The organism is Enterococcus phoeniculicola ATCC BAA-412, from assembly GCF_000407505.1.
GTDB classification, from domain to species: domain Bacteria; phylum Bacillota; class Bacilli; order Lactobacillales; family Enterococcaceae; genus Enterococcus_K; species Enterococcus_K phoeniculicola.
Genome location: NZ_ASWE01000007.1, coordinates 1 through 43,324, shown reverse-complemented (window position 1 = coordinate 43,324; position 43,324 = coordinate 1). Strand labels below are relative to the sequence as shown.

At 37.9% G+C, this 43,324-nt stretch carries 28 protein-coding genes, 25 tRNA genes, 1 riboswitch and 1 other annotated feature; of the genes, 5 read left to right on the top strand and 48 right to left on the bottom strand.

Translation table 11 applies throughout. The features are described 5' to 3' along the window. Positions 1-48: 48 nt before the first annotated feature. The 10 genes from I589_RS17430 to I589_RS17385 all read right to left on the bottom strand — a co-directional run bounded on the left by I589_RS17430 (position 49) and on the right by I589_RS17385 (position 14,623). Entirely contained in the window at positions 49-858 is an 810-nt protein-coding gene (locus tag I589_RS17430) for a class A sortase (protein ID WP_010766890.1), read from the bottom strand. After that, a complete protein-coding gene (locus I589_RS17425; protein ID WP_016250118.1) occupies positions 842-1,933 on the bottom strand; it encodes a WxLIP family cell surface protein in 1,092 nt (363 codons plus the stop codon). The genes I589_RS17430 and I589_RS17425 overlap by 17 nt, the downstream gene beginning before the upstream one ends. A gap of 248 nt (positions 1,934-2,181) precedes the next feature. After that, the gene (locus I589_RS17420) at positions 2,182-2,928 is read right to left on the bottom strand and encodes a WxL domain-containing protein (protein WP_010766888.1); all 747 of its coding nucleotides are present in this window, start codon (positions 2,926-2,928) and stop codon (positions 2,182-2,184) included. A gap of 85 nt (positions 2,929-3,013) precedes the next feature. Further along, complete coding sequence (locus I589_RS17415) at positions 3,014-3,826, bottom strand: WxL domain-containing protein (protein WP_016250117.1); 813 nt, start codon at positions 3,824-3,826, stop codon at positions 3,014-3,016. A 62-nt stretch (positions 3,827-3,888) separates the two neighbouring features. Next, positions 3,889-4,647: a WxL domain-containing protein gene (locus I589_RS17410; protein WP_010766769.1), complete on the bottom strand. Its 759-nt coding sequence runs from the start codon at positions 4,645-4,647 to the stop codon at positions 3,889-3,891. Then, the gene (locus I589_RS17405) at positions 4,604-4,993 is read right to left on the bottom strand and encodes an LPXTG cell wall anchor domain-containing protein (RefSeq protein WP_010766768.1); all 390 of its coding nucleotides are present in this window, start codon (positions 4,991-4,993) and stop codon (positions 4,604-4,606) included. The genes I589_RS17410 and I589_RS17405 overlap by 44 nt, the downstream gene beginning before the upstream one ends. A gap of 16 nt (positions 4,994-5,009) precedes the next feature. Beyond that, entirely contained in the window at positions 5,010-9,944 is a 4,935-nt protein-coding gene (locus I589_RS17400; protein WP_010766767.1) for a beta strand repeat-containing protein, read from the bottom strand. A gap of 463 nt (positions 9,945-10,407) precedes the next feature. Beyond that, the gene (locus I589_RS17395) at positions 10,408-11,859 is read right to left on the bottom strand and encodes a helix-turn-helix domain-containing protein (RefSeq protein ID WP_010766766.1); all 1,452 of its coding nucleotides are present in this window, start codon (positions 11,857-11,859) and stop codon (positions 10,408-10,410) included. A 339-nt stretch (positions 11,860-12,198) separates the two neighbouring features. Beyond that, complete coding sequence (locus tag I589_RS17390) at positions 12,199-12,921, bottom strand: pseudouridine synthase (RefSeq protein WP_010766765.1); 723 nt, start codon at positions 12,919-12,921, stop codon at positions 12,199-12,201. A 55-nt stretch (positions 12,922-12,976) separates the two neighbouring features. Continuing rightward, positions 12,977-14,623 carry a putative polysaccharide biosynthesis protein gene (locus I589_RS17385; protein WP_010766764.1) on the bottom strand — a complete coding sequence of 549 codons (1,647 nt, stop codon included), beginning with the start codon at positions 14,621-14,623 and terminating at the stop codon, positions 12,977-12,979. A gap of 268 nt (positions 14,624-14,891) precedes the next feature. Here I589_RS17385 and I589_RS17380 point away from each other — a divergent pair, with 268 nt between their 5' ends. Beyond that, the gene (locus I589_RS17380; protein WP_010766763.1) at positions 14,892-16,409 is read left to right on the top strand and encodes a UDP-N-acetylmuramoyl-L-alanyl-D-glutamate--L-lysine ligase; all 1,518 of its coding nucleotides are present in this window, start codon (positions 14,892-14,894) and stop codon (positions 16,407-16,409) included. 415 nt (positions 16,410-16,824) lie between these two features. On the opposite strand, the gene leuS is transcribed toward I589_RS17380, so the two are convergent. Together leuS and I589_RS17370 are read right to left on the bottom strand one after the other, a co-directional pair. Then, complete coding sequence (gene leuS, locus I589_RS17375; protein WP_010766762.1) at positions 16,825-19,338, bottom strand: leucine--tRNA ligase; 2,514 nt, start codon at positions 19,336-19,338, stop codon at positions 16,825-16,827. A 51-nt stretch (positions 19,339-19,389) separates the two neighbouring features. Next, positions 19,390-19,598 (bottom strand) — a binding site (T-box leader). A gap of 44 nt (positions 19,599-19,642) precedes the next feature. Continuing rightward, positions 19,643-21,865, bottom strand: coding sequence for a LysM peptidoglycan-binding domain-containing protein (locus tag I589_RS17370; protein WP_010766761.1), 2,223 nt, complete (start codon positions 21,863-21,865; stop codon positions 19,643-19,645). Between the two features lie 432 nt (positions 21,866-22,297). On the opposite strand from I589_RS17370, the gene I589_RS17365 reads away from it, so the two are divergent. Genes I589_RS17365 through mnmM form a run of 3 tightly spaced genes read left to right on the top strand, consistent with a single transcriptional unit; the run spans position 22,298 to position 24,513 of the window. Continuing rightward, a complete protein-coding gene (locus I589_RS17365; protein ID WP_010766760.1) occupies positions 22,298-22,948 on the top strand; it encodes a phosphatase PAP2 family protein in 651 nt (216 codons plus the stop codon). A gap of 27 nt (positions 22,949-22,975) precedes the next feature. After that, positions 22,976-23,938, top strand: coding sequence for a tRNA modification radical SAM protein MnmL/YtqA (mnmL, locus tag I589_RS17360; protein WP_010766759.1), 963 nt, complete (start codon positions 22,976-22,978; stop codon positions 23,936-23,938). Continuing rightward, entirely contained in the window at positions 23,938-24,513 is a 576-nt protein-coding gene (gene mnmM, locus I589_RS17355; protein WP_010766758.1) for a tRNA 5-(aminomethyl)-2-thiouridylate-methyltransferase MnmM, read from the top strand. The genes mnmL and mnmM overlap by 1 nt, the downstream gene beginning before the upstream one ends. A gap of 922 nt (positions 24,514-25,435) precedes the next feature. Here the strand turns inward: mnmM and I589_RS17350 are convergent. Together I589_RS17350 and I589_RS17345 are read right to left on the bottom strand one after the other, a co-directional pair. Then, positions 25,436-27,205: an ABC transporter ATP-binding protein gene (locus tag I589_RS17350; protein WP_010766757.1), complete on the bottom strand. Its 1,770-nt coding sequence runs from the start codon at positions 27,203-27,205 to the stop codon at positions 25,436-25,438. After that, the gene (locus tag I589_RS17345; RefSeq protein WP_010766756.1) at positions 27,206-28,921 is read right to left on the bottom strand and encodes an ABC transporter ATP-binding protein; all 1,716 of its coding nucleotides are present in this window, start codon (positions 28,919-28,921) and stop codon (positions 27,206-27,208) included. Positions 28,922-29,056: 135 nt separating this feature from the next. On the opposite strand from I589_RS17345, the gene I589_RS17340 reads away from it, so the two are divergent. Next, positions 29,057-29,719: a TetR/AcrR family transcriptional regulator gene (locus I589_RS17340; RefSeq protein WP_010766755.1), complete on the top strand. Its 663-nt coding sequence runs from the start codon at positions 29,057-29,059 to the stop codon at positions 29,717-29,719. Positions 29,720-29,866: 147 nt separating this feature from the next. Here the strand turns inward: I589_RS17340 and I589_RS17335 are convergent, their stop codons facing one another. The 34 genes from I589_RS17335 to I589_RS17170 form a co-directional block, all read right to left on the bottom strand. Continuing rightward, entirely contained in the window at positions 29,867-30,655 is a 789-nt protein-coding gene (locus tag I589_RS17335) for an alpha/beta hydrolase (protein ID WP_010766754.1), read from the bottom strand. A 1-nt stretch (position 30,656) separates the two neighbouring features. Beyond that, the gene (locus tag I589_RS17330; RefSeq protein ID WP_010766753.1) at positions 30,657-32,132 is read right to left on the bottom strand and encodes an MDR family MFS transporter; all 1,476 of its coding nucleotides are present in this window, start codon (positions 32,130-32,132) and stop codon (positions 30,657-30,659) included. A gap of 159 nt (positions 32,133-32,291) precedes the next feature. Beyond that, positions 32,292-33,482, bottom strand: coding sequence for a methionine adenosyltransferase (gene metK, locus I589_RS17325; RefSeq protein ID WP_010766752.1), 1,191 nt, complete (start codon positions 33,480-33,482; stop codon positions 32,292-32,294). Beyond that, positions 33,480-33,561, bottom strand: a riboswitch (SMK box riboswitch). (Overlaps the previous gene by 3 nt.) Positions 33,562-33,889: 328 nt before the next feature. Beyond that, the gene (argR, locus tag I589_RS17320) at positions 33,890-34,354 is read right to left on the bottom strand and encodes an arginine repressor (RefSeq protein WP_010766751.1); all 465 of its coding nucleotides are present in this window, start codon (positions 34,352-34,354) and stop codon (positions 33,890-33,892) included. Between the two features lie 67 nt (positions 34,355-34,421). Then, on the bottom strand, positions 34,422-35,873 hold the full coding sequence (locus I589_RS17315) for a YfcC family protein (RefSeq protein ID WP_034685584.1): 1,452 nt from the start codon (positions 35,871-35,873) through the stop codon (positions 34,422-34,424). A gap of 93 nt (positions 35,874-35,966) precedes the next feature. After that, complete coding sequence (locus tag I589_RS17310) at positions 35,967-36,653, bottom strand: Crp/Fnr family transcriptional regulator (protein ID WP_010766749.1); 687 nt, start codon at positions 36,651-36,653, stop codon at positions 35,967-35,969. 50 nt (positions 36,654-36,703) lie between these two features. Next, a complete protein-coding gene (gene arcC, locus I589_RS17305; RefSeq protein WP_010766748.1) occupies positions 36,704-37,642 on the bottom strand; it encodes a carbamate kinase in 939 nt (312 codons plus the stop codon). A 307-nt stretch (positions 37,643-37,949) separates the two neighbouring features. Continuing rightward, the gene (argF, locus tag I589_RS17300; RefSeq protein ID WP_010766747.1) at positions 37,950-38,972 is read right to left on the bottom strand and encodes an ornithine carbamoyltransferase; all 1,023 of its coding nucleotides are present in this window, start codon (positions 38,970-38,972) and stop codon (positions 37,950-37,952) included. Between the two features lie 26 nt (positions 38,973-38,998). Further along, entirely contained in the window at positions 38,999-40,222 is a 1,224-nt protein-coding gene (arcA, locus tag I589_RS17295) for an arginine deiminase (RefSeq protein WP_010766746.1), read from the bottom strand. Positions 40,223-41,024: 802 nt separating this feature from the next. Then, positions 41,025-41,096, bottom strand: a tRNA-Glu gene (locus I589_RS17290). An 18-nt stretch (positions 41,097-41,114) separates the two neighbouring features. Continuing rightward, positions 41,115-41,188, bottom strand: a tRNA-Ile gene (locus I589_RS17285). Between the two features lie 11 nt (positions 41,189-41,199). Then, positions 41,200-41,270: transfer RNA gene (locus I589_RS17280), tRNA-Gly, on the bottom strand. Positions 41,271-41,283: 13 nt separating this feature from the next. Beyond that, positions 41,284-41,356, bottom strand: a tRNA-Phe gene (locus I589_RS17275). An 18-nt stretch (positions 41,357-41,374) separates the two neighbouring features. After that, positions 41,375-41,448: transfer RNA gene (locus I589_RS17270), tRNA-Asp, on the bottom strand. 39 nt (positions 41,449-41,487) lie between these two features. Next, positions 41,488-41,561: transfer RNA gene (locus tag I589_RS17265), tRNA-Met, on the bottom strand. Positions 41,562-41,573: 12 nt separating this feature from the next. Next, positions 41,574-41,663: transfer RNA gene (locus I589_RS17260), tRNA-Ser, on the bottom strand. 16 nt (positions 41,664-41,679) lie between these two features. Then, positions 41,680-41,751, bottom strand: a tRNA-Glu gene (locus I589_RS17255). A 14-nt stretch (positions 41,752-41,765) separates the two neighbouring features. After that, a tRNA-Ser gene (locus I589_RS17250) sits at positions 41,766-41,853 on the bottom strand. 13 nt (positions 41,854-41,866) lie between these two features. Next, a tRNA-Ile gene (locus I589_RS17245) sits at positions 41,867-41,940 on the bottom strand. Positions 41,941-41,954: 14 nt separating this feature from the next. Next, positions 41,955-42,025: transfer RNA gene (locus tag I589_RS17240), tRNA-Gly, on the bottom strand. Between the two features lie 4 nt (positions 42,026-42,029). Continuing rightward, positions 42,030-42,103: transfer RNA gene (locus I589_RS17235), tRNA-Asp, on the bottom strand. A gap of 40 nt (positions 42,104-42,143) precedes the next feature. Next, positions 42,144-42,217, bottom strand: a tRNA-Met gene (locus I589_RS17230). Positions 42,218-42,229: 12 nt separating this feature from the next. Next, positions 42,230-42,319 (bottom strand) — tRNA-Ser (locus I589_RS17225). A 30-nt stretch (positions 42,320-42,349) separates the two neighbouring features. After that, positions 42,350-42,423 (bottom strand) — tRNA-Ile (locus tag I589_RS17220). A gap of 12 nt (positions 42,424-42,435) precedes the next feature. Then, a tRNA-Met gene (locus I589_RS17215) sits at positions 42,436-42,509 on the bottom strand. Between the two features lie 28 nt (positions 42,510-42,537). Then, positions 42,538-42,610 (bottom strand) — tRNA-Ala (locus tag I589_RS17210). 16 nt (positions 42,611-42,626) lie between these two features. Further along, positions 42,627-42,700, bottom strand: a tRNA-Pro gene (locus tag I589_RS17205). Between the two features lie 7 nt (positions 42,701-42,707). Next, positions 42,708-42,781, bottom strand: a tRNA-Arg gene (locus I589_RS17200). A gap of 19 nt (positions 42,782-42,800) precedes the next feature. Further along, a tRNA-Leu gene (locus I589_RS17195) sits at positions 42,801-42,886 on the bottom strand. An 18-nt stretch (positions 42,887-42,904) separates the two neighbouring features. After that, a tRNA-Gly gene (locus tag I589_RS17190) sits at positions 42,905-42,976 on the bottom strand. Positions 42,977-42,987: 11 nt separating this feature from the next. Further along, positions 42,988-43,060 (bottom strand) — tRNA-Thr (locus I589_RS17185). A 13-nt stretch (positions 43,061-43,073) separates the two neighbouring features. Beyond that, a tRNA-Leu gene (locus I589_RS17180) sits at positions 43,074-43,155 on the bottom strand. Positions 43,156-43,162: 7 nt separating this feature from the next. Beyond that, a tRNA-Lys gene (locus I589_RS17175) sits at positions 43,163-43,235 on the bottom strand. A gap of 3 nt (positions 43,236-43,238) precedes the next feature. Then, positions 43,239-43,311: transfer RNA gene (locus I589_RS17170), tRNA-Val, on the bottom strand. Positions 43,312-43,324: the final 13 nt, after the last annotated feature.

The following is a 43,324-nucleotide window of genomic DNA, read 5'->3' as shown; positions in this document are numbered from 1 at the left end:
AAACACTGACATCTTCAAAGTAATCTTCAACCATTCGTTCGCTCCTTTTTAGTGTTGTTCTTTCTTTTTATAAAACAACCATCGAACAAGAGAGACTGCCAGTACACACAAAACAAAGAACAGGAGTGGCATTTTCCACAGCTTTTTAGTTATTTGTTGCTGTTGCTGTTTGATGACTAGATGGTTGTCTTCTGTTTCTTTTAGTTTTGCTTGACTCGTTTTTTGCTGGTCTTCTTCGAGTGGTCGGGCAGTGATAACCAGTCGTTGCTTGGTGCTTTGTGGCACCGGGCACGTAATCAGCGTCAATAACGCTTCATCGTGTGTCTCCAGTACAGAAATCGTGGTTTCATCCACAATGGTCATGTCCTCTACCTCATACACTCGTTCTTCATCCAAATAACTCACCAAAATTTGATCCTGCTTCTTTACTTCAAGCAGCTTGCCAAACAATAACTCATCAATACCTAAATGGTGCCCAAACAAGACAAAATTATCCTTTGCCAATGTTCGGTCTGGATACATGACAACCCCGCCCAAAAGGAGATTCTCGTTAGTAATACCCACGAGAATCGGCTGTTCTAGCCCCACAGAGGGGATCAAAATCTGCCCATAGCTTTCTTGTGTTGCCTTTGCACGATTGTTGAAAATAGAAGAAAGCTGTGGCGTTTGGATTGCTTCTTCCACTGGATATTCGGTTGGCAAAATTTTCTGTTGAACGAACGCTGTTCGTTGAATTTGCCAACCAATCATACTATCTTTTAACCAAGGGGAAACGATGAACAACAAACCTAAAATAACGAGTCCATCGATGAGGCATTCAACAAACCATTCTTTTTGTTTGTTACTTAGCCTCTTCATCTTTGTCTTTCTTTCTCTTTAAAAATAAAATCAATAGTAGAATCGCGATCAATAAAATCAGCGCGCCAATAATAACATACAGCCATGGGAAATCTTCTTTTTCAATCGAAACATCCTTGGCATTTAATTTATCCGCCACTTCTTTTTTGATTTCAAACTCTTTTTCAAATGTCCATTTATAAAGATAACGAACGGTGTTTCCTTCTTCGTCTTTTACTTCATACTTGCCGCTATCAGACAATCCACCATAAGCAACTGTCTTCAACAGGTATTTCCCTGCTTGTAACTTTTCGCCATTTAATGCGATTGGATACTCAAAATTTGAATTAGGTGCCATCTGCATTCTCGGCGCAGATGATTTGTATAAAACGTCACTTTCTCCTTGCTTTGTCACCTCGTGGTTCATACGTAATTGATTCAAATAAACAGGCGCTGGATTTTGAAACCCAACATTAATTACGTTTCGAACATTCACTTGAGACGCATTAATCTCGAGTATGTTTAAATCTGGCTTTACTTCTACATCTGTTTCTTTTAACACAAGTCCTACGGCGAAGGCATATTCGTTTTTGATTGCCATGCCTGTTTCTTCATTTTTTTCAGTTTTCGCTTTTTCAGAGACGATTTCTTTGAATGTAATACCACCTGCTAGAATCCCGTCAAATGAGTCCTTGGGCATCGTAATTTTCAGTGGAACATTCATTACACTCTTTGGTTTTAGGGTCACTTCTTCTTCGACTTCAACGAGATCTTTCAAATTATACTTTAATGACTCATCTGCTTTAATCTCGTTGGGACTGTATTCCACTACCCCATTTAAATTCGTTGTAGCACTTGCCACATGAATCCCCACTTTGACCTCTTTATCAGTGCTGTTTCTAAGCTCCACTTCAACGGTCTGGGCTTGATCTGGTTTCATCAATAATTCAAAATATGTTTTATTTTTATCAATTTGATTTTCAGGTATGACTGGGCTTACCGCAAAATTCAGTTTGGAAGCAACCCCTGGACTTGTAGTGAACAAGATGCCTCCGATGAATAGAAGCGTCCACATAATTTTTTTAAGTTGTTTCATATAGTTCATTTCCCCTTTGTTTACTATGCAAAAATAGAGCCTGCTTTTTTTATATCAGAGTAACTTTGGATTGGAGCGAACGTCGTTTCCTCGAAAAACGAACAGGTCTGTCCTACTCATTTCTGAGGGTTCCCACTCACGCCTATCACCGTTTATTTAGATTCAAAGAGTCCGAAACATAGCTCAAGGAGCTATGTCTCAGACTCAGACCTTTCAATGGAACTTCCGCGATTCTTCCGTTGCTTTCATTAAACCCCTGGAACGTCACTAAGTACCCATGTAAAGTTGGTTTCATAACGATCGCTATATTTTGTTGAAGAGCCTGGTACTTCAAGAGAAACACTGGTTGCTGCTGATGCTTGATCAGTTCCCCAATCAAACAAGTAAGTTCCAGCACCTTCGGTTGCTTTTGCACTCATCACTAAGGTTTCAGCACCTGGTGCTAAAACGATTTGTGTAGGACCTGTTGGCGCTGTTGAATGGGAAGCAGTCACTACGTTTCCGTTGTCTAACGTAATTTCAGCCCCTTCTAATTCAGTGCCAGCCTTGATGTTTGTTGTTTTAAATTGTGCATCCTGTGTCACTTTAAGTGTCCAGCCTGCTTCTGTTCCTCGGTTATCTGTTACTTGGACAAAGTTTGGACCCGTTGTATCAGTGCCTGCTTTATCTTTGTATGCTTGTGGTAAAGCATTGTATGTTTTTATAACAGAGGTAATAGTTTGTTCGCCAAAGTAGAAACTTGATGCAAAATCAATAGATAGTGGTCCAGCTGTTCCTGGTTCTGATGGATCTTCTCCATCTGGATTTGTCGGTGTAATTGGATCTACTGGTTTTAATGGATCCACTGGGTCAGTTGGATCTGTACTTGGTGTATAAGTAATCACACCTTTAGATGGATACGTATCTCCTGTAGTTCCTGCTTGTGCTGATAATGGAGCTAAAACTGCTGCGCCAAACAACGCGATAGTTGCTACTAACATTTTTGTATTTTTCATTTATATTTCCTCCCAATAGTCAGTCGTCTGATTGTTTTTTATAAAAATCATTTGAAGTGTTTTTTCTTTACTCTAATGCAATTCCTTAAATTGATGGTGTATCTGACAATGTCCAAGTTAATGTTGTGCTGTATTTTACTGCGTCTTTTGGTGTGCTACCTGGTACAGATAAAGAAACGGTTTTTGTAATTTGTGCTTCAACATCATCGCCTGCTGCATTTTTTTCTGTGACCGTCTCAACATCAGAGGCTTGCCCCCAAGCTGTAGCCCAAGTTCCTGCACCCGCGCCAACTTTCGCTCCTGCTACTACTGAAGAAGCGCCTTCTGAATCCAATACTAAACCTGCATCTTGTGAAATAGGAGAAGTTGGTGCTACAGCAGTTGAAGTTGCTTGTGTTTTGATGGTTGGTGCAGCTAATTGAATCACTGAACCTGTCAAAACTTTGTTTAATGTTTCTGTGTTTGTAAATTGACCATTTTGTTTCACTGACAACGTCCAACCAGCATTTGATCCGCGATTATCAGATATTTGTACATAGTTAGGTGTTGATTTTGATGGATCGACTGTTCCGTCTGCTTCTTTGTATGTTTGCGCACGAGCAAAATATGTTTCTGTTTTGTTGCTGATTTTATTTAAGCCAAAATCAAAGCTTGACGCATAGTCAATCGATAAAGGACCGTCTGTTCCTGGTTTTGGTCCTGTTGGATCCGTTGGATCAATTGGTTTAACTGGTTTGTCTGGATCTGGATCTGTTGGGTCTACAGGATCTGTTGGATCTGTTCCAGGCATAAATTGAACAACTCCGTTACTATCATAACTTTCTTCTGCGGCAAATACTGAAGCAGGTGCTACAGCTAAAATAGCTACTGCTACGAATGGTAAACTTAATTTTTTCATTTTTTTCACTCAACCTTTTCCTTTTATATGTTCGTTGGTTTTTACTTTTTATGTGTTTTTTTCTATGGTGCTGTAGGAGTATCAGATAACGTCCATGTTAATGTTGTGCTATAAGCGTCTTTTAATTTCACGCTCTTACCTGGAACTTTTAGGGAAACAGCAGTAGCAGCTTCCGTAGCATCTTTTCCTAAATCATATAACCATGTTGCAACTCCTTGTTTATCGCCAGCTGTCATAATCACTGATTTTGCTCCAGGAACAAGTGTCACTGCTGCAGTAGCAACGGGTGTGATCGCTTGAGATTCTGTTTCGTTTAACCCTTCTTGTAGATTTGATACGGCTTTTCCATTCGCAAATGATAGCTTTGCGCCTTCTAAAACATCAGATGTCGCTGTTTCAAATTGTGCGCCTTGAATCACAGATAATTCCCAGCCTTTTTGTGTTCCGCGAGTATCTGTTACTTGGACATAGTTTGGTCCATCTGCTGTACCATCAGAGAATGTTTGTAATGCAGCATAGTAAGTTTTATCTACTGTTGAAATAGATTGTTCACCAAATTGGAAACTAGACGCATAATCAAGAGATAAGGGGCCGTTTGTTCCTGGTTTTGGTCCTGTTGGGTCAACTGGATCAACAGGTGTAACAGGTTTATCTGGATCTGGATTCGATGGATCTAATGGATCCGTTTTATCTGTTCCTGCTTTAAACGTAATTTCGCCTTTTGAATCATAGGACCCTCCATCTGCGGCAAAAGTTGTTGTAGCACCTAACAAGCTACTAAATAAGATGATTCCCGCTGTTAAAATGGTTGTTTTTTTCATGTTTTTCTCTCCTCAAAATAAATAGTGTACTAACTCCTAATATAGCTACGCCCAAAAGTTGACTCTTGTTAAAATGATCATCCCCGGTTGCTGGTAAAATGGTCACACCGCTTGTATTTTTTTGAACGGTTCCCGGTGCAACAGGTGTACTAGGTGTAACAGGTTTTACGGGTTTATCTGGCTCTGGAGGAATCTCCTCAGAGCTTTCTTCCGTTGGATACTCATACGTTCCGTAAAACGAAGTTACACCGTTACTATCATATTCCCCAACTTCTTCAGCACTAACTGTACTTGGAACACTCGCTATGAAAAAGAGTAGTGCAAAGCTGCATAGCAGTTTTTTCATTGTCTTCTTCCTCCTCTTAATTCCCAGGACCAGACACTAATGTCCAAGTGAGCGTACCTTCATAATTTCCTAATCGCTGTTTGTCAGCAGGAACCTTCAACTTCAATCCTTTATCTTTCGTCTCTCCCCATTGATCTGAAATGACAAATTGCCCATCTTGTTGAAGGGTTGTATCTTCTACAATTACTGCATTCGGTCCTAACTGTCTATCTGCCACCCCGTCAGAAAAATACATGGTTTCTTCCAATGTCGTTGTCCCCGAAGTTAATGGGGCTGTTTCTACAACAGTCATTTGCCAGTCATCTCTTTCAGATCCCCGTGTGTCTTGAACCGTTAAGTTTCCAACAATACTTGGCCAATAAGTTTTTAATCGGTTAGAAACCATTTGATTGCCAAAATTGACATCACTTGGAATTTCTACCACTTTCAGCTCGCCTGCAATCATGACATTAACAACCTTCTCAATAGAAATCGTGCCATTGGAGTAGCTGTATTTCGTTGAGACGTTCTTCACTAACTCAGATTGCTGGGTATTTTTTATTGAATCAAACGCATTTGTATCAATTGTTGGTTTTTCCGATGCACGTCCATCCGCAAATAATACCTGTGCCAATGTATGTGTATTTAAATCTGTATCATCTACTAATGCATTGGCCTCTTCCAGTAAAAATCGTGCGGATTTTGCATAGATTGCTGTACTTCGATCACTCGATATACTTGAATCATCTCGAACAACAATAAGGTTGTACGTTTCTTTTACTTTATTTGCATCCGTGATACCAGATGAATAGGAAATCTTATGTGCTCTTGATACCTCATCTATTGCCAGTGGTTGGCGAATCGCTTCCAACAGTGCCTCTGTAATATTGTCATCATTTAAGAACGGACGGCCAGTTACGGAAACATACTTGTTCACATCTGTTTTAGACGTAATTTGGCTTGCCTCTTGTTCTGTGATAAACACATTATTTGCAGATAGCTCTGCTTTATTGGAATATTTCACTTTCACTGTGTAACTATATTCTCCATCTGGTGATGTCCAATCAACCGCATCTGAGTTTGGCTGTTCATCAATCACTTCATCGGTTGAACCAATCTTTGTTGAAACAATGCTTCCTGAATATACCCATGAACCAGTTGTTTGTGTCTCAGGTGTAAACGTAAGTGTAGGGAAGATTCCACGTTCTGTAGGAATCACTAATCGACCTTTTTTCACTGATTTCCCAGCGACTTCTGTTCCCCAAGCGTCTAAAGTCAAAGGTAAATTATTCTCTTTTACTTGTGTGACATCATGAGAAATGGTCCCGTCTCCATCAGCAATACCTGGTGTTTCTACTTCGTAGTCAATAAATGAGCCGGGTAAAGCGATCCCATAGCCGCTTCCAGCTTTGGTTACATCATTGTCTCCGATATACGTTTTCCCGGTTGTTTTATCGTAGCCTGTAAAGTTCATTGGCTTGATACTCTCCGCATTTTTAATTGTCGGATTGACAGTGAGTACTTGAAACGCTTTTGTCGAGCCAAACCACGTACCATTACTTGCCACCATTGCCGACGCTGCCGGAGAGGTAGCAATCCACGTTAAGCGATCTTTTGACTCATCTGGTGTTTCAAAATCAGAGATATTGATTTTCCCAGTGCCAGGCATAGACTCTACTGTCCCTTCATCTCTAACTGTCAGCTTCCCAGCTGAGATAAATCCAGAAGTATTCGTTGAAGCTATTCCAAACCCACCGCCTTTTGAAAGAGTAATATCTCCAAAAGTGTTATAGTTTCCTGTATGCAATGCCGCAGTAGCAGAGAGACCATTTTTAATACTTCCAGTTACTGCCATCAACTTTGTACCATTTGTAATATCCATCTCAGTGAAATTAATGATCCCTAATCCGTTTACATTAATTGGTTCTTTTTGATAGACATCTGTTCCATCAATATTATGGCCAATATTGATGGATACTTTATTGCTACTCGCCCCAACAATCGCATTCGTGAAGTTATCAGATTGATTTCCTCCAGAAATTCCGTTAACACTTGTTGACCCTTGAATATTCATTTCTACATTTCTAAGAATTTTTGCAGAAGAAATATTTGAGTAGTTTGTCGCATAAAAGTTTCCAACATTGGATCCTGTTGCCTGTATGTTCATGACAATTGATCCACTACTTGTATTCCCAGCCGTACGACCACCATCTCCGTATATAGAAGCGCCATTTAAAACATCTGATCCTGGTTTCGTAAAAATATTCAAAGTTATTTTATTTGTAGCATCTGTACCTAACTTGGTTGTTCCATCATAAGGAATTCCACCACTGATATTGGTTCCTGTTGGAAGACCGAACTTTCCGGCATAGTTTCGCAAATCGATGGTCAATTCACTATCTCCTAAAATAGATCCAGCATAGGTTGGACCACCAGCTAGTGCTTCCTTTGTAGGTACCGAAGATGAATGGTTTTTCCCTGAAAAGTCTCCGCCATAGATGTAATTTTTTGAATTTCCTGTAATAATGTGATCATTCGTATAGCCAAATGTCCCTCCTACAGAGGCATTAATAGTACCATCATGGACGGTTACTCCAACATCACCAACAATCTTTTGATCCCACCAGCCACCACCAGATAAGAACCAATCGACTTGACCATTATTTACAGTTGCATGGCTATTCCCATAAATCCGTTTTCCCGTATAACCTGCTCCTTCAAGTGTATCCACCACACCACCATTTAGTGTCATTGACGTATTTCCTTCGATAACACCAGAAAAACCTCCACCATACGTCCATCTTGCTAAAACATTATTCAGTACGGCACTTGTATCTCCATAAATGTAGATATTGGTTGCTCGAGCAGCATTACTACCTCCACCACCAACAATATCAAAGGCTCCTGTACCAGTAGAACGACTGTTGTTTGTATTCAAATAAGGAAGCCCAGCTATATATGCTCCTCCATTGCTACCATATACAAATCCTTCTCCTCCAGCGCTTCCATCTGTGTGGGCTGTTCCAACTTCAACCGAGGTATTCCCTTCTATATAACCTGCATAACCAGCTCCACGGGTGAAACCTGTATTATCCGCCGATCTACTGATTGCTCCTTCAAGAATTTTCGTTGATACATTGCCATAAACCTTAAATTTAGCTGTTTTTTCTGCATATTCTTTTCGTGCTTCTTTTGTCATAGCATCATATGCTGCATCCGTTCCTGTGGTTAAGCTGACTGCAGTAACACCCATTCCTCCCGCACCATCAATACGGTTAAATGACCCTTTCCCCCAAGTTCCTGCTTTGATAGTATTGGTAATGTTCCCCGTGATAGTTCCAGAAGTTTCATTTGCACCAGCAAATTCTGCTGATCCTCCTGAAAATTTACTTGTATCAAGGTTTGATGTAATAGCTGACACATTTTTTATTGTCCCTATGTCTCCAGATTTAGATCCACCAAAATAATCTAGTGTCGTACTGTTCCACGCACCGTAACCACTAATAGTATTCATTACAGACCCTTGAATATTCCCATACTCCACGCCCCCGTGATATGTACCGATTTTATTGCCGGCTGACGCCACATCACTCGTGATTTCGGTCTCTACATTTCCTGTGACATGTGCTGGATTTGCTGAAGTTCCTTCACCTCCACCATAAACATTAGTGATTGTCCCGCCACTGTTATTTATGTGTACAAAAATATTCCCGTTTACAGTACCTGATTTTGCGCCACCTGCTACAGTGTTAATTGTTCTTGTAAAATTATTAACATTGATAGATGGATTTCCATTCAGTGTCCCACTTGTTTTATTTCCTCCATACACCTTCCAGGTTAATGTACCTGTTGTTTCTATTGTAATAACAGGATTACCAGTAACATCTCCACTATCTGTTCCACCATAAATTGTTAAACCGTTCCCTGAAGAACCACCATTTAAAGTTAGGCTATTCCCATTCATAAACATATCGGTGCCTGAGTAATTAATATTTCTAAATTGGACAGACGTTCCAAAATGAATAGTTGTTCCTAAAGATAAAGTTTTGCTTCCAGTAGGTACGGCTATGTCTTTAGAAATCGGATCCTCCGGATTTCCTGTAATTGTTAATGTACCTACTTTACCTTCTAATGAATAAAAAGTAGCATTTTCTGCCGTAACTATCGTTGGAATATTTTTGGCCACAGTCGCTGCTGATAGTGTTACATTCGTCCCTATGTATAAGACGTAGTCCCCACCTGAACCATTTTGATAAAGATCATTTAATGCTGATCGAACGCCTGCTTCATTTGCCGTATACTCCTTGTAAGAATTACTTGACTCAGTAGGATCAGGCACAACAATTACTTTCGTTTTATCTGCTGTACTAATTATATCTTTTATCGAGCTATCTACTTTTGTTGTAGCTAACCTAGTCGTCTTTTCTTTATAAATTGCCTGAATAGTTGTACTTTTAGCAATTTTAATCTCACTTAATTCTTTTTCAGAATAAATCCTACCGTTTATTTCCCAACCAATAAAATCTGTTAGATTATCAATAATTGGAATTTCACTTATCGCTAGCTGACTCCCCTCCTCCTTTTCAATAATTATTTTTTCTCTTTTTGACGAGAAGCTGTGTTTGGCATCTGTTTGGAAAGTTACTTCAAAGTTCACAACTTTCTTTTCACTTTCTTTTTTGCTCTCTTTTGCCGTTTCTTGCGAAGACTTCACTTTATTCTCAACGATAGATTCATTTGATTCTGAAGAACTGAATGAATTTGTAGACGATTGATTAGATATGGTTGTTTCTTCAGTTCTTATTGTCGATGACTCGTCTGGTAAAGTATCCGTTGAAACAGTCTCTGCAACTGCAACGGTGGACATCCAGACTGGGCTTAATGCGAAAGTCAAGCAAAAAAATATTGTTATGGTTTTTTTCACTTTTTCCCCTCCTTCTTCTGTTTTTACTGTATAAACAAATATCGTCATCAACGAACTCATCTACGAGAAAAGTATAATATAATTTTTTTCAAAATTTTTGTTTTGTTTTTTTAATATTGACAAATTTCCGGCAATTTTTAGAAAGACGAATTCATGCTTGCTTTAAAGAAATTAATTTATAAATGTTCTCTTCAGAAACTTCTGATTATTTGCTTATCTTAATATCTATCTTATATAAATTAGACATTAATTCTTTCCATATTTTTTTGTAAAAAAAATAAATATTGATGTGCAGGAATAAAATTTGAAAAATCTCTAAGTAGCAATTCTTTAATTTCTATACTTGAAAAAGAAAACACTGCTTCAATTTCAAGTAGATACGCTTGAAATTGAAGCAGTGCTATTTTCTTTACTCATTAAATATCTTAGTTCACAGCATTAATAAATAGAACTATGTGCAAGAATAAATTCACTAAGTGTTTAATATGAATATTTCTAAATAAATTTTTAATCACATTTGTAATTTTTCAAATAATTCTTTCAATGAATTAAAATCTACTTCTCTCATCTGTGAGCTCACAACAAGAAATTCTTGATCCACTCGAATCTGATTCTTATCAAATGGATTTGTTGCAACGATAATCTCGGCATCTGATACCTCCGAAACAAACTGAATCATATATTGATCTCTAAATCTTAAATAAATTGCTTGCTTCAAAAATTCACTAAATGACAAAGAGGTATCAGTTGACAAAAATAGAGATATTTCAGATGGCGGAAAACCAAACTTCTCTATTGGATAAAATCTAATAATCATTAATAAACAAGGAACTTTCATTGCATCATAATGGTGAGGATCGTCAACTTGCTGAATAAACTCTAACCAGAAATTTTCAAATCTTTTCCAATAATTAGGATAGGCTGATTGGAAGGTTTCCATATTTAAAATATGAGTGGTATTTTTGCTTGGTTCTGAATCATAGTTTGTAAAATAATACGCGAGATAGTATTTAGCCCAATTCTCAGATAATTTTTCTTTATCATAATTATTTAATACACTAAAATAGCTTTCAAGAATCATTAAAAAGAGTTTTTGTGATTTCATCATTTTTTTTAAGGTATTAGACTCAATATTTATAGATAATGGCAAATAAATATCATATAAATCAGAGTTATACATGGTAACAAGTAACATATTCCAATCCAGATTACTCCACTGAGAAAAAAATTCTGGTTTTTTCGGAAGAGTAAAAGCTTGGATGATGTCGAATTGTTCTTCAGTTAAACTTAGTTCCTTTTTTCTCGAAATGGCATTTGAATAAATAAATATCCATATAGACAGTAATTCAATTTGTAACGAGCTATAAGGAATATTTAGATATTTTAATACTTCTTCAGCAAAAAAATTCATATTTGGCTTTGTATTGCTTCCAAAAATATTGGGAAACTGACGACTAGTGCTCCAGATAAACACGTAGGAGAATATTCTAATATTCAATTCCTCTGCCTTAAATTTAATTTCATTGCCATAACTAATTTGAATATTATAAGCTGCTACTTCCTGATTGATTTGTTGGATTTTTCTATAAAGGGTGGCTGCACTAATATTATGTGTTAGACAAAAGTTTACTTTATAAACTACTCGCTTCTCAATCAACTCCAACAAAATGTCATAAGCGATATCTTGAGAAAATACTAACTCAAATAAACTTTGTAAATTCGTTGAAAATCGTTTTAACTTGAAATACCCACGTTTAGGATTCATTAATTCTACTGAAAATTTATCTTGTCCGTCAATTTGATTTATAAATTCTATAAGTTCTTTTAGAGATTTTAAAATTGTAACAGAATTGCTGTAACCTAAACGTTTACGAATTTCTTCTACAGAAAGAGCTTCTTCTGAAATATCTAATATTTCAATAATATCTTTTAATAATAACGTTCTATATTCTAATCCAAACATATTATTTTTCTCCTTCTACTATCATTTAACCTATGATTACCTCTTCATAATAGCTCATTCACAAAGAAAAACATAAACATACACTTAACTCTATTAAAGCATCTTTTTTACTCACTAATAAGATAGTAGAAATTACCTATAGATAAAACGTAATCTAAAGTGAGGATAACCAAACAAAGAATTAGATATAGAGAGGTATCTACTTGGTGCTGTAAAATCTCGAGGCTTTACTTCCTATGATGTACAGTACGTACTTAATTCTCGGAGCTAACGCCTTCGATACGATCCTAACACTCTTACATTTTATTATTAGTTGTGATTTATGAGATAATTTTTTTCTCAGCCATTTCCCTTCAACTTTTCCAGCTCCTCTTCTGAAAGCTGTCTATAGTGTCCTAGTTCAATATCTTTTGGAAGGGGTAAATTCCCCATTCTTACCCGTTTCAAATAGGTAACTTCTTTCCCAACAGCTGCCACCATTCGCTTCACTTGATGAAATTTCCCTTCATGAAGTATCAGTTGGATTTCTGAGGTTTGTTTTTCTTTATCAACAGATACAATGGTTAATTGCGCGGGTAATGTTTGCTCTTCCCCGCTAATAATAAGTCCTTTTTCAAATAATTCTACGTCCTCTTGGGTCATAATTCCTGAAACGCACGCATAGTATTCTTTCTCCACATGCTTTTTTGGTGAGAGTAATTGGTGAGATAATACCCCGTCATTTGTAATTAAGAGAAATCCTTCTGTGTCCTTATCTAAACGACCAACAGGAAATAAATCCTCTCGATAGGCTTCATCAGAAAACAAATCCAAAACAGTTTCATCATAATTATCTTGCGTTGCAGAAATAACCCCCTGTGGTTTATTTAGTAGGTAATAAAAATATTTTTGGTAGGTAAGTTTTTCCCCTTCAAATGTAATAATATCCACTTTTTCTTTCACTTGGAATTTATCACTTTTTACGACCTCTCCGTTTACCTGAACATTCCCTTTTTTTATAAAAACTTTTACCTCTTTTCGACTTCCTAATCCTACATCTGCTAAATATTTATCTAAACGCATCTTTTTCCTCCTAAAAAAGAGTGGAGCCGACATTGTCAGAATCTCCACTCACTGATTATTTTATTTTTAATTTACGACGTAAGTCGCCTACTCGATTTCCCAGAAGTTTATCAGCTAAACGTGACTTCAATGCTAGGTAGCCATACGTAGCACCACCCACTGCTGCAACTAATATAATTAGAATGAATGACTGGAACTTACTATCCGTATTCAGTACTAGTCCAAAAATGAACCGAGCAATTCCTGCTGCAATCACCATCAACATAGTCATAATAAAAATAAGCAAAGTTCTACGTGCAGTTAAGCTGATATTAAAACGTGTCACCTGATGAATCTTTCTCACGATGAGGAAGCAGGAAACACCAAAACCAATCATTGTCGCTGTCAATGGTCCATAAACTTCTAATAAACGAATCATTGGATATTGTAAAATTAATTTGACGACAAATCCAATCGCGAGATAGGTAATTGCTGCTGTATTCTGATACATTCCTTGCAGCATGTTCGATGCTAACATGTACAAACCTAATAATAAACCCGCAATACACGCTTGAATTAACAGCTTTGTTCCTAATGAATCTGGTGAGTAAAACAGGGTATTTAGAGGGTAAGCCAATAACATCATTCCAAATGTAGCAGGGAACATAACAAATGCAAAAAGTTGGATGTTGTTATTTGTCAGCTTTGCTAGACCAATATGATCTTTAATCGTTGCAGCTTCTGTAATTAACGGTAGCCCCGCCATAGCAATTGATGTTGCTAACGCAATAACAACCATTGTCAGTTTATCTGGATTGGCACTGAAGATAGAGAACAATTCGATTAAGTGTTCATGAGAATATGAGGTAGCATTCTCCATAGCCTTTACGAAGGTCATCTGATCCACTAATTTAAAGATTGTCACACCTGATCCCACAATGATAAATGGAATTGCTTCTTTTACCGTTTCAATTAATAAATCCTTAGTTGCAACATTTAATTCTTTTGAGCTTCGTTCAACAAATACATCCATTTTTACTTTTTGTTTTTGTAAAAAATACAACAGTACTGCAAAACCTGCAAGCATTCCTACAAAGGCTGCTAATGTCGATTGCGTGACTGCCGCAACGTAATCTCCTTTGCCAAGTTTCATAATAATGAAAACGGTAAGAAGCATGTAAAATACTCGAGCAACCTGCTCAACAATTTGTGATAGAGCAAATGGCATCATCTCTTGATTTCCTTGGAAATACCCGCGAATGACACTCATACAAGGGAACACGAGTACAGCTATACTCAGCGCCTGCATCGTCGGAATCAAGTCCTTTCCTCCACCAGAAGCATTCGCTAGCCATGGAGAACCTATGTACATGAGTCCTGCAAAAACAACACCTAATATAGCCATCATTTGTAATGCACGAATAAATAATTGACGACTGGTTTGATATTCATTTAATGAATTATAATGCGCAACTTGTTTGGCAATTGCGGCTGGAATTCCTGCGGTAGATACTAGAAGAAACAGAGCATACACATTGTAGCCCATGTTCATCAAGCCATTGGCAGTTTTCCCATATTCGCCCATCCATGCATACCACGGAATGATATATACAGCACCTAACAGTCTAGAGATGATATTACTAGCTGTCATCCATGCTGAACCACGAGCCATTTTCTCTTGATTGGTCAATTCTTTTGACACTGGTTGTGTTTGATTATCCATCTGAATGATTCCCAACTTTCTTCAAAACATACTCTTCCATTTTAATTGTAATTCATCAAACTAGCAATCTCTTTTGCAAAATATTATAGTAGAAATAAAATTCTTTAGATAATTTTCGCAAAATTTTTTTTATTCCCTTCAACTCCTAAAAAATAAAAAAGCACCTATGGTATAATAAATAAGGTTTGACTGGACATTTTATTAAAAAATGTAGGCTTATACTTTCAAAAAAATAATTAAAAATTTCAATCAAAGTGAGGTATGTCTTATGACGTTTTCCCTAAATCACATCCGGGCCCTTTTGCTCGAACATCATTTATTAAAAGAATTTATTACCCCTGACGGCTGGCATCTTCAATTAGATGCACTTTCTACGTACTCATTTTCAGCACTTTCTTATGATTCCCGTCAAGTAGATGCGCACACACTATTCTTTTGCAAAGGACTAAACTTTAAAGAAGAATACCTAGTCTCTGCAATTCAATCTGGACTGGCTTGCTATGTATCAGAGCAGCCCTATGAGGTTGATGCAACGTGTGGCATTATTGTAACGGATATTCGAAAAGCAATGGCGATTCTCAGCATGGCATTCTATGATTACCCACAAAACGAGTTAACTCTAATTGGTTTTACAGGGACAAAAGGAAAAACAACTGCTGCCTATTTTACAAAGGCAATTTTAGATGAAACAACAAATAATAAAACAGCCTTACTCTCTACAATGAATACAACCTTGGATGGCGTAACATACTTTAAATCACATCTCACTACCCCTGAATCTTTGGATTTGTATAGAATGATGCGTCAAGCAGTGGATAATCAGATGAGTCATCTTGTGATGGAGGTGTCTTCACAGGCTTATAAAACACAACGAGTTTACGGACTCACCTTTGATATTGGCTTGTTTTTAAATATTTCACCAGATCATATCAGTCCGATTGAGCATCCGACATTTGATGACTATTTCTACTGTAAACGTCAGCTTTTACTTCATTCAAAAAAAGTAATCATCCATCGTGAAACTGACTACTATGATCTCTTAGCAGAATCCATTGCAGAAGCTCAGGTTCCAGTTTTCACTTACGGTCGCAGTGAACAAGCAGATTTTCAAGTAGTGACTGATTCAAAGGACTCACTTTCCTTTCACCTTAACGTAAGTCAAAAAAATAGTCAGCTTTCAATTGAGGGAGATTACCGGATTTTATTAGCTGGCGACTTCAATCAAGAAAATGCAGCGAGTGCCTTATTGGCAGCCTTTCTTGCTGGCGCTTCTGTTTCAGATGGTCAAACGGGTCTTTCAAAGGCTCGCGTTCCTGGCCGAATGGATCAATTAATTCACAAAAATGGCGCTTCTGTTTTTGTTGACTATGCTCATAACTACTTGAGTTTAAAAAACTTACTGCAATTTGCAAGAAAAGAAAATCCACTTGGAAAATTAATCGTTATTATCGGCAGTCCAGGGAATAAAGCCATTTCACGGCGCAAAGATTTTGGGAAGGTTCTTTCAGAACTTGCCGATATTGCTATCTTAACTGCCGATGATCCAGCAAATGAGTCCCCACAAAAGATTGCAGACGAAATCGCAGCAGCCATCACAAATAAAACCGTCGATGTCCGCTTTGAAATGAATCGAACGCAGGCAATTGAGTTAGCTCTGTCACTCTGTACAGCAAAAGATACTGTTGTCATTGCAGGAAAAGGCGTCGATTTGTATCAAAAAGTTCTTGGAGTTGATGAACCCTATGAAGGGGATTATTACATTGTAAAACGACTGATTGAGGAATAACCTAGCGCCCTCTTCAATTCAGTTTCTAATAAACGCTTGAAACAGTTAGTTGCTTTCTTTTCTACAATAAAGAAATTAAAACAAAAGTGTCCAGCTATGAGAACCAAACAGGTCCATTTCTATAGCTGTTTCCAAAGGCATTGCTTCTGTCTCGACCTTGGAGAAAACTCACCTCTACGTCGGTTTGCTTGCATCAAATGCTACGGATTGCTTTAAAATTGAAGATATCCATGTCAATTCGAGCTCATCACCTTCTAGGTATGGAACATGTTTAAGTTGAGAAGCTTTGAAAATAAGCTAAAAGTGCATCGAAATACTCTCTATGTAAAACGAGTGTTTCGATGCACTTTCTCGGTTGTCTGAGCTAAATACTCCCGTCTCAACCTCTTTCTATTCATTTTTCTAAATTGTCTATCTAATTCGCCACAATATTTACCAATTTGTTAGGCACAACAATCACTTTTCGAATGGTCTTTCCTTCGATATTCGCTTGAATTATTTCATCTGATAGAGCAATTTTTTCGAGTTCTTTTTTTGCCAAGTCGCGTGCGACATTGACTTTAGCACGAACTTTCCCATTAATTTGGAAGACAACTTCGATTTCATCTTCAACTAACTCTGCTTCATCATACGTTGGCCAAGGAACATATGAAATGCCCCCCTCGTTTCCTAAGATTGCCCATAGTTCTTCTCCAATATGAGGAGCGATAGGTGCAAGTAACTGAACAAAACCTTCCATATACTCATAAGGAAGTACATCCACTTTATAAGCTTCATTTACGAAGACCATCAATTGTGAAATCCCTGTATTAAAGTGTAAATTGTTAAAGTCTTCCGTTACTTTTTTCACGGTTTGATTATAAACTTTTGTTAGTTTTCCATCATTAACCGTCGTAATCCGATCGCGCATCTTATTGTTTTCATCTACCAGTAAACGCCATACTCGATCTAAGAATTTACGACTTCCTTCAAGCCCATTTTCACTCCAAGCAATAGAGGCATCTAATGGTCCCATAAACATTTCATACATACGAAGGGTATCTGCGCCATATTTATCAATCACATCGTCAGGATTTACCACATTCTTCAAAGATTTACTCATTTTTGCTGGTGCTTCTTCAAGCTCTTCTCCTGTTTCAATGTTTACCCATGCTGCGCCACGCTTTTCAACCATATTCGTTGGAACTAACGCACCACGGCTATCACGGAAACTTTGACCTAAGATCATGCCTTGATTATAGAGTTTTTGGAAAGGTTCTTTTGTTGGAACCACACCGATGTCATACAAGAATTTATGCCAGAATCGAGCATAAAGTAAGTGGAGTACTGCATGTTCAGCACCACCGATATAGATATCTACAGGCATCCAACGTTCAAGCTTTTCATAATTCGCTAATTCTTTTTTATTATGCGGATCAATAAATCGCAAGTAGTACCAAGAGCTACCTGCCCACTGAGGCATTGTATTTGTTTCGCGACGCCCCTTCATTCCTGTTTCAGGATCAACAACATTTACCCACTCAGTAATATTAGCTAAAGGAGATTCTCCTGTACCGCTAGGTTGAATATTGTCAGTTTTTGGCAGTGTCAATGGTAACTCTGATTCTGAAAGTGTTGTAGTTGTTCCATCTTCCCAATGAATAACCGGGATAGGCTCTCCCCAGTATCTTTGGCGAGAGAATAACCAGTCACGTAAACGATAGCTAACCTCTTTCTTACCGACACCTTGTTCTTCAAGCCATGTATTCATTTTTTCAATAGCATCTTCTTTATTCAAGCCATCTAAAAATTCTGAGTGAATATGTGGACCATCACCCGTATAGGCTTCTGTTGCTACTTCTCCACCAGCAACAACTGGTAAAATTTCGATGTCAAAGGTTTTAGCAAATTCAAAGTCTCGTTCATCATGAGCTGGAACGGCCATAATTGCACCTGTCCCGTATGAAGCAAGCACGTAATCTGCAATCCAAATAGGCACTTCTTTACCATTTGCCGGGTTAACCGCATAGGCACCTGTGAAGACACCTGTTTTTTCTTTCGCTAAGTCTGTTCTACTTAAATCTGATTTTTTGGCTGCCGCTTCAATATAAGCTTCAACCGCTTCTTTTTGTTCTGGAGTCGTAATTTTTTGCACTAATTCCAGCTCAGGTGCTAGCACGGTATATGTTGCACCAAATAAGGTATCTGGACGTGTAGTAAATACATTGAAGGATTCGTCTGTTCCTGCAACTTTGAACGTAACACTTGCTCCAACTGAACGACCAATCCAGTTTCGTTGCATCTCTTTAATACTTTCAGGCCAATCTACCGTATCTAAATCATCTAGTAGACGATCTGCGTAAGCAGTAATTTTTAGCATCCATTGGCGCATTGGCTTTCTAACAACATCATAACCGCCGCGTTCACTCTTGCCATCAATCACTTCTTCATTTGAAATAACTGTTCCCAGCTCAGGAACCCAGTTTACAGCTACTTCTGCTTCGTAAGCTAACCCTTTTTCATACAATTTAGTGAAAATCCATTGTGTCCATTTATAGTACTCTGGATCTGTCGTATTTATTTCACGATTCCAATCATAGCTAAATCCCAGTGCATTAATCTGACGACGGAATGTTTCAATATTTTTTTTCGTAAACTCTGCTGGATCATTTCCTGTATCCAGTGCATATTGCTCAGCAGGTAGCCCAAATGCATCCCACCCCATCGGATGAAGTACATTAAAGCCTTGGCTTCGTTTAATTCGTGACAAAATATCTGTTGCCGTATAGCCTTCTGGATGTCCAACATGAAGGCCTTGACCTGAAGGGTAGGGAAACATATCTAGTGCGTAAAATTTTGGTTTTTTTGGGTCATCATGGGTGTTAAATGCATTGGTTTTAGCCCAATATTTTTGCCATTTTTTTTCTATGTCTTTGTGATTATAACTCATGGTTCTCCTCCTTTATACTAAAAAAAGTCCTATAAAAAGAGCATGCTCTTCTTATAGGACGTAATCTACGTGGTACCACCTACATTTACCTTTTTTTCAAAAGGCCTCAAACGTGTTAACGGTCGTCACCGTACTTGCTTACTATGACTTCAGCAACTAAACGAGAAAGGCGAGTTCAAAAGCATCCATACACATTTCCACCAGCCATGTGCTCTCTAAAATTTCAAACTTTTTACTAATTCCTTTTTATGTGTTTTCTATTTAATAGCTTCATACTACCAAATTTACCCATTGAATTCAATTCTTATTTTAATTTTAGTTTTTGACCGACATAAATCATGTCAGAACTTAACTTGTTCAAACTTTTCAATTTATCTACCGTTAATCCATGCTTGTTGGCAACTGTCCACAAAGTATCTCCACTCTTCACTTGATACGTAGACGTATTTTCTGCCGTTGTGGTATTAGATGAAGTATTTGCCGTACCTGCACCATTCTTAGAGACAATTACTTTTTGCCCTGGGTAGATAAAGTCATTCTTAATATTGTTCCAGTTTCTAAAGTCACTCATACTAATTCCATGTTTGTTGGAAATTCCCCACACAGAATCACCAGATTTCACTGTATATGTTTGGCTTGTCCCTGTTGCGGTATTTCCTGTATTGCTTGAATTGGCAGCCGAATTGGATGAACTATTTGAATTATTAGTATTTGATGCGCTTGACCCACCTTTTACCACAAGTTTTTGTCCAGGGTAAATGAAATCATTTTTGATGCCATTCCAACTTCTCAACTGATCCATACTGATTCCATATTTGTTGGAAATTGCCCACACAGAATCGCCGGATTTCACTGTATATGTTTGGCTTGCATTTGATGAGCTGTTCCCAGTATTTCCACTTGACGTAGATGAACTGTTTGAACTATTGGTATTTGATGCGCTTGATCCACCTTTTACCACAAGTTTTTGCCCAGGATAGATGAAGTCATTTTTGATGCCGTTCCAGCTTCTTAGCTGACTCATACTAATTCCATACTTATTGGAAATTGCCCAAATGGAGTCGCCCGATTTCACTGTATATGTCTGACTAGAGGCATTATTACTGCTTGAAGACCCTGTATTAGCATTCCCCGATGAGCTGTTATTAGTCCCTGTTGAGGTGCCTTTTTTAACGACTAATTTTTGCCCAGGATAAATGAAATCATTTTTGATGCCATTCCAGCTTCTCAACTGATCCATACTGATTCCATATTTGTTGGAAATTGCCCAAATGGAGTCCCCAGATTTCACTGTATATGTTTGACTAGAGGCATTATTACTACTTGAAGACCCTGTATTAGTATTTCCTGATGAATTGTTAGTCCCTGTTGAGGTGCCTTTTTTAACGACTAATTTTTGCCCAGGATAGATGAAATCATTTTTGATGCCATTCCAGCTTCTCAGCTGGTCCATGGTGATTCCATATTTGTTGGAAATTGCCCATACCGAGTCCCCAGATTTTACTGTATAATATTGACTCGCATTTGATGCATTGTTCCCAGTATTACTAGAGGAGCTGTTTGAGTTTCCTGATGAGCTTCCACCAGAGCCTGTATTGGAACCTGCTGAACTACCATTGCTGACCACTAATTTTTGTCCAGGATAGATCAAATCATTTTTGATATTATTCCAGCTTCTTAATTGAGCCATCGTGATTCCATATTTGTTAGAGATCGCCCAAATGGAGTCCCCAGATTTTACTGTATAATATTGTGCCCCAGAAGTTGATCCAGTGTTCCCGCTATTCGAATTCCCTGTGTTTGTATTTCCTGTATTACCAGCATTTGATCCGCCACCTGTAGTAGCTCCACCACCTGCATTACCAGATGCTGGCGTATCATATTTTGTTAAGCCGTAAGTGGCAATAATTTGATTCAGTTTACCTGCATATGAAGGATCTGTGGCATAACGTCCCGTTAACCATGCTGTTGCATCTCGATAGGAAGAAGTATTGCTCTTCCAAGCACCAGAATAGTAATAGACCCCTGCTTGCAAAGAAACATTTCTTAATACATAGGCATTATCCGCAAATGATTCTGCATAAGAAGGATATTTACGAAATGGTTCTTTTTTTGTCACCCATTTTCCATTTAAGTACTCTAACGTATCCATATAAACTGTTTGGCCTTGGTAACTACCCTTTATACCAAATAAATTATAGTTTGGTGCCATAGATAGCGTACTTGCTCCCCAACCGCTTTCTACAATTGCTTGAGCAATCATCACAGAGGCATATAAATCATTTGCGTTGGCAACTGGCTGAGCGTACGTGGCAATTTGTGCAATAAAAGCAGATGTATTTGCACGAGCAGCTACTTGATTGGCTTCAAGTGCATGCGCTTGTATAGGTGTGAGCAAAGGAGCGCCAATGGTACAAGTCATCATGGCTGTTCCCATAACGGTTGCGCCTTTTTTCATTTGCTTGAAAGCTAGACGCTGTGCTTCTGCTTTACGTCTTTCTTTTCTAGGAATGTATGACTCTTTCATTTTTTACCCTCCAAATTTCTTTCAGATCAGATTTAATAGATAACCTAAGTATAACTTTTCTTAACCTTTATTAAAAGAAGTTTAAGGTATAATCAAGCATTTGTAATCTACTTGTAAACTATAAAATAACAATTATTATAATTAACGAATGATTCTTGTTATTTAGGTAATAACCCTTGTTGTTTTATTCACATGTTTTTTTTAATTTCTTCGATTATATTACGATGAGATTACCTTTAGATGTCTAAAAAATAATTACAATATTTATGTTTAAGTTATTTTATGCACATAGTCCTGTTTTTCTATTTTCCAACTATCATTTATTCTATTTTCATTCACTATTTCTTTATTTCATTTTTTCCTTTACCACAGTCCTTTTTTCAAATGAAAAGTGGTGCTATAATAAGTGCACTGTACAAAAAGGAGCGTTCAATGAAAAATAAACTTTATTATCAATTTGCTGGCAGTAGTTTTCTACTCATTTTTGTCTTTCTAGGTTACGTGGTACGGTTTTATCCGACATGGCTATCTGGCTTTGATCAAGTAGTAACTTCTTTTATTCGTTTACCTTATCCTAACTGGCATTCATTTTATCTCTGGGTAACAAAATTTGGAAATCCAAGTACAATGGCAATTTTAACCATTACATTCTTACTTGTTTTACTCGTTGGCAAACGCTATGCAGAAGCCATTTGGATGACACTAAACGTTGTGGTCATCGGCGGACTATTCAATCCATTGATTAAGTTAGTCTTTATGCGTCAGCGTCCAACATTAACTCATCTGGTTAGTGAATCCAGCTATAGCTTCCCTAGCGGGCATTCTACAGGAAGTATGCTGCTCTTTGGTACGGTAATTTTTCTATTACCTCTCTTCATTCAAAAAACAAGTATGAGAATTGTGATTCAGCTTCTTTTAGGTCTGCTTATTCTCTCTATAGGCGCTAGCAGAATCTATGTCGGTGTTCATTTTCCAAGTGATGTAGTGGGTGGCTTTTGTCTGGGACTTTCCTGGCTTCTTCTTACTTATCCAATTTATGAGGAAAAACGATTTATCTGGCGATTTAAAAGCAAACAAAAGTAATTTTTTAGCAAGAAAGAAGGATGACCGATGACAACTTTTCCTTATTCAGAAGATGGAAACAAGCGCTACCACTCATGGAATTATGCCTTACGTGAAACGTTTGGCGGAAAGCTATTTAAGGTGCCTGTAGATGGTGGATTTGACTGCCCCAATAGAGATGGTACCGTTGCACATGGTGGCTGTACATTTTGCAGTGTTTCAGGATCTGGTGATATGATTGTTGCACCAGAAGAACCTTTACCTATTCAATTTCAAAAAGAAATTGATGAGATGCATAAAAAATGGCCAAATGTAAAACAATATATTGTCTATTTTCAAAATTTTACAAATACCCATGCCCCTGTCGATGTGATTCGTGCTCGTTTTGAACAAGTAGTTAATTTACCCGGAGTAGTAGGTATTTCTATAGGTACTCGCCCAGACTGTTTACCCGATGAAGTAGTGGATTACCTAGCTGAGCTGAATCAACGCTATTATTTATGGGTAGAACTCGGACTGCAATCTACCTATGAAGAAACAAGTCACTTAATCAATCGTGCCCATGATTATCAAACCTATATAGAAGGTGTCAATAAATTACGCAAACATAATATTCGTGTCTGTACCCACTTAATCAATGGGTTACCTGGGGAAAGCATTGAAATGATGCGAGAAAATGTGAAGCGCACCATTCTTGATTCAGACATTCAAGGAATCAAACTACACTTACTCCATTTAATGACAAATACTCGAATGCTTCGGGATTATCAGGAAGGTCGCCTTCAGCTCATGTCTCGTGAAGACTATGTCTCTGTTATTTGTGATCAGCTTGAAATGATTCCTAAAGAAATCATTATTCATCGTCTTACAGGGGACGCTCCTTGGGATTCTCTGGTAGGCCCTATGTGGAGTTTGAAGAAATGGGAAGTACTAAATGCAATAGATGCAGAGTTGATTAGACGAGACTCTTACCAAGGAAAATTTGATGTTCGTCAAAAGGAGCGAGTCTAATGCTACAAACAGCTCTTCACTTTAGTCATACTTTATTAAAAGAAATTATACAGCCTGGTGATTTGGTGATTGATGCGACAATGGGCAATGGTTTTGATACATTATTTTTAGCAGAACTCGTTGGAAAAACTGGAAAAGTCTATAGCTTCGATATTCAAGAGCAAGCACTTCTGACCACACGAAAAAAGCTTGTAGAATCAGGATTAGATACACGGGTAAAACTTTTCTTACAGGGACATGAAACCATTGGAGAAATTCTTAATTTAGACGTCCCTGTGAAAGCCGCAATTTTTAATTTAGGCTATCTACCCAAAAGTGATAAATCCATTATCACTTTACCCAATACAACCAAACGTGCACTTGATGAGATTTTACTCCGACTGACACCCAGAGGGCGACTACTTATCGTGGCTTATTACGGACATGACGGAGGAATGGATGAACTTTCTATGGTTAGAAACTATTGTGAGTCACTCCCACAAGAACAATTCAATGTATTGAATTATCAGTTTATCAATCAAAAAAATCAACCACCTATCTTGTTTTGTATTGAACGAAAAAAGAAGAGTGAATAAAAGAGGAAAAATCAGGAATGTTCAGCCCTGAGAAGTAGATACTGTACTCCTTTCTATATAAGAATAACGGAAATTATAGCAAACCTTACCTCTTTCTCTGTTAATCGAAGTTTTTTATTTTGTCTTGATTTAATCATACTAGAGCACGATATGCTTTTTAATACTTAAAATAAAGGGGTCTGAAGAATCATTTCTGATTCATCAGACCCCTTATTACAGATATCACGTTCGTAGAAAAGTTCGCGGTCAGGATAGAAGTGTTCAGCTCTACTAGACATTCTCAAAGTGAAACTACGTAATTTTCAGCGCTACGTAGGTGCACCTCTACATCAAATTTTTTCATAAAAAAGTGATTGGATGCGCCAAGCAGGTGCTTTTTCTAGCATGTTCCATACGTAGAAGTTGATGAAGTCCTCCATCTTCTATCTGAGACAACTAATAATTTGTACTTTATGCTTACATAAGTACGAAATAGTTACCTTTTCTAGCATTTTTATGATTTCTCCACACTTACTTCCTTGAATCCTCATCGCTCTTTCTTATACATACCCTATTCCTCCTAAAGTCCTATATCTTTTTAAATAGTTGTAATTTAAAATAAAAGAAAAAGGATGTGAGAATATGTCAAAAGTATTAATATTATGTGTAATCATAGCTATTTTCTCTGGAGTGTACATAAATAAAAAACGTCAAAATAAGTAGGTATCGTTTCTACTTATTTTGGTTCTATTAAGTAAACTAGATGATATTTTACTTTAGAGTTACCCTTTACGTTAATAAATAGGTTTAAAGTAAAAGAGTGTGGAACATAACTTAGATAGTTATGTTCCACACTCTTAAAATTTTAATAAAGGTTGGGAAGAGAAGGAACTCATCTGCACTTCGCAAATAAGCTGAACACGTCTGTCCCGACCTCTACTAATTATTCAAACACAAACTGATTGTGGTAGAGCTCTGCATAGAAGCCATCTTCTTTCAATAGTTCATGATGACTTCCTTCTTCGATAACTTCCCCATCTCTCAAGACAACAATTCGATCTGCGTTTAAGATTGTTTTTAATCGATGGGCAATCACAAAGCTTGTTCGACCTTTAATTGCTTCGTCCATTGCTTTTTGAATTTTCGCTTCTGTCACAGTATCTACATTACTGGTTGCTTCATCTAAAATTAGTAACGCAGGATTCGTAATAATTGTACGTGCAATACTAATTAGCTGCTTTTGACCCGTACTAAAGACATTGTTCTCTTCCGTAATTTCTGTTGCATAGCCCTCATCCAGCGCCATAATGAATTCATGAATGTTCGCCTGTTTTGCCGCATAGATTACTTCTTCATCTGTTGCTTCTGGTCGACCAAACACAATGTTGTCTCGAATCGTTCCAGAGAACAAAACAGAATCCTGTAAAACAATACCTACATGCTCTCTAAGACTTGCTAAATCTAATTGACGAATATCTGTTCCATCAAAGGTGACTGAACCACTATTTACGTCATAGAATCGATTTAGAAGATTCATGATGGTTGTTTTCCCGGAGCCTGTTGGCCCAACAAGCGCGACCATTTCACCTTTACCTACCTGAATAGAGACATCTTTTAAAATTAATTTTTCTTCATCATAGCCAAAATTCACATGGTTTAAGGCAACAGATGTATCAATTCCAGAAATTTGTTTACCATTTTCTGGTTTTACTTCCTCAGGCTCATCAAACATTTCATTCAAACGTCTTGCACCGGTAATTGCCAGCTGAATCATGCTATATCCTGAAGAGATTTGCATTAATGGTTGATAGTATTGTTGCGAATACTGAACGAACGTAACGACTAAACCTAACGCTACAGAACGATCCAACTCCCCATTCAGCGCTAACCAGCCACCAAAGAAAATGACAATAGCAGTATTTACTAATGACATGCCTTGCATCATAGGGAATAATAAGCCTGAATAGACCTGTCCCTTATAAGTAGCATCACGAACTTTTTGATTATGTTCTAAAAATCCGTCAATCGTTTCATCTTGAAGTCCATTTGTAATAATAATTCGTTGTCCAGATATTTTTTCATCCATGTATCCGTTCAATTTCCCAACTTCATCTTGCTGAAGATCTACATATTTTCGAGCTTTTTGAATCACGATGACTGCAATTAGAATTGCAATTGGTGTAGAAGCAATGGTTGCCCACGCAAGCGTTACATTTTGACGGAACATCATTATGATAATCCCTACAAGCAGCACTGCATTCGACATAAACTGCAGCAATGCCTGATTTAAACTATTTTGAATATTATCTAAATCACTGGTAAATCGGCTCAATATTTCTCCGTCTTGATGAGAATCAAAAAAGCGAATCGTTAATTTTTCCAGCTTATTAAATAAACCAATTCTCATTCTATTCGTTGATTTTCCAACAACCTGTGTGAAGAGAATGCTGTAAATAAAGTTTGCCGCACTTGCTAGCACGTAGAATAAAACAAGCTTCCAAATAACAGAAACAAATTTGCTCTTATCATCTTGTCCCTTCATCAAGTTTCCAACGTAATTGGCAAGCTCCTGAAACGCCTCACCAATAAATTGAGGGGCTTTTACTTGAAGATAGGTAGCAATCACAATAGTCACGAAGATAATGAAGAAGGAGAATTTATATCGTTTTAAATAGTGGTAGAAAAATTTACTTGCTTTAACTAAATCCGTCATCTATTCTTCCTCCGTTCCTTTTTGTGTTTCATAAATTTCTTGATAGACCGCATTTGAACGAACGAGCTCTTCATGCGTTCCTTCACCTACCAGCTGACCTTTATCCAACACTAAAATTCGATTCGCACGTACCACTGATGAAATCTTTTGCGCAATCACAAGGGTCGTTGTTTCTTTTAAATCTTGGTCTAAAGCTTCTCGAACAAGTTTTTCAGAACGGGCATCTAGTGCACTTGTACTATCATCTAAAATCAGAATTTTGGGTTCACCAATAACGCCACGAGAGATAGATAGACGTTGTTTTTGTCCGCCAGAAAAATTATTGCTTCTTTCTTCTACAGGAGCTTCATAACGGTCTGCCAATTTTTCAATAAACTCTTTTGCCTGCGCAATTTGAGTCGCTTGACTCATATCTTTTTCTGTTGCATCTTTTTTTCCTTGTCGAAGATTTTGAGAAATCGTTCCTGAAAAGAGAATCGCTTTTTGCAGGACAAACGAGACTGTTTGTCTCAAGCTATGTTCATTTACTGTTTTGATATCTTTTCCACCAATTCTGATTGTTCCTTCTGTTGGATCAAATAATCGTGGAATTAACTGTGCCAGCGTCGATTTACCAGCCCCTGTTGCACCAACAATCCCAACCATTTCTCCAGGTTGAATCTGGAAACTGACATCTTTTAAGGTATCCTTTTCATCTCCTGGATAACGGAAAGACACATGGTCGAACTGTAGGCTTCCTTCTAATTCTTCTTCAGGTACGTTTGGATAAATAATATCTGGCTGTGTATTCAATATTTCTTTAATCCGTTGTAAAGAGACAGCTGCACGAGACGTCATCATCATCATCATTCCACCGATAATAATCGCCATCATAATCTGCATCAAATAGTTCATGAATGACGCAATCCCGCCAATCACCGTTGGATCATCCTTCACTAATGTACTCACAAAGAAAATTGACCCTATGACAGCTAAATTGGCTGCCAGCATAAAGGATGGAATCATCACAGAAAATAAAGTGCCCACAATAATATTGTGTTTGGTCAGTTTATCGCTCACCGTTTTAAATCGTGATAATTCTGCGTCCTCTTGAACAAACGATTTTACTACTCGAATCCCTAGTAAATTTTCTTTTGCTAAGCCATTGACTTTATCAATCAGCTTTTGAATAATCATAAAATGTTTCCCCATCTGCGTGAAGGAAAGAGCAGTGATAATAACAACTGCAATAATTAGCAGAACAATGACCCACCATAATTTAGGTAAAGTAATCATCGCTAAAATAAAGCTTCCTATAAATAAAATCGGAATACGAAAAAGAGACTGCAGCGAAATCATAATCAACGTTTGAATTTGAGTGATATCATTTGTTAAGCGCACGACCAAATTTCCTGCTGAAAACTTTTCGATATTTCCAAAAGAAAAGGTCTGAATTTTTCGGAAAGTCTCTTCCCGAATATCTGCACTAACTCCTTGTGCTACGCGAGCAGAAGCAACCGTATTGACAATTCCTGCTAATAGCCCTAAGATAGCTAATCCGATTAGATAGATACCTAAGCCCTGCATCTTATCATTATCTTCTTGAAGTATTGCTTCCAACACTTCCTGTAGCAACTTGGGCTGCCATAAAGATGCAGTTACCATGACAATCACAGAAAGTAGTGAAATAATTACAGGTCCAAGATAATTCCTAACATGTTTTAAAATTAAGTCCATTTTTTTCCTCACTTTCTAAAAATTGACAGCATCTATTTAACACTGTAAAATAAAGCCGCATAATAATTTACCATGTTTCAAATTTAATAGCAACAATTAAGACAAATTTTAATGAAAAAGGATTCTGAGCTCTCTATGGAAGCAAAACTATCGAAAGAAAAAATTATTCAAACAGCTTTTCAATTATTAGAAGATAAACAGCAATTAAATGCGCTCTCTATGCGTCATATTGCCTCTGCATTAAATGTCAAAGCCCCTGCGCTTTACTGGTATTTTAAAAATAAACAGATGCTTCTTCAATCTATGGCTGAAGCAATGGAAATGCAGTTGATTGTCCCTGAAAAACAACCCACCTGGAAACATGATATTCTTGCCTATATGGAGAGTTATTTTGATTTATATAGCCAGTTTCCTTGTAGTGTAGAACTAGAAATTCATACCGTTCCAGCTTATCCAAGTCGCCTAGAACACCTTGATGCAATGATTCAAATTCTTCGTTCTGGCGGTATTCCGCTTGCACAAAGTCATCTAGCCGTAAATTCATTTCATAACCTGCTCATTGGCTTTATAATGGATTATAAAGAAGAAGTCCATTTGCGCCAAGAAATTATTGACGGAAATCAAGCGCTATTAGAGCATATTCATTTTATGCGTGATTACGCTGAAGCAAATCAGCTGAGAAATATTCAGCAAGGAATGCAATCAAGAAGAAATCGGCACTTAAAAAATGAATATTTAGAGAGTGTTTCTATTTACTTGGATGGATTACACGCTCGTTTTTGTGAAAAAAAAGCTTAGTTTTTTCATCATGTAAGCACAAAAAAAGAGCTCGTTACTCTTCTTCAAAGCTAGTTAAAGAACTATCTTTGAAAAATGAGCTGTCCCCCAAAAATCTAACTTTTTGGAGGGCTTTACAAAGGGTAACGAACTCTTTTTCTGTTTTTTTTAGTTAGATTCATGCAGCCATTGAAGGACTCGTTGAATCCACTGGTCCCAAAATTCCCACGTATGGTTACCGGGGCCATGTTCAAATGTAACTGGCATCTTCATCTCTTCCATTTTTGAAACAATTTGCAGGTTTGCAGAATAAAGAAAATCCTCTTCTCCACAAGCAAGATAAAAACGGGGAGTTTCTTTTTTACTCGCTGCTAATGTCTCTACTAAATACAGTGGATCATTTTCCGAGCCTTCCACTTGGTCTAATGGACCAAAAATTCCTTCCCAGAATTTTGCATTTCGTATTGTTAATAATGCTTCCATATTTCCGCCAATCGCTACAGCTCCTGATAAAGAAGCAACAGCTGCAAAAGTATCTGGTTTTTTCAGGCCTAACTTCAAAGCTCCATATCCGCCCATAGATAAGCCGGCAGCAAATGTTTTTTCTCGCTTCGTCGTCAGCTGCGGAAAGAGTTCATGACAGATTTCTGGAAGTTCCTCTGCAATAAAATCCCAGTAGCGCATATCATACGTTGTATTTGTGTACCATCCAAGGTCTGTAGAAGGCATAATGACCGCCATTTGATACTGGGCAACATATCTTTCAATAGATGTCCGGCGTGCCCATACGCTATGATTGCCTCCCATTCCATGTAACAAATATAAAACAGGGACATCCGTACTTGCCTGTTGTGTACTTTCTCCAATTACTTTTTCTGTTTTTTGAGGAAGAATTACGTTTATGTTTACTTCCATTTCCAATACATTTGAATAGATATTTGCCTGTATAAATGCCATTTTAGTTTCTCACCTTACCTTTTCCTTGTTTTCCCATAAATATGGTTAATACTAGCGTAATGATTATCAATAAAATACCAACAAAATAGACTCTGTGCAAGCCATTATATAATATTTCTCGTAAAGGTTTTAATAAATCAATGGGTAATTCCTTGGCCGTTTGTGGATTTACCAGTTTATTCATGATGTCAGAATCCTTAGTAAGCTGTTTTTCTACTAATTCTTGTTTAGTCACACTATTAATTAAAATACCAAAAACAGACACCATAATTGTCTGCCCTATTGTTCTTGCCAAAGTATTAAATGAGGTTGCCACACCTAACTGATCTTCTGGCACACTGCTTTGAGCGCCAACGGTTGTTGTTGTAAATGTAATCCCTAATCCGACTCCTGTGATAGAAGATATGACTAAGAACCAAGTGAAATGGGCATGAATAGGCATGAACACTAAGCCTAATCCTCCTGCAAAAATAATCGTTAGACCAATAAATAAAAGTTTGTGAATAGACATTTTCCCCATCCAGCGACCCGCAATGAAAGAGCCTGCCATCCATAAAATAGAGAGAGGTGCTAACACTAATCCACCAATAGCCGCACTCATTCCAAGTACCCCTTGCATCCACATAGGAATATACACATCAATCCCCATTAAAAATCCACCAACGAGTGCTGCAACCAAATTCACCACGACAAACACACGATTGGTAAATAATGTCAATGAAATAACCGGATCTTCTGCGTTCTTTTCCGCCCAGATAAAGAGAACCAAGCTAAGAATACTGCCAATAAACAAGCCAATTACCGTCCCACTTACTCCTTGATCTCCTAAAAATTGAAAAGCGAGCAATAGCATTAACAAAACTAGCATCAAGCTGATTGATCCTAAGATATCTGTTTTTTTTGTTTCTCTTACTTGTTTTTTCTCAATCAAGAAGTACCAAATTAATCCCATTAATACAATCCCTATCGGAATATTGATAAAAAATATCCAATGCCAGCCGACTGTATCTACGATAAAGCCTCCTGCTAAAGGTCCCACCACACTGGCAATTCCCCAAGCAGCACTTGTTAACCCAAGAAGCTTTGCTCTTTTTTCAATACTATACAAATCACCAATAATAGTGAGTGCAACAGGCATGATTGCTCCAGCACCCACACCTTGAATCCCTCGTGCAATAATCAGCGTCATCATGTCTTGCGAAAATCCACAAAGAGAAGAGCCAATCATAAAGACAAGTACACCAAATAAAAAGACAGGCTTTCTTCCTATTTTATCTGCTAATTTTCCATAAATCGGTGTTAACATTGCATTAGTCAGCAGATAAATAGAAAACACCCAGTTCATAATCTCAATTCCATGCAGTGAGCCCACAATCGTCGGCATTGCCGTCGTAACAATCGTGCCTTCTATAGCTGTCATAAATGTTGCAACAAATATACTAATCGTCACTAAGGTGACATTTGTTTTTCTTTCCAAGTTGATAACTCCTTTGTTTGTTAAATTTTTTCGTCCTTCTTCATGAGAAGAACTCTTTCTGATTTGAGCGACTCTTATTCAGGTTTCTTCCTTTATCAGTCACTCTTTTAGACAAAAAAACGACTTCTATTAACTGGCCCGTTAATAGAAGTCGCCTCTCTACTCTTTCAAACTCGCCTTTAACGCATCTACTTTATCCGTTTTTTCCCAAGGCAAATCGATATCTGTACGACCAAAATGACCATATGCTGCTGTCTGTCTGTAAATCGGACGACGTAGGTCAAGCATTTCAATGATTCCAGCCGGACGTAAATCAAAGTTTTCACGTACTGCTTCGATTAATTTTGATTCTGGAACAGTTGCTGTATCAAAGGTATTGATTGAAATGGATACAGGCTGTGCCACACCAATGGCATAAGCAAGCTGAACTTCCACTTTTTTAGCCAAACCAGCAGCAACAATATTTTTTGCAATATACCGGGCTGCATAACTTGCAGAGCGATCCACTTTTGTTGCATCTTTCCCAGAAAATGCACCTCCCCCATGACGAGCGTAGCCTCCATAGGTATCGACAATAATTTTTCGACCCGTTAAGCCCGCATCTCCTTGAGGACCACCGATAACAAAGCGACCGGTTGGATTAATATAATACTTTGTTTGTTCATCTAATAACTCAGCAGGGATAACTTCCTTAATTACTGTTTCAATGACATCTCTGCGAATCGTTTCATTGTCGATAGCATCATCATGCTGTGTACTAATAACTACGGTATCCACACGCTGTGGTAAGCCCTGTTCATCATATTCTACGGTTACTTGTGATTTTGCATCAGGACGTAAATACTCTAACGTTTCATTCTTGCGAAGCTCCGCAAGACGTCTCACTAAACGGTGACTCAACGCAATAGGTAGCGGCATTAACTCTGGTGTTTCATCCACAGCAAATCCAAACATTAATCCTTGGTCTCCTGCCCCAATCTCATCAAGTGACTCTTTCTTTTCATCGCGAATTTCTAGTGCTTCGTCTACCCCTTGTGCAATATCTGGTGACTGTTCATCAATAGCAACCAAAACTGCTGCTGTATCGCCGTCAAAACCAAATTTTGCTCGTGTATAACCAATTTCTTTAATTGTATTTCGCACAATTTTTTGGATATCCACATAAGCTGTGGTAGAGATTTCACCAAAAACTAATACTAAGCCTGTGGTTACAGATGTTTCGCATGCAACCCGTGCCATCGGATCCTTTGCTAAAATTGCATCCAGGATTGCATCGCTGATTTGGTCAGCTACCTTATCCGGATGTCCTTCAGAAACGGACTCTGATGTAAATAAATGTCTTTCTGTCATTTTGATTCCCCCTTAATAATTTCGGTTACAAGGCATCTCCACAATTTCTTGCGAATCCTCTCGGGAACTTGCAACGTTCCTAGTATAGCAGAAAATGACAAGGTTTGCTCTCTTTTAGATAAATAAATCGGGAAAAAACAACCATTGACCCATTTCTTTATTATTTTTCTTTTTTCTGACTGGCTAAAGAGACGAAAAGAAAGAGCGAGACATAACTATTTAAGTTATATCTCACCCTCGTAGAATCTTAATAAAGGTTGCAAAAAGAGGTGTCGTGATGTATCTGCTTAGTGCCACAAATCACGTAGCTTCACTTTCACTAATGCACAGTCCCTGTTCTCAGATTTACACACTTTTATCCCGACCTTACTCTCTTCGCACATTTTTTCATAAGGAGTTTTTTTCACCTAGCTCGTTGCATTCATCATTCGTTTAAATCGCTCCAATAAATGGTCAGCGACTTCTTTTGAATAAGCAATGATAATAATTGTATCAATTCCAGCAATGGTTCCAGCAATTTCTTCATAATTAACTTCATCCAAATAATTGGTAATTACATCTGCACTATCCATATCTGTATGAATGATAATCATAAATTCAACTTGTTCAATACCTACAGCAGATTCTTTCAATGTTTCTCGTAATTTTTCTTCACTGTCAAATGGCTTTACTTGTGTAAATAATGCATATTTTACACGATTACTTCCAACATGCATCTTCACAATATTCATTTCACGTATATCTCTAGAAATCGTTGTTTGGGTAACTTGAATCCCCTCATTTTTCAGCAAATCGATTAGTTCGCTCTGTGTTTCAATATCATTTTGTGTGATTAATTGTTTGATTAATCTTCTTCGACTCTCTTTTTTCATGCAGACCCTTCCTTTCTCTTTGCTTCTTTTTACTAGAAAGTGGGAACGTCTTTTTTCTTCTATCCTCTCAGACAAGTAGCATTGAGACGATTAGTACAACTAAATTCATCACGCCTATAATAACTATCGGTTTTGCCATAAATTTAATCCATGTAGAATAATTCACATGTGATATCTCTAATCCACCCATGACCACACCAGATGTTGGCGTAATCAAATTAATCAATCCACACCCAGAACTAAAGATAATAATCATCACATCTGGACTCAGTCCAATACTGTGTGCTAGGCCTCCCATGACAGGGATAGAAATATACGCTAATCCTGATGTTGACGGGATTAAGAAAGAGAGAAACAGATACAATAGATACGAACCAATCACAAAGAACACTGGTGAAAATCCTTGTAAGCTATTCGCTGCTTTGTCTAAAATGAATAGATCTAAGTGAGTGGTCGCCATTAAAACAGATGCACCACGAGCAACGACAATAATCAAAACAACAGACAAAATATCTTTTGAACCATCAATAAAGTTCGTAATAATTTCTTTTTCTGAAAATCCATACACAATTCCAATAACCAGACTCATGATAAAGAACCACATCGCCAGATCACCAAAATACCAATCACCAAAGCTTTGACCGGTTAAAAAGCTTGTCCAGCCGTTAAAAATAGTGATATTAAATGAGCCCCACGGAATAAGCGACACAATCATCACAAGAAAACAAAGTGCAAATAAGTATAAAATCACCTTATGTTTTTTTGTAAATACAAGCTCTTCTCCCTCATCTTTTGAAAATTGTTCATTCATCACTTTTTGTTCTTGCAGAGAAAGTATGGTTGAACCTTTATCCGCTTTTACCTTTTTGGCATAGCGCATCACACAAATAATACAAAAAGCAGTAGTAGTAATCCAGATAACCGCACCAACTAATAAGACGATTCCTGTATTCGGTTTGATGTCGATTCCTCGTAACGCATCCATTGCGACTCCTGTAGAAAAGGGATTTACAGTGGAACCAATTACTCCTGAGCCTGCCCCTAACATAACTGTTCCAACGGCCACTATCGTATCAAAACCTGAGGCAACCATTGCAGCTGTCAATAAGGCATAAAATGGAATAGTTTCTTCAGCCATACCGTATGTTGATCCACCTATTGAAAACAAAATCATTAATATGGGAATAATAATTAACTCATTGCCTTTCAATTTTTTTACAATATGCTGAATCCCAGCCTCTAGAGTTCCTGTCTTTGTGACAATGTTTAAAAAACCACCTAATACTAAAATAAATACACAGATATCAATCGCATCTCCAAAACCGTTGAATGGAGACATCACAAAATCTGATAGCTTCGCACCAACTACTTTACTTACCTCTTCTGTTCCACCTGCTGGAATCGTTGGGGTAAATGTCTGACCAGACAATAACCAAGAAACGGCTGTTAATGCAAAAAGAATCAGAAATAAAATACTAAAGGACGATAACGATTTTTTTTCTTTCTTTTCTTTTTTCATAATTTGTCGTTGTGCAGTCGTGAACCGCACAGCTCCCTTCTAGTTTTTCAACAGAGTGACTTGCGTTTCAAACGAATCCACTTTTCACAACGCTTACTTCAAAAAATCTAGGAAGTAATCAACATCATAAAAAATTAATTCTTTGCGAATATATTGTATTTTCTTTTCTTTCACCATTTTTTTAATCGCAAGACTCGCTGTTTCTCTTGTTGTTCCACTACTTCTCGCAATATCATTCATTTGAATTGGGTAAGGGATAAACAAATTTCCTCGATAATTTTTTTCACCCAGATCATCCATTAATATCCCTAACGTGTGTTTTACCCGTTGAAAAGCATGAAAAGAGATGCATCCTTGAATTTTCAATTCATGATGTTTCACCAACTTCGAAAGAATTTTCACATAAAAAATTAGCTGCTCACTATTTTGACTAATCGCTTCCTCAAATACATTTGCAGAAATACAACTTACCTCAATATCTGTCATAGCGATTGCAGAAAAATAATAAGTATCATCATCAAATAATCCAGAATATGGAAATAGATTATTTTCTCTTACAAAATCAAGATAGAAGTATGCATCCGATTGGTCACTTTTCTCAAATTTAACTAACCCTTTATTCAAGAAAAAAATACGGTTTCGCTCGTCACCTGGATCAAATAACACCTGGCCCTTTTTATACGTACGCTTATACATATGATCTTGAATTTTTTGATATTCTTCATCTGTTAATGCAGAAAAACAAGGATGCTCTCTTAATAGCTCCATTTCTCTTATCATAAATCACACTTCCCAACTCTAACGTATAGTCATTCACTCATGCTAACCTGTTAACGATTGCGAATTTTTGTTCCTACATTCTCAATTTCTATATTTTCTAATTGCTCCAGTGAAGTAATTATTGCTTCACTTTCAGGCTTTACTTTCACATATCTCATTGCGGCTTCGATTTTGGGCAGCATACTACCTGGTGCAAAATGTCCTTGTGCTTTATACTCTTCTAATTCAGATAAAGTTACCTGAAAAAGTGAGGTTTCATTTTCCTTTCCATAATTAATAGCCACTGCATCCACGCCGGTTAAAATAATCAATAAATCTGCATCTACCAGTTCCGCTAATACTTCTGAGGCAAAGTCTTTATCAATGACTGCTTCAACACCAGATAAAGTCTCGCCAATTACGGGAATCCCTCCGCCTCCAGCAGAGATAGTTACAACGCCATTGTCTACCAAGGTTTGAATCACCTTGTATTCCTTAATTCCTAGAGGCTGTGGGCTTGGGACAACTTTACGCCACCCTCTTCCTGCATCCTCTTTAAACTGGACCTGACTCTTTTTCATCTCATCTTTTGCCTGCTCCTCTGTCAAAAAAGGACCAATTGGTTTTGAGGGGTTCACAAATGCCGAATCTTCTTCATCAACGATTACTTGTGTTACAATCGTTGCTACTTCTTTTTCTATTCCAGCTTGTTTCAGCTCTTTATCCAATGCATTTTGCAACCAATACCCAATACTCCCTTGTGTCATTGCAACACAGGTATCAAGCGGCATCGCGGGATTTTTTACGGAATCACTTGCTTGCTGCTGCAGTAGTAAATTCCCAACCTGTGGCCCATTTCCATGAGAGATAATCAGCTGATAGCCTTTTTTTATAAGATGAACTAGCTGCTTCGCTGTTTTTGAGAGTGCTTCTTGCTGCGCCTTTGCACTTGCCTCATCTGATAAGATGGCATTGCCTCCAAGGGCAACCACAACACGTTTTGTTTGCATAGTCGTTTCTCCTCTATTTTTATCAAAAGTTCATTAAAAATAATCTGTAAAAAATGACAACTGCCGATACTTGTAAGTAGCTTAATCCTACAAATTTTTTATTGCGGAATTTTTCATCAGACACATTCCATTAAATAACTAATCGTATATATTTAATGTCAATCTCCTTTGTTAAGCGCTCTCATTTTCCGTTCACTATTACTGACAAGTAAGTATTAGTTCCCTGTGAAATCATTGTGAGCATTTTTTAATTTTTTATTTCAGATAATTTTTAATTTATGATTTATTTTTCCTTAATAGTCAGCTTTTATGCATGAGGAATAAACAAATTTCCTAAAGTTGCAGCCATGATTGCTTTAATGGAGTGCATTCTATTTTCAGCTTCCTCAAATTGACGACCATACTTACTACGGAAAACTTCGTCTGTAATTTCCATCTCACCAATATGGAATTTTTCTTCCACCATTTTTCCATAAGTAGTTTCAGTATCATGAAAAGCAGGCAAGCAATGGAGAACAATCAACTCTCCATCCATATTCCCTGTCTTCTTTATCATATCCATATTAATTTGATAAGGTTTAAGAAGATTCACTCGTTCTTCAAATTTATCTTCTTCCCCCATAGATACCCAGACATCGGTGTACAATACATCTGCTCCATTGACCCCTTCATCCACATCATCTGTAATCAAAAGTTTACTGCCGGACTTTTCTGCAAATCCTTGTGCATAAGCGACTACCTCATCAGTTGGAAATAGACTCTTTGGTGAACAAATCCGTACATTCACACCTAAAATGGCTCCTGTTACCAACAAACTATTCGCCATGTTATTGCGACCGTCACCAACATAAACGAGTGTGATCCCTTCTAGCCGTCCAAAGTTTTCTTTCACTGTCATATAGTCAGCAATCATCTGTGTTGGATGCCACTCATCTGTCAGTCCATTCCATACAGGAACTCCTGAAAATTTAGCGAGCCCTTCGACTGTTTTTTGACTGAAACCACGAAACTCAATCCCATCAAACATACTGCCAAGAACAATTGCCGTATCTTCTACAGATTCTTTTTTTCCTAATTGAATGTCATCTTTTCCTAAGAATTCAGGATGAGCACCTAAATCTATCGCTGCCGTTGTAAATGCAGAACGTGTCCGCGTAGAATTCTTTTCAAAAAGCAACGCGATATTTTTTCCTTCTAAATAATGATGAGGAATTCCCTTTTTCTTTAAATCTTTTAAATGAATGGAAAAATCTATCAGATAAATTAATTCTTCTTTTGTAAAATCCTTTTCAGCAAGTAAACTGCGTCCTTGAAAAATTGAAATCGTCATACTAAACTCTCCTTTTATCTAGGTTTTTATATTTCTTCACGATCAAACGGCATACTCATACAACGTGGACCCCCACGTCCTCGAACAAGTTCACTTCCTGGTACATAATTTAATTTGATTCCGGCTTCTTCCAGTTTTTTATTTGTAATCACATTTCTGTCATAGACAATTACTTCTCCTGGCGCAATCGTTAAGGTGTTTGAGCCATCATTCCATTGCTCGCGAGCAGCTGCAGTTAGATTGCCCCCTCCGCATCGAATAAGTGTAACCTTTTCTAGTTTTAGATATTTCTTTAAAATATTTTCTAAAGAATCTGTTTCTTCGATAACGTTTGTTCCATCCTCTTCCTTAGAAATAGAGTAAACAGTTAAATCTCCTTCAATTTCTGGATGAATCGTAAACTTGTCATAATCAACCATTGTAAATACGGTATCTAAATGCATGAACTTTCGCTCATTACCAATGTTGAATGCTAGTACCCGTTTAAATCCTAAGTCTTTAGCAAAAATATTTTCAGCAAGCTTTTCAATTGAGGCAACATCCGTTCGTTGAGAAATTCCAACAGCTAACAACTCTTTTGATAGAATCAATTCATCTCCGCCTTCAATACGAGTCGTTTCTTCTCTGTTGTAAATCATCGGAATATCTGCGTCTTTAAATCGAGGATGATACGTAAAAATATATTTCCCATACAAGGTTTCACGCCTTCTGGTCACCGAGTACATATGGTTTAGTGACACTCCATGACCAATCGTGGCAAATGGATCTCTAGTAAAATAAAGATTAGGCATTGGATCAATGATAAATGGATAATCGGAATCTACCATATCAGATAAACTCTTATACTTAAGAGGGGGTAGCTCTACCTTTTGAACTCCAGCCATAGTTTTGTCTACTAGTTCACGCATATCCGTAATCCCCAAGAGAAGTTCCCGAATCATTTCTTTCGTTCCTGTTCCTTTGATATTCGCTTCTCCCAAATACTCATCAATAAATTGTGTTCGAATCGTATCGTCAGTTAGTGATTCGGCCACTAAATCTTCCAAATACAATACTTCAACACCCTTATCTCTTAATACTTGAGCAAAATAATCATGCTCTTTTTGTGCCTGCTGGAGAAATGGAATATCATCAAATAAAAGAGACTCCAAATAATCCGGCATTAAGTTTTCCAATTCTTTTCCTGGCCGATGCAACAGAACAGTTTTCAACTTACCAATCTCTGAAAAAACATTAATAGGTTTTGACATATTATCCTTCCTTTCTTTTACAAGGTCAGAATAGCAAAAAGAAAACGTTTTCTCTTAGAGGTTTTGACATTCAAAAAGCGAGTAATCTCTCTTTATTCAATAAAAATGTATATTTTTTCAAATGAGCTATTCTATGCATATTTTGTCTATTTTTTGATTAATATATATTCTGTTTTTTTTCGGAATATACATTATTTTTTTGAAATTATTTTTATCTTATGTCTATTAATCTTCTATTTGATACGATTAACAGAGTTAAACTGGTTATTTTTCACTTTACTATTGTTTCATTGATAGTCATTTTTTATAGTTTTTATGTATAAACCTATAAAAAAAGCCTAGAAATCTATTCTCTAAATGAGAAAATACGATTTCTAGACTATCTATTAATTTTATGAATTTATGAACGAGTTTTATGAAAGACACTATAGTCTATGTATTTTCCACACCGATAAATAATTTAAGTGAATCCGTCGCTAAAAAAGCTCTATGCTAGATTCCCTGAACTATTTTGTAAAATGTGAAAACAACTCGATTAGTTATCTTATATTCAATCAACTATGTGTTATTCTTCTTAACTCTATTAAAGAGAAGATACGATTAGAACACAAATAATTATATAAAGATTTCTCTCATCTTAAGACTTCCTTAAGATACATCCTTTTGAGATAGAGAATAATTTATAGACAGCAACTATTAGAAGAATATCTATATATTTCTATCCGAAGAGTTTCGAAAAAACTTTTTTAGGAAAGTTATTATTTTAAAACAAAAAAAATACCCTACTAGAGAGTATTAAGTATGACCCGTACGGGAATCGAACCCGTGATACCGCCGTGAAAGGGCGGTGTCTTAACCGCTTGACCAACGGGCCAGATAAGAATATTAATTATGGGCCTAAATGGACTCGAACCATCGACCTCACGCTTATCAGGCGTGCGCTCTAACCAGCTGAGCTATAGGCCCAAAAAAAATAAAGCGGGTGACGAGAATCGAACTCGCGACAACAGCTTGGAAGGCTGTGGTTTTACCACTAAACTACACCCGCAGTAAACTATAAATGGCGCGAGACAGAATCGAACTGCCGACACATGGAGCTTCAATCCATTGCTCTACCAACTGAGCTACCGAGCCAAAAAATAAAAAGTAAAACGGTCTGGACGGGACTCGAACCCGCGACCTCCTGCGTGACAGGCAGGCATTCTAACCAACTGAACTACCAAACCAATAAATAAGTATTACGTATGCTTAGAATATCTAAACAATTGCGGGAGCAGGATTTGAACCTACGACCTTCGGGTTATGAGCCCGACGAGCTACCAGACTGCTCCATCCCGCGATAATAGTAAAAAGGAGGATAAGGGATTCGAACCCTTGCACGGTTTTACCCGCCTGACGGTTTTCAAGACCGTTCCCTTCAGCCGGACTTGGGTAATCCTCCATGATAATAAACCCAATGACCCGTACGGGAATCGAACCCGTGATACCGCCGTGAAAGGGCGGTGTCTTAACCGCTTGACCAACGGGCCTAAATAAAAACTTACGGAGAAGGAGGGATTTGAACCCTCGCGCCAGTTTCCCGACCTACACCCTTAGCAGGGGCGCCTCTTCAGCCACTTGAGTACTTCCCCAAGAAATATATAATGGGCCTAAATGGACTCGAACCATCGACCTCACGCTTATCAGGCGTGCGCTCTAACCAGCTGAGCTATAGGCCCATAATAAAATCTAAAGCGGGTGACGAGAATCGAACTCGCGACAACAGCTTGGAAGGCTGTGGTTTTACCACTAAACTACACCCGCAAAACGGTCTGGACGGGACTCGAACCCGCGACCTCCTGCGTGACAGGCAGGCATTCTAACCAACTGAACTACCAAACCAAATTAAATTTTATTACGTGTGCTTAGAATATCTAAGCAATTGCGGGAGCAGGATTTGAACCTACGACCTTCGGGTTATGAGCCCGACGAGCTACCAGACTGCTCCATCCCGCGATAATAGTAAAAAGGAGGATAAGGGATTCGAACCCTTGCACGGTTTTACCCGCCTGACGGTTTTCAAGACCGTTCCCTTCAGCCGGACTTGGGTAATCCTCCATGTTAAAAAAGTGTGATACAACGCCACTATGGACCTTGTAGGACTCGAACCTACGACCGGACGGTTATGAGCCGTCTGCTCTAACCAACTGAGCTAAAGGTCCAGGCTCTAATAATCGCGGCGAAGGGGATCGAACCCCCGACCTCCCGGGTATGAACCGGACGCTCTAGCCAGCTGAGCTACACCGCGAAAAAAGAAAATCATTATTTAAATGATATGGAGCCTAGCGGGATCGAACCGCTGACCTCCTGCGTGCAAAGCAGGCGCTCTCCCAGCTGAGCTAAGGCCCCATGTTGCTTTAAATTATCGGGAAGACAGGATTCGAACCTGCGACCCCTTGGTCCCAAACCAAGTGCTCTACCAAGCTGAGCTACTTCCCGAAAATAACGCGCCCAAGAGGAGTCGAACCCCTAACCTTTTGATCCGTAGTCAAACACTCTATCCAATTGAGCTATGGGCGCATATAAAATTGTATTGCTATGCCGAGGACCGGAATCGAACCGGTACGGTGATCACTCACCGCAGGATTTTAAGTCCTGTGCGTCTGCCAGTTCCGCCACCCCGGCGATATTGCTCTTTGGCAAAGCGGAAAACGGGGTTCGAACCCGCGACCCCCACCTTGGCAAGGTGGTGCTCTACCACTGAGCTATTTCCGCGTCATTTCTGATGCCGGCTAAAGGATTTGAACCCTCGACCCTCTGATTACAAATCAGATGCTCTACCAACTGAGCTAAGCCGGCGTATGTATCTTAATGCGGGTGAAGGGACTTGAACCCCCACGCCGTAAGGCGCTAGATCCTAAATCTAGTGCGTCTGCCAATTCCGCCACACCCGCAAAAATATGAGCCGTACAGGGCTCGAACCTGTGACCCTCTGATTAAAAGTCAGATGCTCTACCAACTGAGCTAACGGCTCGTATGGAGGTTAACGGGTTCGAACCGCTGACCCTCTGCTTGTAAGGCAGATGCTCTCCCAGCTGAGCTAAACCTCCATGACAACTTTAA

Bases quoted from the DNA above. Each gene is read 5' to 3' on its own strand.
- I589_RS17385 (WP_010766764.1), bottom strand. From the start codon at position 14,623: ATGGATAATCAAACACAACCAGTGTCAAAAGAATTGACCAATCAAGAG.
- I589_RS17410 (WP_010766769.1), bottom strand. From the start codon at position 4,647: ATGAAAAAAACAACCATTTTAACAGCGGGAATCATCTTATTTAGTAGC.
- leuS (WP_010766762.1), bottom strand. From the start codon at position 19,338: ATGAGTTATAATCACAAAGACATAGAAAAAAAATGGCAAAAATATTGG.
- I589_RS17400 (WP_010766767.1), bottom strand. From the start codon at position 9,944: ATGACGATATTTGTTTATACAGTAAAAACAGAAGAAGGAGGGGAAAAA.
- argF (WP_010766747.1), bottom strand. From the start codon at position 38,972: ATGACGATTTCAATTTTTCAAGGACGCAGTTTACTTGCTGAAAAGGAT.
- I589_RS17430 (WP_010766890.1), bottom strand. From the start codon at position 858: ATGAAGAGGCTAAGTAACAAACAAAAAGAATGGTTTGTTGAATGCCTC.
- I589_RS17335 (WP_010766754.1), bottom strand. From the start codon at position 30,655: ATGGCATTTATACAGGCAAATATCTATTCAAATGTATTGGAAATGGAA.
- mnmM (WP_010766758.1), top strand. From the start codon at position 23,938: ATGCTACAAACAGCTCTTCACTTTAGTCATACTTTATTAAAAGAAATT.
- argR (WP_010766751.1), bottom strand. From the start codon at position 34,354: ATGAAAAAAGAGAGTCGAAGAAGATTAATCAAACAATTAATCACACAA.
- I589_RS17405 (WP_010766768.1), bottom strand. From the start codon at position 4,993: ATGAAAAAACTGCTATGCAGCTTTGCACTACTCTTTTTCATAGCGAGT.
- I589_RS17420 (WP_010766888.1), bottom strand. From the start codon at position 2,928: ATGAAAAATACAAAAATGTTAGTAGCAACTATCGCGTTGTTTGGCGCA.
- I589_RS17425 (WP_016250118.1), bottom strand. From the start codon at position 1,933: ATGAAACAACTTAAAAAAATTATGTGGACGCTTCTATTCATCGGAGGC.
- arcC (WP_010766748.1), bottom strand. From the start codon at position 37,642: ATGCAAACAAAACGTGTTGTGGTTGCCCTTGGAGGCAATGCCATCTTA.
- I589_RS17370 (WP_010766761.1), bottom strand. From the start codon at position 21,865: ATGAAAGAGTCATACATTCCTAGAAAAGAAAGACGTAAAGCAGAAGCA.
- I589_RS17315 (WP_034685584.1), bottom strand. From the start codon at position 35,873: ATGAAAAAAGAAAAGAAAGAAAAAAAATCGTTATCGTCCTTTAGTATT.
- I589_RS17345 (WP_010766756.1), bottom strand. From the start codon at position 28,921: ATGGACTTAATTTTAAAACATGTTAGGAATTATCTTGGACCTGTAATT.
- I589_RS17310 (WP_010766749.1), bottom strand. From the start codon at position 36,653: ATGATAAGAGAAATGGAGCTATTAAGAGAGCATCCTTGTTTTTCTGCA.
- I589_RS17395 (WP_010766766.1), bottom strand. From the start codon at position 11,859: ATGTTTGGATTAGAATATAGAACGTTATTATTAAAAGATATTATTGAA.
- arcA (WP_010766746.1), bottom strand. From the start codon at position 40,222: ATGTCAAAACCTATTAATGTTTTTTCAGAGATTGGTAAGTTGAAAACT.
- I589_RS17350 (WP_010766757.1), bottom strand. From the start codon at position 27,205: ATGACGGATTTAGTTAAAGCAAGTAAATTTTTCTACCACTATTTAAAA.
- metK (WP_010766752.1), bottom strand. From the start codon at position 33,482: ATGACAGAAAGACATTTATTTACATCAGAGTCCGTTTCTGAAGGACAT.
- I589_RS17380 (WP_010766763.1), top strand. From the start codon at position 14,892: ATGACGTTTTCCCTAAATCACATCCGGGCCCTTTTGCTCGAACATCAT.
- I589_RS17390 (WP_010766765.1), bottom strand. From the start codon at position 12,921: ATGCGTTTAGATAAATATTTAGCAGATGTAGGATTAGGAAGTCGAAAA.
- mnmL (WP_010766759.1), top strand. From the start codon at position 22,976: ATGACAACTTTTCCTTATTCAGAAGATGGAAACAAGCGCTACCACTCA.
- I589_RS17340 (WP_010766755.1), top strand. From the start codon at position 29,057: ATGGAAGCAAAACTATCGAAAGAAAAAATTATTCAAACAGCTTTTCAA.
- I589_RS17415 (WP_016250117.1), bottom strand. From the start codon at position 3,826: ATGAAAAAATTAAGTTTACCATTCGTAGCAGTAGCTATTTTAGCTGTA.
- I589_RS17365 (WP_010766760.1), top strand. From the start codon at position 22,298: ATGAAAAATAAACTTTATTATCAATTTGCTGGCAGTAGTTTTCTACTC.